General features: G+C 63.5%; 55 protein-coding genes, 2 pseudogenes and 1 riboswitch (2 of these 58 only partly in view). Of the genes and pseudogenes, 25 read left to right on the top strand and 32 right to left on the bottom strand.

The window, feature by feature from the left end:
- The 5 genes from dapF to EL388_RS13250 all read right to left on the bottom strand — a co-directional run.
- On the bottom strand, positions 1-260 hold the 5' end (the start) of the coding sequence (dapF, locus tag EL388_RS13270; protein WP_126463863.1) for a diaminopimelate epimerase. 577 nt of this gene lie to the left of the window's left edge; only the first 260 of its 837 coding nucleotides appear in the window; the start codon lies at positions 258-260; its stop codon lies beyond the left edge, outside the window.
- Positions 257-673 (bottom strand): CoA-binding protein, encoded by a 417-nt coding sequence (locus EL388_RS13265; protein ID WP_126463862.1) that lies wholly within the window; start codon positions 671-673, stop codon positions 257-259. Before EL388_RS13265 ends, dapF begins: the two co-directional genes overlap by 4 nt.
- Positions 674-808: 135 nt before the next feature.
- Positions 809-1,318: a GNAT family N-acetyltransferase gene (locus EL388_RS13260; RefSeq protein WP_126463861.1), complete on the bottom strand. Its 510-nt coding sequence runs from the start codon at positions 1,316-1,318 to the stop codon at positions 809-811.
- On the bottom strand, positions 1,311-2,183 hold the full coding sequence (locus tag EL388_RS13255) for an LpxL/LpxP family acyltransferase (RefSeq protein WP_126463860.1): 873 nt from the start codon (positions 2,181-2,183) through the stop codon (positions 1,311-1,313). Before EL388_RS13255 ends, EL388_RS13260 begins: the two co-directional genes overlap by 8 nt.
- Entirely contained in the window at positions 2,180-3,028 is an 849-nt protein-coding gene (locus tag EL388_RS13250; protein ID WP_232019136.1) for an LpxL/LpxP family acyltransferase, read from the bottom strand. The genes EL388_RS13255 and EL388_RS13250 overlap by 4 nt, the downstream gene beginning before the upstream one ends.
- Positions 3,029-3,248: 220 nt before the next feature.
- On the opposite strand from EL388_RS13250, the gene metK reads away from it, so the two are divergent.
- The 7 genes from metK (at position 3,249) to EL388_RS13215 (ending at position 11,480) form a co-directional block, all read left to right on the top strand.
- A complete protein-coding gene (metK, locus tag EL388_RS13245; protein ID WP_126463858.1) occupies positions 3,249-4,442 on the top strand; it encodes a methionine adenosyltransferase in 1,194 nt (397 codons plus the stop codon).
- A 450-nt stretch (positions 4,443-4,892) separates the two neighbouring features.
- Positions 4,893-5,585, top strand: coding sequence for a hypothetical protein (locus EL388_RS13240; RefSeq protein WP_126463857.1), 693 nt, complete (start codon positions 4,893-4,895; stop codon positions 5,583-5,585).
- Between the two features lie 2 nt (positions 5,586-5,587).
- Entirely contained in the window at positions 5,588-6,769 is a 1,182-nt protein-coding gene (locus tag EL388_RS13235) for a M48 family metallopeptidase (protein WP_126463856.1), read from the top strand.
- Between the two features lie 2 nt (positions 6,770-6,771).
- Entirely contained in the window at positions 6,772-7,344 is a 573-nt protein-coding gene (locus tag EL388_RS13230) for a hypothetical protein (RefSeq protein ID WP_126463855.1), read from the top strand.
- 39 nt (positions 7,345-7,383) lie between these two features.
- Positions 7,384-7,456: riboswitch (S-adenosyl-L-homocysteine riboswitch) on the top strand.
- 17 nt (positions 7,457-7,473) lie between these two features.
- A complete protein-coding gene (gene ahcY / locus EL388_RS13225) occupies positions 7,474-8,883 on the top strand; it encodes an adenosylhomocysteinase (protein WP_126463854.1) in 1,410 nt (469 codons plus the stop codon).
- 7 nt (positions 8,884-8,890) lie between these two features.
- Positions 8,891-9,655 carry a TlyA family RNA methyltransferase gene (locus tag EL388_RS13220; protein WP_126463853.1) on the top strand — a complete coding sequence of 255 codons (765 nt, stop codon included), beginning with the start codon at positions 8,891-8,893 and terminating at the stop codon, positions 9,653-9,655.
- 271 nt (positions 9,656-9,926) lie between these two features.
- Positions 9,927-11,480 carry a DEAD/DEAH box helicase gene (locus tag EL388_RS13215; protein WP_126463852.1) on the top strand — a complete coding sequence of 518 codons (1,554 nt, stop codon included), beginning with the start codon at positions 9,927-9,929 and terminating at the stop codon, positions 11,478-11,480.
- A 62-nt stretch (positions 11,481-11,542) separates the two neighbouring features.
- On the opposite strand, the gene hemE is transcribed toward EL388_RS13215, so the two are convergent.
- Together hemE and EL388_RS13205 are read right to left on the bottom strand one after the other, a co-directional pair.
- A complete protein-coding gene (gene hemE / locus EL388_RS13210) occupies positions 11,543-12,610 on the bottom strand; it encodes a uroporphyrinogen decarboxylase (RefSeq protein ID WP_126463851.1) in 1,068 nt (355 codons plus the stop codon).
- Positions 12,611-12,674: 64 nt separating this feature from the next.
- Complete coding sequence (locus EL388_RS13205) at positions 12,675-12,974, bottom strand: hypothetical protein (RefSeq protein ID WP_126463850.1); 300 nt, start codon at positions 12,972-12,974, stop codon at positions 12,675-12,677.
- Between the two features lie 93 nt (positions 12,975-13,067).
- On the opposite strand from EL388_RS13205, the gene EL388_RS13200 reads away from it, so the two are divergent.
- The gene (locus tag EL388_RS13200) at positions 13,068-13,649 is read left to right on the top strand and encodes a tetratricopeptide repeat protein (protein WP_126463849.1); all 582 of its coding nucleotides are present in this window, start codon (positions 13,068-13,070) and stop codon (positions 13,647-13,649) included.
- Between the two features lie 87 nt (positions 13,650-13,736).
- Here EL388_RS13200 and EL388_RS13195 read toward each other — a convergent pair whose 3' ends face one another.
- From EL388_RS13195 to EL388_RS13155, 9 genes and pseudogenes are all read right to left on the bottom strand, one after another.
- Complete coding sequence (locus EL388_RS13195; RefSeq protein ID WP_126463848.1) at positions 13,737-15,860, bottom strand: VC_2705 family sodium/solute symporter; 2,124 nt, start codon at positions 15,858-15,860, stop codon at positions 13,737-13,739.
- Position 15,861: 1 nt separating this feature from the next.
- Positions 15,862-16,125, bottom strand: coding sequence for a DUF4212 domain-containing protein (locus EL388_RS13190; protein WP_126463847.1), 264 nt, complete (start codon positions 16,123-16,125; stop codon positions 15,862-15,864).
- A 173-nt stretch (positions 16,126-16,298) separates the two neighbouring features.
- Positions 16,299-17,015 (bottom strand): 3'-5' exonuclease, encoded by a 717-nt coding sequence (locus EL388_RS13185; protein ID WP_126463846.1) that lies wholly within the window; start codon positions 17,013-17,015, stop codon positions 16,299-16,301.
- The gene (locus EL388_RS13180; RefSeq protein ID WP_126463845.1) at positions 17,012-18,898 is read right to left on the bottom strand and encodes a DUF294 nucleotidyltransferase-like domain-containing protein; all 1,887 of its coding nucleotides are present in this window, start codon (positions 18,896-18,898) and stop codon (positions 17,012-17,014) included. The genes EL388_RS13185 and EL388_RS13180 overlap by 4 nt, the downstream gene beginning before the upstream one ends.
- Before the next feature lie 259 nt (positions 18,899-19,157).
- Positions 19,158-20,018: a methylenetetrahydrofolate reductase [NAD(P)H] gene (gene metF / locus EL388_RS13175; protein WP_269470963.1), complete on the bottom strand. Its 861-nt coding sequence runs from the start codon at positions 20,016-20,018 to the stop codon at positions 19,158-19,160.
- 1 nt (position 20,019) lies between these two features.
- Complete coding sequence (locus EL388_RS13170; protein WP_126463843.1) at positions 20,020-21,054, bottom strand: VIT1/CCC1 transporter family protein; 1,035 nt, start codon at positions 21,052-21,054, stop codon at positions 20,020-20,022.
- A gap of 45 nt (positions 21,055-21,099) precedes the next feature.
- Positions 21,100-21,921 (bottom strand): peptidoglycan-binding protein, encoded by an 822-nt coding sequence (locus tag EL388_RS13165; protein WP_126463842.1) that lies wholly within the window; start codon positions 21,919-21,921, stop codon positions 21,100-21,102.
- Between the two features lie 103 nt (positions 21,922-22,024).
- Positions 22,025-22,783: a hypothetical protein gene (locus EL388_RS13160; protein ID WP_126463841.1), complete on the bottom strand. Its 759-nt coding sequence runs from the start codon at positions 22,781-22,783 to the stop codon at positions 22,025-22,027.
- Between the two features lie 90 nt (positions 22,784-22,873).
- Positions 22,874-23,530 (bottom strand): annotated as a pseudogene (locus EL388_RS13155) (ATP-binding protein); the annotation flags it as partial.
- A 55-nt stretch (positions 23,531-23,585) separates the two neighbouring features.
- Here EL388_RS13155 and EL388_RS13150 point away from each other — a divergent pair.
- The 8 genes from EL388_RS13150 (at position 23,586) to EL388_RS13115 (ending at position 33,136) form a co-directional block, all read left to right on the top strand.
- On the top strand, positions 23,586-24,269 hold the full coding sequence (locus EL388_RS13150) for a TnsA endonuclease N-terminal domain-containing protein (RefSeq protein WP_126463839.1): 684 nt from the start codon (positions 23,586-23,588) through the stop codon (positions 24,267-24,269).
- Complete coding sequence (locus tag EL388_RS13145) at positions 24,256-26,127, top strand: Mu transposase C-terminal domain-containing protein (RefSeq protein WP_232019247.1); 1,872 nt, start codon at positions 24,256-24,258, stop codon at positions 26,125-26,127. The genes EL388_RS13150 and EL388_RS13145 overlap by 14 nt, the downstream gene beginning before the upstream one ends.
- Positions 26,124-27,014, top strand: coding sequence for a TniB family NTP-binding protein (locus tag EL388_RS13140; protein ID WP_126463837.1), 891 nt, complete (start codon positions 26,124-26,126; stop codon positions 27,012-27,014). Before EL388_RS13145 ends, EL388_RS13140 begins: the two co-directional genes overlap by 4 nt.
- On the top strand, positions 27,011-28,111 hold the full coding sequence (locus EL388_RS13135) for a TniQ family protein (RefSeq protein WP_269470949.1): 1,101 nt from the start codon (positions 27,011-27,013) through the stop codon (positions 28,109-28,111). The genes EL388_RS13140 and EL388_RS13135 overlap by 4 nt, the downstream gene beginning before the upstream one ends.
- The gene (locus EL388_RS13130) at positions 28,105-29,298 is read left to right on the top strand and encodes a Druantia anti-phage system protein DruA (RefSeq protein ID WP_126463835.1); all 1,194 of its coding nucleotides are present in this window, start codon (positions 28,105-28,107) and stop codon (positions 29,296-29,298) included. Before EL388_RS13135 ends, EL388_RS13130 begins: the two co-directional genes overlap by 7 nt.
- Positions 29,299-29,301: 3 nt before the next feature.
- Complete coding sequence (locus tag EL388_RS13125; RefSeq protein ID WP_126463834.1) at positions 29,302-30,513, top strand: hypothetical protein; 1,212 nt, start codon at positions 29,302-29,304, stop codon at positions 30,511-30,513.
- A 12-nt stretch (positions 30,514-30,525) separates the two neighbouring features.
- Positions 30,526-32,370 carry an ATP-binding protein gene (locus tag EL388_RS13120; RefSeq protein ID WP_126463833.1) on the top strand — a complete coding sequence of 615 codons (1,845 nt, stop codon included), beginning with the start codon at positions 30,526-30,528 and terminating at the stop codon, positions 32,368-32,370.
- A gap of 313 nt (positions 32,371-32,683) precedes the next feature.
- Positions 32,684-33,136, top strand: a complete 453-nt coding sequence (locus EL388_RS13115) for a thermonuclease family protein (RefSeq protein ID WP_232019135.1) — start codon at positions 32,684-32,686, stop codon at positions 33,134-33,136.
- A gap of 49 nt (positions 33,137-33,185) precedes the next feature.
- On the opposite strand, the gene EL388_RS13110 is transcribed toward EL388_RS13115, so the two are convergent.
- The 6 genes and pseudogenes from EL388_RS13110 to EL388_RS13085 all read right to left on the bottom strand — a co-directional run bounded on the left by EL388_RS13110 (position 33,186) and on the right by EL388_RS13085 (position 39,297).
- Positions 33,186-33,920: a hypothetical protein gene (locus tag EL388_RS13110; RefSeq protein ID WP_126463832.1), complete on the bottom strand. Its 735-nt coding sequence runs from the start codon at positions 33,918-33,920 to the stop codon at positions 33,186-33,188.
- A gap of 4 nt (positions 33,921-33,924) precedes the next feature.
- A complete protein-coding gene (locus EL388_RS13105) occupies positions 33,925-34,527 on the bottom strand; it encodes a hypothetical protein (RefSeq protein ID WP_126463831.1) in 603 nt (200 codons plus the stop codon).
- A 530-nt stretch (positions 34,528-35,057) separates the two neighbouring features.
- On the bottom strand, positions 35,058-36,827 hold the full coding sequence (locus tag EL388_RS13100; RefSeq protein WP_126463830.1) for a Tn7-like element transposition protein TnsE: 1,770 nt from the start codon (positions 36,825-36,827) through the stop codon (positions 35,058-35,060).
- Positions 36,828-36,903: 76 nt separating this feature from the next.
- Positions 36,904-37,749: pseudogene (locus tag EL388_RS14375) on the bottom strand (YifB family Mg chelatase-like AAA ATPase); the annotation flags it as partial.
- A gap of 112 nt (positions 37,750-37,861) precedes the next feature.
- Positions 37,862-39,058, bottom strand: coding sequence for a M48 family metallopeptidase (locus EL388_RS13090; RefSeq protein WP_126463828.1), 1,197 nt, complete (start codon positions 39,056-39,058; stop codon positions 37,862-37,864).
- On the bottom strand, positions 39,058-39,297 hold the full coding sequence (locus EL388_RS13085) for an accessory factor UbiK family protein (protein ID WP_126463827.1): 240 nt from the start codon (positions 39,295-39,297) through the stop codon (positions 39,058-39,060). Before EL388_RS13085 ends, EL388_RS13090 begins: the two co-directional genes overlap by 1 nt.
- Before the next feature lie 233 nt (positions 39,298-39,530).
- Between EL388_RS13085 and EL388_RS13080 the strand changes: the two genes are divergently transcribed.
- The 6 genes from EL388_RS13080 (at position 39,531) to rng (ending at position 45,239) form a co-directional block, all read left to right on the top strand.
- Positions 39,531-40,319 (top strand): TorF family putative porin, encoded by a 789-nt coding sequence (locus tag EL388_RS13080; protein WP_126463826.1) that lies wholly within the window; start codon positions 39,531-39,533, stop codon positions 40,317-40,319.
- 69 nt (positions 40,320-40,388) lie between these two features.
- Positions 40,389-40,727, top strand: coding sequence for a P-II family nitrogen regulator (gene glnK / locus EL388_RS13075; protein ID WP_126463825.1), 339 nt, complete (start codon positions 40,389-40,391; stop codon positions 40,725-40,727).
- A 10-nt stretch (positions 40,728-40,737) separates the two neighbouring features.
- Positions 40,738-42,204 carry an ammonium transporter gene (locus EL388_RS13070; RefSeq protein ID WP_126463824.1) on the top strand — a complete coding sequence of 489 codons (1,467 nt, stop codon included), beginning with the start codon at positions 40,738-40,740 and terminating at the stop codon, positions 42,202-42,204.
- 369 nt (positions 42,205-42,573) lie between these two features.
- Positions 42,574-43,041, top strand: coding sequence for a 23S rRNA (pseudouridine(1915)-N(3))-methyltransferase RlmH (gene rlmH / locus EL388_RS13065; protein WP_126463823.1), 468 nt, complete (start codon positions 42,574-42,576; stop codon positions 43,039-43,041).
- Between the two features lie 76 nt (positions 43,042-43,117).
- Positions 43,118-43,726, top strand: coding sequence for a Maf family protein (locus tag EL388_RS13060; RefSeq protein ID WP_126463822.1), 609 nt, complete (start codon positions 43,118-43,120; stop codon positions 43,724-43,726).
- A 58-nt stretch (positions 43,727-43,784) separates the two neighbouring features.
- Positions 43,785-45,239, top strand: coding sequence for a ribonuclease G (gene rng / locus EL388_RS13055; RefSeq protein ID WP_126463821.1), 1,455 nt, complete (start codon positions 43,785-43,787; stop codon positions 45,237-45,239).
- Positions 45,240-45,246: 7 nt separating this feature from the next.
- Here the strand turns inward: rng and EL388_RS13050 are convergent, their stop codons facing one another.
- The 4 genes from EL388_RS13050 to EL388_RS13035 form a co-directional block, all read right to left on the bottom strand.
- On the bottom strand, positions 45,247-45,549 hold the full coding sequence (locus EL388_RS13050) for a DUF167 domain-containing protein (RefSeq protein ID WP_126463820.1): 303 nt from the start codon (positions 45,547-45,549) through the stop codon (positions 45,247-45,249).
- Between the two features lie 85 nt (positions 45,550-45,634).
- A complete protein-coding gene (locus EL388_RS13045) occupies positions 45,635-46,210 on the bottom strand; it encodes a YggT family protein (protein WP_126463819.1) in 576 nt (191 codons plus the stop codon).
- Positions 46,210-47,022: a pyrroline-5-carboxylate reductase gene (gene proC, locus EL388_RS13040; protein ID WP_126463818.1), complete on the bottom strand. Its 813-nt coding sequence runs from the start codon at positions 47,020-47,022 to the stop codon at positions 46,210-46,212. The genes EL388_RS13045 and proC overlap by 1 nt, the downstream gene beginning before the upstream one ends.
- Complete coding sequence (locus EL388_RS13035; protein WP_126463817.1) at positions 47,019-47,741, bottom strand: YggS family pyridoxal phosphate-dependent enzyme; 723 nt, start codon at positions 47,739-47,741, stop codon at positions 47,019-47,021. Before EL388_RS13035 ends, proC begins: the two co-directional genes overlap by 4 nt.
- A 45-nt stretch (positions 47,742-47,786) precedes the next feature.
- On the opposite strand from EL388_RS13035, the gene EL388_RS13030 reads away from it, so the two are divergent.
- Positions 47,787-48,833, top strand: a complete 1,047-nt coding sequence (locus EL388_RS13030) for a type IV pilus twitching motility protein PilT (protein WP_126463816.1) — start codon at positions 47,787-47,789, stop codon at positions 48,831-48,833.
- A 36-nt stretch (positions 48,834-48,869) separates the two neighbouring features.
- On the opposite strand, the gene EL388_RS13025 is transcribed toward EL388_RS13030, so the two are convergent.
- The 3 genes from EL388_RS13025 to EL388_RS13015 are packed head-to-tail and all read right to left on the bottom strand — an operon-like array spanning position 48,870 to position 50,902.
- The gene (locus tag EL388_RS13025; protein ID WP_126463815.1) at positions 48,870-49,604 is read right to left on the bottom strand and encodes a DUF3530 family protein; all 735 of its coding nucleotides are present in this window, start codon (positions 49,602-49,604) and stop codon (positions 48,870-48,872) included.
- A gap of 45 nt (positions 49,605-49,649) precedes the next feature.
- Positions 49,650-50,444, bottom strand: a complete 795-nt coding sequence (locus tag EL388_RS13020; protein WP_126463814.1) for a sulfite exporter TauE/SafE family protein — start codon at positions 50,442-50,444, stop codon at positions 49,650-49,652.
- The gene (locus EL388_RS13015) at positions 50,441-50,902 is read right to left on the bottom strand and encodes an EVE domain-containing protein (protein ID WP_126463813.1); all 462 of its coding nucleotides are present in this window, start codon (positions 50,900-50,902) and stop codon (positions 50,441-50,443) included. The genes EL388_RS13020 and EL388_RS13015 overlap by 4 nt, the downstream gene beginning before the upstream one ends.
- 75 nt (positions 50,903-50,977) lie before the next feature.
- Here EL388_RS13015 and EL388_RS13010 point away from each other — a divergent pair, with 75 nt between their 5' ends.
- Positions 50,978-52,039 carry an Sfum_1244 family protein gene (locus EL388_RS13010; protein ID WP_126463812.1) on the top strand — a complete coding sequence of 354 codons (1,062 nt, stop codon included), beginning with the start codon at positions 50,978-50,980 and terminating at the stop codon, positions 52,037-52,039.
- A 55-nt stretch (positions 52,040-52,094) separates the two neighbouring features.
- Here the strand turns inward: EL388_RS13010 and EL388_RS13005 are convergent, their stop codons facing one another.
- From EL388_RS13005 to EL388_RS12995, 3 genes are all read right to left on the bottom strand, one after another.
- On the bottom strand, positions 52,095-53,009 hold the full coding sequence (locus EL388_RS13005) for a CZB domain-containing protein (protein ID WP_126463811.1): 915 nt from the start codon (positions 53,007-53,009) through the stop codon (positions 52,095-52,097).
- Between the two features lie 58 nt (positions 53,010-53,067).
- Entirely contained in the window at positions 53,068-53,955 is an 888-nt protein-coding gene (gene argB, locus EL388_RS13000; protein WP_126463810.1) for an acetylglutamate kinase, read from the bottom strand.
- Between the two features lie 80 nt (positions 53,956-54,035).
- Positions 54,036-54,470 (bottom strand): Hsp20/alpha crystallin family protein, encoded by a 435-nt coding sequence (locus EL388_RS12995; protein WP_126463809.1) that lies wholly within the window; start codon positions 54,468-54,470, stop codon positions 54,036-54,038.
- A gap of 206 nt (positions 54,471-54,676) precedes the next feature.
- On the opposite strand from EL388_RS12995, the gene EL388_RS12990 reads away from it, so the two are divergent.
- Positions 54,677-55,136, top strand: the 5' portion of a protein-coding gene (locus tag EL388_RS12990; protein WP_126463808.1) for an HvfX family Cu-binding RiPP maturation protein. The gene runs 14 nt beyond the window's last position; 460 of the gene's 474 nt are visible here — the first part of the coding sequence; it begins with the start codon at positions 54,677-54,679; its stop codon lies off the right edge, out of view.

Genomic DNA, 55,136 nt, shown 5'->3' with positions numbered 1-55,136 from the left:
AAGCGGACGAAGCAGCGGGCGCCGTTGCCGCACTGGCTGACCTCGCCGCCGTCGGCGTTGAAGATGCGGTAGCGGAAGTCGACCCCGGCCTGCGTGGGCGCCTCCACCAGCAGGATCTGGTCGCAGCCGATGCCGAAGTGGCGGTCGGCGATGAAGCGCAGCTGTTCCGGCGTCAGGGCGACACGCTGATGGATGCCGTCGAGCACGACGAAGTCGTTGCCGGCGCCGTGCATCTTGGTGAATTTCAGTGTCTGGCTCATGTGAACAGCGCGACGTAGTCCTTGAGGATGCAGCGATCCATCACCACCGTCATGCCGGCGGCGCGGGCCTTTTCCGCCGCCGCCTCATGGACGATGCCTTCCTGTATCCATATCGCAGGCAAGTTTAGCGCGAGGCATTCCGCCACGACAGCGGGGATGTGCTCGGCGGCGCGGAAGACATCGACCAGGTCGATCGTATCCGGCACCTCGGCCAGCGAGGCATAGGCCTTCTCGCCCAGCACGCTGTCCACCGCCGGCCGCACCGGGATGATGCGGTAGCCGAAGCCCTGCAGGGCGCGGGCTACCGTATGGCTCGGCCGGCCCGGCTTGGGCGACAGGCCGACCACGGCGATGGTCTTCACCCCTTTGAGCAGGGCGCGCAGTTCGTCGTCGGTGGGGTTTGGAAAGGTCATTGGTAAATCTCGATATGCGTTTGGTTATTGGGTAAGCCGATTTCCCTCACCCTGCCCTCCCCCGGAGGGGGAGGGTTATTCTCCCTTCTCCCTCCGGGAGAAGGGAGGGGGATGAGGGGCAGCCTGTAGAGGCACTCATGCGGTCTCCAGGTTCTTGGTCATCACGTAGTCGTCCATGACATATCCGCTACCGATATCTTCGACGATGGGCACCAGCACCTCGAAGCCGTATTTGCGATAGGCCGCGATGGCCTTGGCGTTGTGCCGGTTCACCCGCAGCACCAGGCGGCGCGAGCCGTGGCGGTGGGCGTGCTCGGCCATCAGGTCCATCAGCAGGTGGCCGATGCCGTGGCGTTGATAGTCCGGATGCACATACAACTTGTCCAGCTTGTAGTCGCCGTCCATCAGGGCGTAGCCGTGGGCGAAGCCGAGCAACACATCGCCGGCGCGGGCCACCAGCCAGCGGTCGCCGCGCGCCAAAGTCTGCCGGATCAGGCCGGGTTTGTAGCGCTCACGCAGCATGTAGTCGATCTGCTCGACGCTGATGATGCCGGGATAGTGGGCATGCCAGATCAGGCGGGCGAGCTCGGCCACGGCCTCGGCCTCGTCCAGGGCCAGGGGGGCGACGGCGATCTCTTCAATCATATAAGCGCGCCTCGCCCTCGGGCCGGGTCTTGAACCGCTGGTGCAGCCAGAAATACTGCTCGGGCCGCTCGCGCACGCGGTCTTCGATGAAGGCGTTCATCCGGCGCACGTCGGCCTCGACATCGCCGGTGGGAAAGTTGTCCCAGGCCGGGTAGAAGCGGGCGACATAGCCCTCGGCGGTCTGCTCGGCGATGCAGGGCACCACCACGGCGCCGGTCAAGGCGGCGATGCGCGACAGGCCGGTCAGGGTGGCGGCGGGCACGCCGAAGAAGGGGGCGAACACGGCGTCGCGCCGGCCGTGGTCGAGATCGGGCAGGTAGTAGAACGGCAGGCCGCGTCGGATCGCGCGCAGTACCGGCTTCACCCCCTCGCGCTTGTCGTACAGCTCGATCGGCCCGAAGCGGCTGCGGGCGCGCTGCATCAGTTGGGCGATCTGCGGATTGCGAATCTTGGCGTAGATCGAGACCGTGGGCGAGTGGACGATGGACAGCCGCACGGCGGCGAGGTTGAGGCCGATGAAGTGCGGCGCCAGGATGATCAGCGGCCGGCCGATGTGCGGCGCGATGTGCTCGAAGCCCTCGATCCGGGTGAGCGCCTCGACCTGTTCCTTCGAGCCCCACCAGGACACCGCCTCCTGCAGGGTGGCGCGGAAGAATGCGCGGTAGTGCGCCTTGAGCAGGGCGGCGCGCTCGGCCTCGGTCTGCTCGGGGAAGCACAGGCGCAGGTTGGTTTCGCCCACCCGCCGGCGGCGGTTGGGCAGACGGTAGATGAGGCCGCCCAGGGCGCCACCCAGCCGACCCAGGGCGCGGGCGCCGAGCAGCTGGTACAGCAGCCAGAGCAGGGCCAGGCCCAGGCGGGTGATCATGCCGGCTCGGCCTCGGGCGGTGGCGGCATGAAGTCGGCCCGGTAGCGATAGATGCGGTAGTTCCACAGATATTGCGCGGGGTGGCGGCGCACCGCCGCCTCGATCCGGCGGTTGACCTCGGCCCCAGCCTGCGCCGGCTCGGCCGGCAGATCCAACGGTTCGATGTGCAGGCGAAAGCCGCGGCCGAAGGACAAACGCTCGGCATAGACCAGGAGCGGCGTGGCGCCGGAGGCCTCGATCAGGCGGTAGGGCAAGAGCGGCATGTAGGCAGGGCGGCCGAAGAAGGGCAGCCAGGCGCCGTCGCCCTTGCTCGCGGTCTGGTCGGGCAGGATGAAGACGAACTCGTTGCGCTTGAGTGCCTTGAGCATGGCGCGCACGCCCCGGGTGCCCGGTTCCACCGTGGTGAGCCGGCCGCGCTGGCGCCCGGCCAGCATCAGCTCGTGGAACCAGTCCTGGCGCGGCCGGCGGTAGAGGGCGGTGACCGGGAAATGGGGCGCGAAATACAGCCCGGCCAATTCCTGGCTGCCCAGGTGGGGGCAGAGCAGGACCACGCCGCGGCCCCGGGCCACGGCGGCCTCGACGTGCTGCCAGCCCTGGCATTCGCGCACCAGCCTGAGGGCGCGGCCCAAGGGCCGCAGCCAGATCGGCAGCAGCTCGAGCACGCCCTTGCCCAGCTCGGCCGCGGCCCGGCCGCGCAGGCCGGCCGTGTTGAGCCCGGCCTGGCCCAGGTTGAGCGCCATGTCGTGACCCAGCCGAGGCCGCAGCAGCAGAACCAGGCGACCCAGCCCGGCGCCCAGGGCATGGGTCAGCGGCAGGGGCAGCCAGGCGAAAAGCCTTAATAACACTCGCATGAGGGGATTATTACTTAAGTGCGGGCCGGATTGACCAATAAAGCGCGCAAGGCTAGCATGCGCCCTACGTCTGGTGACAGACGAGCCGCCGAGTTAATTGCAGCGATGCAGAGAGACAAATTGCGGGCGGGATAGAAAACCAGCTAAAGCGTCCCGCTCCTGATCCCCGGAGGCGGCCACGCCGAAGAGAATGGGGAAGCAACAGGAGCATTCAATGAGCAAAGAGTATTTCTTCACCTCGGAATCCGTCTCCGAAGGCCATCCGGACAAGGTCGCCGACCAGATCTCCGACGCCGTGGTCGATGCCATCCTGGCGCAGGACCCGCATTCGCGCATCGCCGCCGAGACCCTGGTGACCACCGGCCTGGTCATGATGGCCGGCGAGATCACGACCAATGCCAAAGTCGACTACGCCCGCGTCGCGCGCGAGACCATTCGCCAGATCGGCTATGCCGACCCCAGCCTGCGCTTCGACGCCGACGGCTGCTCGGTCCATGTCTGCTATGGCCAGCAGAGCGCCGACATCGCCCAGGGCGTGAACGCCGCCTATGACGACAACCTGGACCAGGGCGCCGGCGACCAGGGCCTGATGTTCGGCTTCGCCTGCGACGAGACCCCGCAGCTGATGCCCATGCCGATCTGGCTGGCCCACCGCCTGGTCGAGCGCCAGGCCATGCTGCGCAAGGACGGCCGCCTGCCCTGGCTGCGCCCGGACGCCAAGTCCCAGGTCACGCTGAAATATGTCGACGGCAAGCCGCACAGCATCGACACTGTGGTGCTGTCCACCCAGCACACGCCGGAGATGGCCGAAGGCGAGATCGGCAAGCGCCGGATGAAGCAGGCCGCCATCGACGCCATCATCGAGGACATCATCCAGCCCGTGCTGCCCAAGGAGCTGATCAAGGGCAAGATCAACTACCTGGTCAACCCGACCGGCTGCTTCGAGATCGGCGGCCCGCACGGCGACGCCGGCCTGACCGGGCGCAAGATCATCGTCGACACCTACGGCGGTGCCGCCCCCCACGGCGGCGGCGCCTTTTCCGGCAAGGACCCGTCCAAGGTCGACCGCTCGGCCGCCTACGCCGGCCGTTATGTCGCCAAGAACATCGTCGCCGCCGGTTTGGCCAGCAAGTGCCTGGTCCAGGTGTCGTATGCCATCGGTGTGGCCAAGCCGACCAGCGTCATGGTCGAGACCTATGGCACCGGCAAGGTGAGCGATGAGCGCCTGACCGAGCTGGTCCTGCGCCACTTCGACCTGCGGCCCAAGGGCATCGTCAAGATGCTCGACCTGCTGCGCCCGATCTACCAGAAGACCGCCGCCTACGGCCACTTCGGCCGCGACGAGCCGGAGTTCACCTGGGAAAATACGGACAAAGCAGCCGCGCTGCGCGCGGATGCGGGCCTGTAAGGCCCGGCCATGGGCCTTTGTCCGTATTTCGGCGTAGGCTAACTTGCGCAGCAAGTTAAGCACCGAAGGTGCGGCCGAAGCCAAAACGCTAGTTAAAGCGGCGGCCCTGCGGGCCGACGCCGGGCTGTAAGCCCGCGCCACAGGCGTTTATCGGTGTTTCGTCGAAGGCTCTTGTCCCCTTTAGGGTGAACATCGGCATAGCCGATGTTAAGGCGCGTAGCGCCGGCCGGAGACAAAATGCCGATAAAGCAGCGGCCCTGAAGGCCGACGCCGGGCTGTAAGCCCGCCGGAGCGGGCGGCTGTAGCAAATACCGATAAGGCCGACATCGGCTTGTAATCCGGCTGCCATCCCGTTTCAGGGCGGGGTGGCGGTCTGGACAAGCACCTGGGGGTGCAATAAATTCAAGCCCGTTGTCTGTGGGCTGAACATAGAAAAAGGGAGTAGAGATCATGCGACTGCAATCCATCCTGCGGGCCCTGTTTGCAGCCTGGCTGTTTTTCTCCTTCGCCGTTACGGCTGGCGCCAACGAAAGACTTGCTCAAGGTTTCACGGCCTTGCCGGCTGGAGCCAAGGTGGTGGTCATGCCGATGGACGTCGAGCTGTTTTCCATGAGCGCCGGTGGCGTCCTCGAGCCGCAGGCGGAGTGGACCATTCAAGCCCTGGACAACCTCAAGGCCGCGATTCGCAATCGGTCGACCCAGAACGGCGCCGCCTTCAATGACTTTATGGGCGAACCGGATCTGACCATCGACGAATTCAACCGCCTGCACGGCGCGGTCGGTGCCGCCATCAATATCCACCATCTGGGGCCGTTCAAACTGCCGACCAAGGAAGGCCGGCTGGAGTGGACCCTGGGCCCCGAAGTGTCGCTGATCAAGCAGAAGACCGGCGCCGACTATGCCCTGTTCACCTTCATCCGAGACAGCTACGCCAGCAACGAGCGCAAGGCCGCCATTGTGGTCGCCGCCCTGTTCGGCGTCGGCCTCACGGCAGGGGTTCAGGTCGGGTATGCCTCGCTGGTCGACTTGAACACGGGCGATGTCGTCTGGTTCAACCGCCTGATCCGTGGCTATGGCGATCTGCGCGAACCGGGCAACGCCAAAGAGTCGCTCGACGCCCTCCTGCAAAGCTTCCCCGGCTGATCATGGACCGCAGGCAATTCCTTGCGGGCTGCGGTTGCTGCGGCCTGTTGGGCGCCTTGCCGCAGCTGGCCGAGGCCGATTCCTGGCTGATGCCGCCACGCCTGCAGCGGCCGGAGACCGGCACCGACGAGGGCGGTCTCTGGGCGATGCTGGACCGCGAGGAAGCCAAGCTGCGCCGCAGCCTGTTCCTGGTGCGCGACCAGGCGCTCAACGACTATGTCAGCCGTATCGCCTGCCGCCTGGCCGGCGATCATTGCCCGGACATGCGGGTCTATATCGTGCGCACGCCTTTTTTCAATGCCAGCATGGCGCCGAACGGCATGATGCAGGTCTGGACCGGTTTGTTGTTGCGCATGGCGAACGAAGCCCAGCTGGCGGCCGTATTGGGCCATGAGATCGGTCATTACCTGGCGCGCCACTCGCTCGATCGTCTGCGCGATGTCAAAAGCCGCTCTGCCTTCGGTCAATTCCTCGGCATTGCCCTGAGCGCGGCCGGGGCGGGGGGTGCGGCACCTTTGGCCCAGCTGGCGCTGACTGCGGGGATGTTTGCCTATGAGCGGGAACACGAGCGCGAGGCCGATCGCATCGGCCTGGAATTGATGGCGCGCGCCGGCTACCAGCCGATCGAGGCGTCCAAGGTCTGGGCCCAGTTGCTGGAGGAGATCAAGGCCGAGCAGGATTGGACCGGCGATGCCGGTTCGCGCAGTGTCCTTTTCGCCTCGCATCCGCCGGCCGAGGAGCGCCAGCAGGCCTTGGTGGAGCGGGCTGCGCAGATCAGCTCGGCCAAGACCGAGACCGGCGAGGCGGCCTATCGGGCTGCCCTGGGGCCGCATCGTTGGGGGCTGCTGGAGGATGAACTCAAGCGCCGGAAGTCGGGCGAGACCCTGGCCTTGTTCCAGCGCATGGTCGAAGAGGCGCCGAAGGACGGCGAACTGCATTATTTCCTGGGCGAGGCCTACCGCCTGCGTGCCGCCGAGGGCGACCGCCAGCTCGCGCTCGATGCCTATCAGACGGCCGCCAAACAGGCCAATGCGCCGGCCGAGGTTTACCGTTCCATGGGCATGCTCTACCAGCAAACGGGCGAGCGCGATGCCGCACAGAAGGCGTTTCAGCGCTATCTTGCCGTCAAGCCGACTGCGGCCGATGCCGAAATGGTCCAGATGTATCTCAAGGGAGGAGTTTGATCGTGAAGAAGCTGTTGTTGTTGGGTATGACCCTGTTGCTGGCGTCTTGCGCCAACGTGTCGAAGGTGGGCCCCGGCGAGGTGGCGGTGAAGGACCAGCTGACGGCAAAACTCGACAGTGCCTGGAACCGCGTCGAATTTCCCAGCAGCGGCAAATCCGAGCTCTGGACGACGGATGGCCTGACCTTGGACAGCCTGGTGTTCTATGTCGGCGTCGCCGATGGCGAGCCGCTGGCCGAACTGGCCGGCCGCCAGGACAAGCAGCAGGCCCGCTTCCGCTCGGCCATGCCGCCGCATGAGATCGTCGAGCTTTACGGCACGGTGGCGAGCGAAGGCGGCAACAGCTTCAAGCTCGACAAGCTGGCGCCGGCGGCCTTCCTGGGCAACGATGGCTTCCGCTTCGATTTCACCCTGCTGCGCAAGGGCGACGAGGTCGAGCTCAAGGGTGTCGCCTATGGCGCCGTGCGCAACGGCAAGCTGTATCTGATGACCTTCCGGGCGCCCAAGCTGTATTACTTCAACAAGCACCTGGGCCGGGTCGAGGCCGTGGCGCGCTCGCTCAAGCTGCGCGGTTGAGGATGGGGCCGGTCCGCGCTTTGGGATAAAATGCCCCTCCCGCCTGAGGAGCGCTGCAACCCGATCGGGCCAGGCTCAGGCGGGATCACTTAGGTAACGGCGCTCGTTCATTTGTTTAAGGAGTGTGCAATGAACGCGCGCAAAGACTTCACCGACTTCAAAGTCGCCGACCTCAAGCTGGCTGACTGGGGCCGCAAAGAAATCCGCATCGCCGAGACCGAGATGCCGGGCCTGATGGCGATCCGCGAGGAATATGCCAAGACCAAGCCGCTCAAGGGCGCCCGCATCACCGGCTCGCTGCACATGACCATCCAGACCGCGGTGCTGATCGAGACCCTGACCGCGCTGGGCGCCCAGGTGCGCTGGGCCTCGTGCAACATCTTCTCCACCCAGGACCATGCCGCCGCCGCCATCGCGGCCGACGGCATCCCCGTCTATGCGGTCAAGGGCGAATCGCTCGCCGACTACTGGGAGTACACCCACAAGATTTTCGAGTGGCCGGACGGCGGCTATTCCAACATGATCCTGGACGACGGCGGCGACGCCACGCTGCTCTTGCACCTGGGCACCAAGGCGGAGAAGGACCCGTCCGTTATCTCCAAGCCGACCAGCGAGGAGGAGACCATCCTGTTCGCCGCGATCAAGGCCAAGCTCAAGCAGGACCCGACCTGGTATTCCACCCGCATCCGGCACATCAAGGGTGTGACCGAGGAGACCACCACCGGCGTGCATCGCCTGTATCAGATGCACGAGAAGGGCGAGCTCAAGTTCCCGGCCATCAACGTCAACGACTCGGTGACCAAGTCCAAGTTCGACAACCTCTATGGCTGCCGCGAATCGCTGGTGGACGGCATCAAGCGCGCCACCGACGTCATGATCGCCGGCAAGATCGCCGTGGTCTGCGGCTATGGCGACGTCGGCAAGGGCTCGGCCCAGGCCCTGCGCGCCCTGTCCGCCCAGGTGTGGGTGACCGAGGTGGACCCGATCTGCGCCCTGCAGGCGGCGATGGAAGGCTACCGGGTGGTGACCATGGACTACGCCTGCGACAAGGCCGACATCTTCGTCACCGCCACCGGCAACTACCACGTGATCACCCATGACCACATGGTGAAGATGAAGGACCAGGCCATCGTCTGCAACATCGGCCACTTCGACAACGAGATCGACGTCGCCAGCGTCGAGAAATACCAGTGGGAAGAGATCAAGCCCCAGGTCGACCACGTGATCTTCCCCGATGGCAAGCGCATCATCCTGCTGGCCAAGGGCCGCCTGGTGAACCTGGGCTGCGCCACCGGCCACCCCAGCTATGTGATGTCCTCCTCCTTCGCCAACCAGACCATCGCCCAGATCGAGCTGTTCAACCACACCGAGCGCTATCCGGTCGGGGTCTACACCTTGCCCAAGCATCTGGACGAGAAGGTGGCCCGGCTGCAGCTGAAAAAGCTCAATGCCGAGCTGACCGTGCTCACCCCCGAGCAGGCCGCCTACATCGGCGTGCCGGTGGAAGGCCCGTACAAGGCCGAGCACTACCGCTACTGATCGGCCGATGCCGCGCGCCGACCGGCTGCTCGTCGCGCGCGGCCTCGCTGCATCCCGCACCGCCGCCCGGCGCGCCATCGAGGCCGGGCGGCTGTTCTTTTTCCGGGGCGGCGAAAGGCTGCCGGTGAGGCAGCCGGCGCAGGAGCTGCCGGAGACGGCCGAGCTTGAACTTCTGCCCGACGCGGCCGAGCGTTATGTCTCGCGTGGCGGGCTCAAGCTGGCCGGCGCCTTGGCCCACACGGGGCTGGCTGTCGGCGGCTGCATTTGCCTGGATGTCGGCCAGAGCACCGGCGGCTTCACCGATTGTCTGTTGCAGGCGGGCGCGGCCCGGGTGCTGGGGGTGGAGGTCGGCCACGGCCAGTTGCATCCCAGGCTGCGCGCAGACGGCCGCGTCGTCTGCTTGGAGGGCATCAATGCCAGGGCGCTGACGCCCACGGCTTTGGGCGAACATTTCCCGCGCCCCGGTTTCGATCTCATCGTGGCCGACGCCTCCTTCATCTCGCTCACCCTGCTGCTGCCGAATTTCCCGGCGCTGCTCAAGCCAGGCGGCCAGGTGCTGGCCCTGGTCAAGCCGCAGTTCGAGGTGGGACCGCAGAATCTGGGCAAGGGCGGCATCGTGCGCGACCCGAGGCTTTATGCCGGGGTCGAGGTCAGGATTCGGGCCGCGGCCCAGGCGGCGGGCCTTGCGGTGCGCGATTTCTTCGACAGCCCGCTTCTGGGCGGCGACGGCAACCGGGAGTTCTTCATCTGGGCGGCAAAGGCCGGCGGCTGAAAAAAAGCCTATACAAACTCCCCGGTTAGCGTATGATGCGCGCCAGTTGTGCAGTTGTCTCGCGTCGCCGACAAGCGGCGCTGCCATATCGGGACTGTCTTCACAGCCCCATCAGCCCCAACCCCCAACGTTGCCTTTTCATCCGCGGCTGCGTGACATCCGGTTGGCGCCGATGTTACGTAGCCGATGCGCCCGGCCCCCGGGTGGCGCGGCCTTTTGCCTGCCGCACGGCAGGCTGACGCTTTGCGGTTCGCCGCATGGAAAGGTATTTATGCAATTCTCCGAACTCGGTCTTCACCCCTTCATCCTGAAGGCCATCGAGGCCACCGGTTACACCGAAGCCACCCAGGTCCAGGCCCAGGCCGTGCCCGCCGCCTTGGCCGGCGCCGATCTGCTGGTCTCCAGCCAGACCGGCAGCGGCAAGACCGCCGCCTTCCTGCTGCCCAGCCTGCATCGCCTGGCCGAGCCTTCGGCCGTGCCGGGCAACGGCCCGCGCATCCTGGTGCTGGCGCCCACCCGCGAGCTGGCCCAGCAGGTGGAAAAGGCCGCCCGCACCTATGGCAAGGAATTGCGCCGCCTGCGCACCGCCAGTCTGGTCGGCGGCGCGCCCTATGGTCCCCAGCTGAAACAGTTGGCGCAGCCGGTCGACATCGTGGTGGCCACCCCCGGCCGCCTGATGGACCACATGGAGCGCGGCCGCATCGATTTCTCCCGGCTGGAGGTGCTGGTGCTGGACGAGGCCGACCGCATGCTGGACATGGGCTTCATCGACGACATCGAGGCCATCGTGGCCAAGACCCCCGAATCGCGCCAGACCCTGCTGTTCTCGGCCACCCTCGACGGCGTGGTCGGCAAGCTGGCGCGCAAGCTCACCCGCGATGCGCAGCGCATCGAAGTGGCGGCGGCCGCCTCGGCCAAGCCGCAGATCGAACAGCGCCTGCACTTCACCGACGACCATGAACACAAAGCGCGCCTGCTCGACCATTGGCTGCGCGATGCCGAACTCAAGCAGGCCGTGGTCTTCACCGCGACCAAGCGCAGCGCGGAGGAACTGACCGACAGCCTGCGCGACCAGGGCCACTCGGCCGACGCCCTGCACGGCGACATGCCGCAGAACAAGCGCAACCGCACCATCCAGCGCCTGCGCGAAGGGCGTACCCGGGTGCTGGTGGCGACCGACGTCGCCGCCCGCGGCATTGACGTGGCCGGCGTCACCCATGTGATCAACTTCGACGCCCCGCGCCAGGCCGAGGACTATGTCCACCGCATCGGCCGCACCGGTCGGGCGGGGCGCAGCGGCATCGCCGTCACCCTGGTGCACCACCGCGAGAAGCACCTGGTGCGCGAGATCGAGCGTTATACCGGCCAGTCGCTGCAGGCCGAAACCATCCCCGGCCTGGAACCCAAGGCCCGGCCGCCGCGCACCGAACAGCGTCCGCGCCAGGGCTATGGCCAGGGCAAGAGCTGGGGCGCGCGCAAGGAAGGCGGCTACAAGAAGGACGGCTACGCCAAGCCTTACGGCGAACGGAGCGAAGGCGGCTTCAAGCGCGAGGCCAAACCCGCCGGCGAGTGGCAGCCGCGTTCCGACTGGAACAACAAACCACGTTCGGATTGGCGCGACAAGCCCTATGGCCTGTCGGGCGATGCCCAGCCGCGCAGCTTCGACCGCGGCAACGGCCAGCCCAAACGTGCGGAACGCGGCGGCGACCCCGCCCGGCGCGAGGACAGCTGGAAGTCGCCCAACAACGATTGGAGCAGCCGCGGTCCGCGCAAGGCCTATGCCGGTGCCAAGCCCGCCGCCAAGCGCAGCAACCGCTGGGACTAAACCGCGTCGCAGAAAAGAAACGGCCGCTGATGCGGCCGTTTTTGTTTGCGGTGCCGGGCGGGTCAGTCCGCGTGGTACTGCCGGCTCTCGGCATGCACGGTGTCGACCAGCACCCGCACGTTGTCGGGCGGGGTGAACTGGGAGATGCCGTGGCCCAGGTTGAACACATGGCCGTGGCCGTGGCCGAACGAGGCGAGCACGCGCTTGCTTTCGGCCGCCACCGCCTCGGGGGTGGTGAGCAGGATGGTCGGGTCGAGGTTGCCCTGGAGCGCGACTTGGTCGCCCACGCGCCTGCGGGCGGCGCCGATGTCGATGGTCCAGTCCAGGCCGACGGCGTCCGCCCCGCACCGGGCGATGTCTTCCAGCCAGAGGCCGCCGCCCTTGGTGAACACGATGCGCGGCACCGTGCGGCCTTCGTTCTCCCGTTTCAGCGCTGCCATGATCCGCGCCATGTAGGGTAGGGAGAACTCCAGATAGGCCGCCTGGGACAGCATGCCGCCCCAGGAGTCGAACACCATCACCGCCTGGGCGCCGCACTCGATCTGGGCGTTGAGGTAATCGGTCACCGCCGTGGTGGTCACGTCGAGGATGTGGTGCAAGAGATCGGGCCGGGAGTACATCAAGGTTTTCAGCTTGGTGTAGCTGTCGCTGCCCTCGCCCTCCACCATGTAGCAGGCCAGGGTGAAGGGGCTGCCGGAAAAGCCGATCAAGGGCACCGAGCCGTCCAGGGCCCGGCGGATCTCGCTTACGGCGTCGAGCACGTAGCGCAGGTGGTCGTGCGGGTCGGGTGCCTTAAGGTCGCGGATCGCCCATTCCTCGGCGAGCGGCCGCTCGAACTTGGGCCCCTCGCCCTCGGCGAAGTAGAGGCCCAGGCCCATGGCGTCGGGGATGGTCAGGATGTCGGAGAACAGGATGGCGGCGTCCAGATCGTAGCGGGCCAGGGGCTGCAGGGTAACCTCGGTCGCCAGCGCCGGCGTCTTGCACAGATCGAGGAAGCTGCCGGCGCGGGCGCGGGTGGCGCAGTATTCCGGCAGGTAGCGGCCGGCCTGGCGCATGAGCCAGACCGGGGTGTATTCGGTGGGCTGGCGCAACAGGGCGCGCAGGAAGGTGTCATTTTTCAGGTGGCTCATGGGCGGGTCCGGACGAATCAGGCCGCCATTCTACTCCACCCGGCCGGGTGGGTCGGTTCTCGCCTCAGCAGGCCAAGCCGTGCAGGGCACAGAAGTAGCGCTTGGCCAGAGCCAGGGCGATCCAGAGCCAGAACAGCAGGAAGAAGGCGAGAAACGGGATATGCGCGTCGATGATCACGCGCGGAGTGAAAAAGCGCACCGCCCGGATCACCGGCCGGGTGACGGTCTGCAGGATCTTGTAGAACAGGTTGTCCTGCCGGTATTTGCCGGCCAGCAGCGCGAGCAGGCCCTGCCCCAAGAGGGCGAAGCCGGCGACTTCGACCAGGGCGCGCAGGATCGAGATGAGCAGAAGTTCGACTGGCATGGTGGGCTCAGTGAAGGTGAGGCCCGCCATTTTAACTTGTGGCCCCGGTTCAGGCCCGCGAGAATAGCGGACTCTTCAGTCCCGGGCCCGGCCATGAATTTCGATCAACTCCGCTACACCCTGCGTGCCAACCTGTTCACCTGGCTCGGTCGCGACGAGGCGGCCCTGGCGGCCTTCGTCGAGTGCTTCCGGGCCAATCCGCACAATGCCGAGGCCGCGCGCAGCATCGCCTGGCTGCATGCCAAAAAGAAGCAATGGCCGGCGGCGGCGCAGTGGTTCGAACGGGCCTTGGCGATCGAGCCAGGGCATGCCGATACCTGGTTCAACTTGGGCTACGTCCAGGAACAGGCCGGCCATGCGGAGGCGGCGATCGAGGCCTTCCGCAAGGCGGTGGCGGGCAATCCCAAGCTCGACCGGGCCTGGTATGGCCTGGGCCTGGTGCATGCGCAGCGGGGCGAGCACGCCGCGGCGGCCGAGGCCCTGCGCCATGCGGCGGAACTGCAGCCGATGAACGGCGCGGCCTGGTATGCCCTGGGCATGGCCGAGCACCATTGCAACCGGCCGGACGCGGTGCGGGCGGTGATCGAGCATTGCCTGCGCCACGACCCGCAGACGGCCAAGCGCCTGGTGCAGGACGCGCAACGGGCCGATCTCGCCCACCTGCTGCCAATCTGATCCGGTTCCGAGCCGCAAACGAAACGGCCCGCGATTGCGGGCCGTTTCGTTTGAACCGCCCCGTTGCCGGGGCGGCACGCCAGGGGCTCAGGCCGCCTTGGTGTCGATGTCGCCTTCCAGGCTGGGGTAACGCACGTGGTCGACCAGTTCCTGGATCTCCTTGGCCGGGGCCTTGGACAGCAGGGAGCCGATGATCACGCCGATAAAGCCGGCCGGCATGCCGAACACGCCGCCCGAGATCGGCTTGATGCCGAACCACTCGTTGGCGGCGCTGCCGCCGAAGAAGTCGTAGGTGGTGTACATGTAGTACATGCACACGCCCAAACCGACGGCCATGCCGATCACCGCGCCGGCGTGGTTGGCCCGCTTCCAGAACACGCCCAGGACCAGGGCGGGGAAGAAGGCCGAGGCGGCCAGGGAGAACGCGGCGCCGACCAGGAACAGGATGTCGCCCGGCTTGAGCGAGGCCGTGTAGGCCGCGACCACGGCCACCACCAAAAGCAGGCCCTTGGAGATGGCCAGGCGGCGGACGGTGGAGGCCTTGGGGTCGATCATCTTGTAGTAGACGTCGTGCGACAGGGCGTTGGCGATGGTCAAGAGCAGGCCGTCGGCGGTGGACAGCGCGGCGGCCAGACCGCCGGCGGCGACCATGCCCGAGACCACGTAGGGCAGGCCGGCGATCTCCGGCGTGGCCAGCACGATCAGGTCGCCGCCGAGGGTGATCTCGGCCAGCTGGATCAGGCCGTCCTTGTTCATGTCAACCACCTTCATCAGGCTCGCATCCACCGCCGACCAGTTGGCCACCCAGGCGGGCAGCGCGGCGAAGGAGGAACCGACCAGGTGATGGTAGACCTCGTACTTGACCAGCACCGCCAGGGCCGGCGCGGTGAAGTAGAGCAGGAAGATGAAGAACAGCGACCAGAACACCGAGCGGCGCGCCTCACGCACCGAGGGGGTGGTGTAGTAGCGCATCAGGATGTGCGGCAGCGAGGCGGTGCCGACCATCAGGCAGAGCACCAGGGCGAGGAAGTTCAGGCGCTTGGTGTCGCTGTCCTTCTGTTTCTCCTCCTCGGTCTTGCCCTTGCCGGCGAAGGGGGTGGCGTGGGCGGGAACCGGGCCGGCCTTGGCCTTGGCGCCGGACTCGGCCGCCTTCCATTTGGCCTTGAGCTTGTCGATGTTGGGCGGGAAGTCCTTGAGTTCCTTTTCCGCGGCAGCCACGGCCTTCTCATCCAGGGGCATGGCGGCGCGGGCATCGGCCAGTTTCTGCTCGGCCTTGGCCTTCTGCTCGGCCCAGAAGGCCTCGCCCTGGCCGGCCGCCACGGCGGCCTCCAGGGCCTTGAGCTTCTCGCCCCACTCGGCGGCCTTCTCCTTGTGGATGGCGCGCACCGAGGCCTCGGCCGCGCCGAGCGGGGTGTTCGGGTCGTTCAGCTCCTTCTCCTTGGTCGTCACCTGCTGCAGCACCTGGCCATAGGCGAGCTGGGGCACCGGATTGCCGGCGATGTTCACCGAGAGCCAGACCACCGGCACCATGTAGGCGATGATCAGGATGATGTACTGGGCCACCTGGGTCCAGGTCACCGCGCGCATGCCGCCGAGGAAGGAGCAGACCAGGATGCCGGCCAGACCGACGTAGACGCCGATGGCGAACTCGATGCCGGTGAGGCGGGCGGTGATCAGGCCGACACCGTAGATCTGCGCCACGACGTAGACGAAGGAGCAGATGATGGCGGCGATGACACCGATGGTGCGCGGCAGGTTGCCGCCGTAGCGGGCGCCGAGGAAGTCCGGGATGGTGAACTGGCCGAACTTGCGCAGGTAGGGCGCGAGGAACAGCGCCACCAGCACATAGCCGCCGGTCCAGCCCATGACGAAGGCGAGGCCGTCATAGCCGGTAAGGTACAGGGTGCCGGCCATACCGATGAAGGACGCGGCGCTCATCCAGTCGGCGCCGGTGGCCATGCCGTTGAACAGCGCGGGCACCCGGCGACCGGCGACGTAGTATTCCGACACGTCGGCGGTCTTGGACATGATGCCGATGCCGGCATACAGGGCGATGGTGGCGGCCAGGAAGATGTAGCCGATCCACTGGTTGGACAGGCCCATCTGCTCCAGGATGGCGAGCAGGATGATGAAGGCGATGAAGCCGCCGGTGTAGAAACTGTAGTAACGCTTGAGTTGGCTGTAGAACTGGCTCTGGGTCAAGGCGGTCATGTTAGTCCTCCCCTTCGTGGACGCCGTATTCCTGGTCCAGCCGGTTCATGCGTCGGGCGTAGTACCAGATGATCAGGACGTAGATGATCAGAGCCCCTTGGGCACCCATGTAGAAGGCGAAGGGAAAGCCAAAGATGACGATTTCGTTGAGTTCCTTGGCAAACCAGATCACTACGAATGTGGCTACAAACCAAATGGCGAGCAGAATCCCAGTTATGTTCAGGTTCCTGCGCCAGTACTCACGGTGTTTCTCCGTCAGTTGCATAACGCTCTCCTCGAGTGGCGGTTTTGACTGCTGTCTGGGCAACGCATCTAGAGTGCGCCTTGGCTATGCCTCCCCGGCCTGCGCCGACAGCCGCGCAGGGCCGAAACAGTATATGCCTACCAATAGGAGGGGCAAGTTCCTTTTGCTTCACGATGCGCAATGCGCCGGCCTGGCTAGGTGTTCCGTTCGAGCCAGTGCTGGGCCTTCTCCAAATCCTGCAGTGCCTGAAAATGGTCGAAGCCCTGTGTCCGGGCCAATGGCAGAGCGGCGAGCAACAGCTGGGCCGTGGCCAGGGCATCGGCCAGGGCGTTGTGGCGGGCATAGTTGCCGATGCTGAAACGACCGGTCCAATGGTCGAGCGCCCGGTGCTTGCGGTTCGTATTCGGCAGCAGGCCGGGCATGACATAGGCCAGGTCCAGCCAGGGGCGGCGGAAGCGGATGCCCAGGTACTGCCTACAGGCGCGGCGGATCATGGTCTCGTCGAAGGCGACGTGGAAGGCGACCAGCGGCGAGGCGCCAAGATATTCCAGAAAACGCAACAGGGCCTCGGCCGGCTCCACCCCTTCCCGCTGGCGTTCGCCGCCGATGCCGTGGATCAGGATATTGTTCTTGGCGCTGACCTGGACCTGGCGCAGCACGATTTCGAAGCTGTCGGCCAGCCGGATGCGGCCATCGACCACGGCCACGGCGCCGATGGCGATCAGCCGGTCGCGCCGCATGTCGAGGCCGGTGCTCTCGACATCGACCACGACATAGCGGCCCTGGGCCAGGGGCAGGCTGAGATCGGCCGGGGGCAGGGCCTGCCAGGCGGCGAGGCGCCCGGCGAGGTCGGGCGGCAGCGCCACCCGGTCAAGGCGGCGGGCCAGCCAATGCCAAAGCGGCAGGCTCATGCCTGATAGTCCAGGGCCAGCCGCGCCTGGATCTTGCGCGCCTGGCGGAAGGCCTCCTTCAGGATGCGCCGGTCGAGGTCGTTCAGGCGGTGGGGGTTGATGCGGTTGTCCAGGGTCTGGCCCGACTCGCTCTCCTCGTGCTGGCGTCTGAGGCGCAGGAGCTGGATGAAATAGAAGGCCGAAACCCAGGCCTCGATTTCGGCCGCCGGGATGTTCAGCTTGGGTCCCGCTTGGCGCAGGCGCTGGGCGGTGCCGGTGGCGTGGGCCCCGCTGGCCAGGGCAAAGACCCGGGCGGCGTCGACGAAGGGCGTGGCGCCGTTGAGCTTGAGGTCCAGGGTGTCGGCATGCTCGCCGCCGGAATCGGTGACGAAATCGCGCACCAGACCCAGGGGCGGACGGTTGCGCAGGGCATTGACCACCATCTGGTGCAGGAAGCGCGGGTTGGCCGCGGCCTTGGTCGCCAGCCACCGGCGCAGGTCGTCGGCCAATTCGATCTGGCCGTGCAGGGGCCGGAAGTCGAAGAAGATGCTGGCGTTGAGCAGGGCCTCGGGGTCGCCGGCGTCGATCCAGCGGGCGAACAAGGCCTTCCATTCCTCGAGCGACAGGCACCACTTGGGATTCATCGCCATGATCTGACCCTTGCACAAGGGGAAGCCGCAGGCATCGAGCGCCCGGTTGATGCGTTCGGCCAGGCCGAGGAATTCGGCACGGATGGCCTCGGGATCCTCGCCCGCCTCGGACAGGAAGATGATGCCGTTGTCCTGGTCGGTGGCCAGGGTCTGTTCCAGCCGGCCTTCCGAACCGAAGGCGAGCCAGCAGTAATGGTGCCGGCAGGGCTGGGCGCTGGCGCATTCCAGCTCGATCACCCGCCGGGTGAGCAGGTCGTTCAGGGTGGACAGGAGCAGGGTGAGCTGCTCGGAGCCCACGCCCTGGGCCATCATGTTGTGGCCGAGCTGGCGGATGTCCTCCGCCGCCTGCTGCAATTGGCCAAGCTCGCTGGCGGCGCGGATGGCCGAGGAGATCTGGGTGACGCCGATACGCTGGAGGGAGAAAAGGTCCTTCTCCGATACCACGCCGACCAGGCGCCCGTTGTCGGCGACCAGGACGTGGCGAAAGCCGTGCCGGGCCATGGCCAGGGCTGCCTCGAAGGCGTGGGCGGTCGAGGCCAAGGCAACGGGTTGAGGGCTCATCAGCTCGCGCATCGGCGTGTCGAGCGGGGTGGCAGGCAGGATCACCCGGCCGATCAGGTCGCGCACGGTGAAGATGCCCTCGGGCGTGCCGTCCGGGGCGACCACCACGATGGAGCCGATGCCCTGCTCGCGCATGGTCTCCAGGGTCTGGCGCAGCGGCGTGTCCGGCCGGCAGGTCACCGGCGGGCGCCGGACCAGGCTGCCCAGTGTGCTCTCCAGCGACTGCTGCTCGGTGGCGGCCGAGAGGTAGCGCGCCTGGGTCTGGCGCTGGGATTGCGCCAGCAAATCGGCCAGGCGCAGGGTGCAAAAGGCGTGGAAGGGCGGCGACAGCGCGAGCAGGGCGTGGAAGTCGGCGGCGGCCAGTTCGTAGCTGAAGACGTCGGTCTGGGCGCGGAAATGGCTGATGGCCGGGCGGCGGGAGAGCAGGGCGCCGATGGGGAAACACTCGCCCTCGTGCAGTTCCAGCCAGGCCCCTTTCCCTTCGCGCTCGCCCTGAATCACGCCCTGCTTGATGATGTAGAAGGTCTGCACCTCCCCCCGTTCCGGCGCCAGCACCGTTTCGCCCTTGGCGTAATAGGCCAGGCTCAGGCGTTCGGCCAGCCAGGCCAGATGCTCGTTCTGCATCCGGTCGAAGGGGGCGAAACGGGCCAGATGCTCGACCGTGGCGGCGATGAGGGCGGTGTCAGCAGGCATGATGGGCTCCCGGCGATGAACCCCATTCTATAGCGCTGGCCGGTTTTCGGGCGGGGCCGGCCGGCGACGACCCTAGTAGTTTTACTTAGCCAAAAGTTATAGACGCCTATAACCTTTGGCCGATTTTATTTCTGGATCAGATGGTTAGTATCGCGTTCAGTACCCCCATTCCTGAAACGGACATGAGGCGGTCAGGGAGAGATACCAAAAATCAATCCTCCAGAGTCTTTGAGCCGGGTAAAGCCCGGCTTTTTCTTTTCTAGAGGCCGAGCCGCTGCCAGAGCGCGCTGGTCAGCGCCGCCTGGTTCAGGGTGTAGAAGTGCAGGCCCGGCGCGCCGCCGGTCAGCAGGTCGTCGCACATGCCGGTGACGAAATCCAGGCCGAAGGCCTTGATCGAGGCGGTGTCGTCGTAATAGCTCTCCAGCTTCTTGGCCAGCCAGCGCGGAATCTCCGCCCCGCACATGGCCGAGAAGCGGGCCAGTTGGGAGTAATTGGAGATGGGCATGATGCCCGGCACGATGGGGATATCTATCCCTAAGGCCTCGCAATCGTCGACGAAATTGAAGTAGGCGTCGGCGTTGAAGAAGTACTGGGTGATGGCGGCATTGGCCCCCGCCTCGACCTTGCGCTTGAAGTTGTTGAGGTCGTCGGTGTAGTTGCGCGCCTGCGGATGGGTCTCGGGATAGGCCGCCACCTCGATCTCAAACCAGTCGCCGGTCTCCTGCCGGATGAACTGCACCAGCTCGTTGGCATAGCGGAACTCGCCCGGGTCGGCCACGCCCGAGGGCAGATCGCCGCGCAGGGCGACGATGTGGCGGATGCCGTGCGATTTATAGACTTCCAGGATCTCGCGGATGTTGGCCCGGGTCGAGCCGATGCAGGACAGGTGCGGCGCCGCGGCCAGGCCCTCGCCCTGGATCTCCAGCACCGTCTCCAGCGTGCGGTCGCGGGTGGAGCCACCGGCGCCGAAGGTGACCGAGAAGAACTTGGGCTTGAGCTGGGCCAGCTGGCGGCGCGTCTCGCGCAGCTTGACCACGCCCTCGTCGGTCTTGGGCGGGAAGAATTCGATGCTGAAGGTACGTTCGCTCATGTCGCAGGCTTTTTCAAATTGAGCCGCGATTCTAACCCAAGGCCACACCGAGGCCCTTGCCGATCAGCCAGGTGGCGGCGCCAGCCGCGGCGCCGATGGTGAGCATGCGCAGGCCGCCATAGGCCGCGCGTTTGCCGGTGAACAGGCTGATGGTGGCGCCCACCCCGAACAGGCTGACGCCGGTGGCGATCAGGGTGCCAGCAAAAGCGGTGTCCACCGAGAGCAGCAGATAAGGCAAAAGCGGGATCAGGGCGCCGCCCGAGAATGCGAGGAAGGAGGCGGTCGCCGCCACCCAGGGCGAGCCCAGCTCGGCCGGGTTCAGCCCCAGTTCTTCGCGGGCCAGGGTGTCCAGCGCCTGGTCGGGGTCGCGGATCAGGGCCGCGGCCACCCGCTTCGCCTCGTCCGGGGCGACCCCTTTGGCCTCATAGATCAGGGCCAGCTCCGCCGCTTCTTCCTGGGGATACTGGTCGAGTTCCTCCCGCTCCAGGGCGATCTGGTATTCGTAGAACTCGCGCTGGGCGCGCACCGAGACGTATTCGCCGGCGGCCATGGAAAAGGCCCCGGCCAGAAGGCCGGCGACGCCGGAGAGCACGATGACCGAAGGTTCCGCGCCGGCGCCGGCGACGCCGAGGATCAGGCTGGCATTGGAGACCAGGCCGTCGTTGACGCCGAACACCGCGGCGCGCAGGCCGCCGCTGCCCGGCGCCTTGTGCCGTCCGGTGTCGATCTGGTCGGTCCGGGTGGGGATGGCATGCGGCAGCGGGGCGTTGTACAGGCTCATGCCGCGCACCTTCATGGCGGCGAGCACCCCTCGCATGGGCGCCACGCCGACGCGGCCGACCAGCCAGGCCACGGCGCGGCTGCGCAGGCCGGGGACGAAGGTTTCGGGCACGGCCTGGCCGGCCTTGCGCAGTGCCACCGCCCACAGATCGGCCTGCTCGTCGGCCGCCCGGGCCAGTTCCAGGAACAGCACCTGGCGCGGCGTGCCGGCCTCGGCATCGGACACGATGCGGTAAAGCCAGGCCGAGCGTTTTTCTTCTTTCCAGCTATTCAGTGCGTCGAGCATGCGGGGGGCTTGAAAAAATCAGGACGAATAATTATGGCGTGTCCCCTACCAGCCATGCATGGCGAAGAAGCCGGCGCGGTCCAGGGTGTCGCGGCCGTAATTGCGGCCGGCTGTGTAGTAGTCGATGTCGAGCCGGTTCTGTACCGCTTTGGCCACGTTGCTGGCGCCGCAGTTGTAGGCGGCGAGGGCGGCCTGCAGCAGCGTCTGGCCGGCAAGTTGCAGCTTGCGCGCGAGATACGAGCGGTTTTGCGCCAGCACTTGGCAGCCGTAGGCGATGTTGGCCGTCGGATCCTGCCAGTTGCCGGTGCGGGCGAAGGCGTGGGCGTCGAAGTCGATCTGCATCAGGCCGCGGCCGAAGCCGCCGCCGTCGGGCGGCAGCGGGCCGCTGCGGTAGGCGGTGGGCGCACGGCGCTTGATGAAGTCGCCGGTGCCGGCCGGCCCGGCCGGCTTCAGGGCCAGGCCCCAGCCGGATTCGCGCGAACCGAGGCCGCCGACCAGGGCGATGGGCAGCTCGTATTGCCGGGCACTGGTTTCGATGCTGCTGCGGTATTTCGTCGCCTCGTTCAGGTGGGCGAGCAGGCTGGGGTTGTTCGCGGCATAGGTGGTGCCGGGCAGATCGCTCGCGGCCGGCGCCGCCTCGCCCAGCAGCCTGGCCCAGGTCAGCGGCCCGGCGATGCCGTCGTCGAGCAGGCCGTGCTCGCTCTGGAACTGCATCACCGCCGCCTCGGTGCCGCGGCCGAACAGGCCATCCGGCTTCATGGCGTAACCGTTTTGCTTGAGCAGGGTTTGCAGTTCGCGCACTTCGCTTTTCAGATCGGGCCGGGTATGCGGGTAGCCGTCGAACAGGCGCAGTGTCGGGTGAGGCATCTTGGTATCTCCCTGGTGAGATCAGTATCGAGGCGAACGCTCGGCCGATCCGTGGTGGCCCTGCAGGGGCCATACGCCTTGGCGCTCCATGGCCAGAGCCGCGCTACTGCCCGAGCAAGCTTTTGAGCGCGGCTTCCTCGGTGTTTTTCGAGCCTTCGGCCAGCTTGGCCAAGCGACTCAGGCCGCCGCGGAAGGAGCAGGCATCGTCGTAGCTACGGATGTCGCTGAGGATGGCATAAAGGCTGTAGGGCTCGTTTGCGGCTTTAAGGCGCTTGAGGATGGCGGTTTTCTGCTCCGTCCGTTCGGCCAGAATGGCGGCCTCCAAGGCCTGGAAGGATTTGTTGAGGTAATAGGCCGAGGCGAGGTTGTCCACGGTGTGGCCGAGGATGATGTTGGCGCCGCTGAAGGTGGCCGAAGTGGCCGGGTTGGCATGGACGGTGCCGGCGCTGATGGCGTTGGCAAGATCGCTCATCACCCCCTTGCTGAAATCCATGCCGCCCTTGTTGGCGAAGACCCGATGCATGAAGGTCGAGCAGTTCATGTCGGAGACCGAGACCAGGAAATCGACCAACTCGCGCTTTTTACCTTTGTCGGCGACCTTGTCGGCGACCTTGGAGAGCGAGCTGGCTTCGACCGAGATATAGAGGCATTCCTGCTGCTTGGCCTCGTCGACCATGCGGTTGTCGTTGCGCTTCATGCAGGTCAAGGTGAGGTTTTCGCCGACCCAACCGGGTGCGTTGAGCTTGGCGCTGGCCGGGTCGGTCTTGTAGTGAGTGACCGGTTCGCTGCTCAGCCACTCCGAGGTGTTGGCGCAGCCGGTCAAGGACAGGGCGGCGATCAAGGCGATGAAGGCGTGACGCATGGTGTTTCTCCCACAGCAGGTGTTATCGGGCTTTGCCCGGTTTGTCGTTACATCTTAGCAAGCCTGGGGTCAGGCGAAAGCTCGGCCTTCCTAGCTGCGGTCCCAGCGGCGAAACTGCACGGCCTCGGCGACGTGATAACTGCCGATCTGTTCCAGGCCGTCGAGGTCGGCCAGGGTGCGGGCGACCTTGAGGATGCGGTGGAAGGCGCGGGCCGAGAGATTCAGGCGGGCGATGGCCTGCTTGAGCAGGTCTTCGGCCTTGCCCTCGGCGCGGCAATGGCGGTCGATCTCGGCGCCTTCGAGCAGGGCGTTGGCCTTGCCCTGGCGCTCGAGTTGCCGGCGCCGCGCCGCATCGACCCGTTGGCGGACGCTGGGCGATGCCTCGCCGGCCGGGGCATTGATCAGATCGGCTTCCTTCAAGGCTGGCACCTCGATATGCAGATCGATGCGGTCGAGCAGCGGCCCGGACAGGCGCGCGCGATAGCGGGCCACCTGCTCGGGGGTGCAGCGGCATTTGCCGGCCGGGTGGCCGAGCCAGCCACAGGGGCAAGGGTTCATCGCGGCGACCAGTTGGAAACGGGCGGGAAACTCGGATTGGCGGGCGGCGCGTGAGATGGTGATGCGGCCGCTCTCCAGCGGTTCGCGCAAGACCTCCAGCGCCTTGCGATCGAATTCCGGCAGCTCGTCGAGAAACAACACGCCGTGATGGGCCAGACTGATTTCGCCGGGTCGCGGCACGCCGCCGCCTGTAAGATACAAAAATAAATGCGAATATGCGTAAAAATTACAGGGATAGATGCGAATGACTGATCCGAAGTACGTTTCCGGCCCTGTCCGCAAGATCGGCATGAACACCCGCAGCGTCGTGGGTGTGATGCCTGACGGCGCTCGCTTCGAGTCGACCTTGGAACGCGACTTCATGGAACTGGTGCGGTTCGACAAGAACATCAAGTTGTATACCCCCCAGCCCTTGGTCATAGAGTACCGGGACGCCGCCGGCAAGCTCCGTCGCTACACGCCGGATGGCTTCATTGAATACCGCCGCGACATCCGGCCGGCCAAGGAGATGCCCCACGTCCTGTGCGAGATCAAGTACCGGAAGGACTTCAGGGCGCAGTGGCGCAATCTCCTGCCCAAGTTCCGGGCCGCCAAGCGCTACTGCGCCGAGCGGGGATGGGAGTTCAAAGTGTTCACCGAGCGCGAGATACGGACGCCCTATCTGCAGAATGTCCGTTTCCTTTGGCCCTACTGTAGTGAGATACGGGACGATGCGGTCGTCGACCTCCTGCTCCTGCACCTGGCCGAGCTTAGGGAGACCGACCCCGAGGCTTTGCTGTGCAGTCTTTTTCGCGACCGATGGAAGCGGGCCGATGCACTGCCCGATCTCTGGCATCTGGTCGCGACAAGCCAGGTTGGCTGTGACCTCACCCAGCCCCTGACCATGAAAACCCATATCTGGAGCTTGAGTGACTATGGCCAACCATGATCGACTGATCCCAGGGCAAACCGTCGCCTGGCAGGGCCGGAGCTGGATTGTCCTGGACCTGCCGGCCATCGACCGAGCCGTGTTGAGGGATACGGCAGACGGACGCACCGAGTCGGCGCCGACGGTCGAGATCCGACCGGTTGCCGCCGCGGCGGAGCAGACCGCCCGCCAGGACCTGATGCTGATCCCGGACGAGGATTGGAACGAAGCCTGGCGCCGGTACCAGGTCATCCAGCCCCTGGTCGAGAAAGGCCCTTACCGCCGAACCGCCAGGGACGCCGAGGCGGTGGCGAAGCAGGCCGGCAAGAACGTGGCGACCGTCTACCGGTGGCTGTCGCGCTACGAGGAGACGGGATTGGTCTCCTCCCTGCTGCGGCCGCGGCGCCGGGATGTCGGCCTATCCCGCCTGGAGCCGGAGGTGGCCAAGGTCCTCGACGAGACCATCCAGACGTTCTATCTGACCGCGCAGCGCCATAGCCCGGCCGAGACCTGCGCCGAGGTCCAGCGGCGCTGCATTGCGGCCGGCCTGATGCCGCCTCATCCCAACACGGTCAGGATCCGCATCGGTCATCTTTCCCAAAAAATGCAGGTCGCCAAGCGGATGGGCAGCAAGGCGGCCCGGGAGCGCTTCGAGCCGATCAAGGGCAAGTTCCCAGGGGCGGACTACCCCCTGGCCGTCGTCCAGATCGACCACACGCCGGTCGACCTCATCCTGGTCGACGACGAGCATCGCCGGCCCATCGGCCGGCCGTACCTGACCCTGGCCATCGATGTCTGCACCCGCATGATCGCAGGCTTCTACATCTCGCTCGACCCGCCGGGGGCGTTGTCGGCAGGCCTGTGCATCGTGAACGCCGTGCTGCCCAAGGACATGACCCTGGCCAGGATGGAGATTGCGACACCCTGGCCGATCTGGGGGAAGATGCAGAAGATCCACGTGGACAACGCCAAGGAGTTCCGGGGCGCCATGCTGGAGCGCGCCTGCAGGGAGCACGGCATCATCCTGGAATACCGGCCCAAGGGCACGCCGAACTACGGCGGCCATGTGGAGCGGGCCTTCCGGACCTTCATGAGCAAGACGCACGGCGTTTCCGGCACCACTTTCTCGAACGTCCAGGAGAAGGCCGACTACGATTCCGAGGGCAAGGCGGCGATGACGCTTGCCGAATTCGAGCGCTGGTTCACGATTTTCGTGGTGGAGGTCTATCACCAGAAGGCGCACAAGGGGATATCCAAGATTCCGCCCATCCGGGCCTATGAGCAGGCGGTGTGCGGCACGGACGGGAGGCCGGGGATCGGGCTGCCGATGCGGGTGGCCGACGAGCAGAAGTTCCGCCTGGACTTCACCCCCTACGTAGAGCGCACCATCCAGGAATATGGGGTGGTCATCGACAACATCCACTACTACTCCGACGTTATGCGGCACTGGATCCATGCCCGCGATCCGGACAACCCGAAACTCAAGCGCAAGTTCGTGTTTGCGCGGGATCCGAGGGACATCAGCGTTGTTTATTTTCTCGACCCGGAATCCAGGATCTACAGTCCTGTGCCCTATCGCGACACGACCCGGCCGGGCATCAGCCTCTGGGAGCTGAATGCCGCGCTCAAACGCCTGGCGGAGGATGAATCCGTCCAGCCCAACGAGGAGCTGATCTTCGAGGGCATCCGGAAGATGCGAGAGATCGAGCGTCAGGCAGTGGACAAGACCAAGGCGGCCCGCAGGAGCATGCAGCGGCGCAAGGCCTGGACGGGGGCCCGGAAGGCCGCGGCGCCGGAGCCTGTGGCCACAGACATCCCGGCCAGCGATTACCCGGGAGGCGAGGTCCTTCCCTTCGACGACATTGTGGAGCCGGAATGAGCGCAAGCCATTTGACCGCCAAGACCGCAGAGAAACTCGCGCTGTCGGACGCGGAACGGATCGAGTACATCAGGAAGCCGCGGTGGATCGGTTATCCCAGGGTGCAGTCGATCCTGGACAAGCTGGAAGACCTGCTGGAGCACCCGAAACAGCCGCGCATGCCCAACATGCTCATCGTTGGCGACACCAACAATGGCAAGACGATGCTGATCGAGCATTTCCACCAGCGGCACCTGGCTTATGAGCGTGAAGACAAGTCAGGCGTGGTGGTCCCGGTCCTGTCCATCCAGGCTCCGCCCGGGCCGGATGAGCGGGGGCTCTACAACACGATCCTCAGCAGGTTGTTCGAGCGGAGCCGGTCGAGCGAGTCCACCGACCAGAAGCGGGACCGGGTCGTGGCGATCCTCAAGCGGGTGGATCTGGGCATGATCGTGATCGACGAAATCCACCACCTCCTGGCCGGGCCCACGCTCAAACAGCGCAATTTCCTGAACGTCCTGAAATACCTCGGGAATGAGCTCCGTGTGCCCATCGTCGGGGTCGGCACCGCGGATGCCGCCCGGGCGGTGCAGACCGATCCGCAGCTGGCGAACCGGTTCCAGCCCGAGGTGCTGCCGCATTGGGAACTGAATGCGGACTTCGCGCGGCTTCTGGCCAGCTTTGAGAGCCTGCTTCCACTCAAGCAACCCTCGGGGCTCGCCGACCAGGGCATGGCTTCCAGAATACTGGCCATGACCGGCGGCACCATCGGCGAGATGTCCATGCTCCTGAACGAGGCGGCGATCTATGCGATCCGCAAGAAAACCGAAATGATCGATGCCGACGCCCTTGCCAAGTGCGACTACAGCTCGCCTTCTGAGCGTAAGAGCAAGGCCGCCAGGCTGTGATCCAGGTTCGAGGGCGATCCTCTCCAGTCTGGCCGGTCCATCCGAGGCCCTTGCCGGATGAGCTGTTGTCCTCCTGGATGACTCGGATCGCCCGCGCCAACCACACGAAGGTCTACTCCTTTTATGCCTCGTACTTCGGCCGTGAGCACCAGATATGGAACCGGGACATCGACAAGCTGGCCCCGGATTGGCTGATGGATGGGCTTGAGGCGTGGACCGGTCTGGATCGGTCCGAGATCGAGCGGACGACCCTGCGCAGCTATGAGGGGGTGCTCTACGAACACCACAATCCCTACGGCAATACTAAGTGGATACTGCCGGCCGGGGTCTATCACCGCACCCGACGCCGACACGGGCTGGTCTACTGCCCCTTGTGCCTGTTCGAGGATGCTGAACCGTACTTTCGTAAGAGTTGGCGGCTGTCGTTCAACACGGTCTGCGAGCATCATGGCTCCCGGATGCTGGATGCCTGTCCGAAGTGCGATGCACCTGTGGTGTATTTCCGGCGGGATCTGGGCCATCGGCGCGCGCATATGGTCGACTCCATGGTGCTGTGCCACCAATGCAGCTACGATCTGCGGCGCGGGCCTGCCTATGATCCGCCGGCGCCAGATGGTGAGACGCTGATGCATCTGCGGGCGTTGATCACCTTCCGGGACATGGGGTGGTGGTTCAGCGGGGAGACGACGCATAGCTACAGCATCGCCTTCTTCGATGTGCTCCATCACCTAGCAACCTATCTGACGAGTCGGCTTGGGAGGCGGCTTTTGGAGGAGGCAGAGAAAGTGATGCCGCGGCCGATGTCCAATGGTGCGGTCTATAGGCGTATGGGCTTGGATATGCGATCAGTGGAAGAACGACACCAGTTGTTGCTTACGGCTTTGTGGTTGCTTATGGATTGGCCACGTAGGTTTGTAGGGTGTTATAGCGCGACTGGCTTGTGTATGGCGCAGGTGACGCGAAGTGAGTCATTCCCATATTGGTTTGTCAGGGCATTGCAAGGTCAAATCTGGCCATTCAATAAAAAAGCGCTGGCCAAACGCCTTGATGGTTTTTACAATATCTCCGATATCCCTGAAAAGGCGGAAATATGCTAGCAATCAAGAGGTTGCCGAATAACCACACTAGCTCTGACCAGAAAACAGGCCAACTGTCTGAGCCGCCTATCTCCCAAGCCGAAAAAAATGTTCTCAAGGATCGCATTGTCGATGCCTATGATGATTTTAGGGCGGCGGTGGCCACGGGTGACAAGGAGTACATCCGCCGCCTTCATCTTCTTTCAAGGGATTTCGTGTCGGAGGATTATTACTCACGAACTTGGCATCTCTTCAACAAGCACTATGAAAAATTCATTGATGGTTGCGAAATAGATCCACAAAAGATTAGGCCATCTCTTCATTTAGTAGAGGCCAAGAGCGTCTGGGAAGAAATATTCAAGGTGGTTCGTCATACGTGGTCCATCCCCTATTCGAAAGGTTATGGCCGCCGGATGCGGTTTGTTGTTTTTGATGAATACCATGAGGCAGTGATTGGCATCATTGGCTTTCAGTCGCCGCCTGCGGATTTGGCTTGCCGCGATAATCTTTTTAACTACCCAGATGGTCAAAAACTTGATCTTGTTAATCGCACCATGGATGTGTACACCATTGGCGCAATTCCACCCTACTCGCACCTTCTTGGTGGAAAACTTGTCGCTGGGTTGGTCGCTAGCGATGAAGTGCGCCAAGCATATTGGAGACTCTATGCGGGTAAGCGCACCGTTATGCAGGACGAAATGATCGAACAACCTTTAGTTGCCGCGACCACAACTAGCGCATTTGGTCGAAGTTCAATCTACAATCGCTTGAAATGTGGGGATCGTCTCCTGGCGGAACCTATAGGATACACAAAGGGATATGGCACCATACACCTTGAGCATGTTTATCCGGATGTTGTTAGGATGCTAAAAGGTGAGCTAGAAGATTTTGTCACCGGAGGTTATGGAAACGGCCCCAAGATTCGATGGCAGAATTTCACACGAGCCCTGCAGGTATTGGGTCTGCCCTCCCGTTATTTCGAACATGGATTGCAACGTGAGGCGTTTTTATTTCGATTTGTAGAAAATTTAGAAGATGGGATGGCAGGGGGTGATTTTGGTAAGCCGATCCAGCTTTCCACTGGTGATTATGCGGATTTCTGGAAAGAGCGATGGGCTTTGCCACGTGCGGAAAGAATTACCTCCTGGAAAGAGTTCAATAGTGAAGCTTATTTTGCTCAAGCGCTAAAACGGAATTATGGAGAGTAGTTGATGCCGTCTGAAACATCCGTTGTCTTGCCCGATTCGTTAGTTTCCGACCTGGTAAATAGAATTGGCAGTTTGACGGACGCGTTGCAGAAGGAAACTACGCTCCTCTACGAACGTCGTGATGAAATTCGCGACCATATGAAAAATGCGCCCGGAGCCTTGAAACTAGGCACTCTTCCCGGGCACTCGTTTCCGGTAACCGTTGAACCCGATTTGCCTATCCATGCCATTGACGGTGCGCATGTAGCAAAGGCAGACCGTGGGGCCGCTTATTCCCTGTCCTGTGTTGTTGGTCTATCTCCATCTGGGATCATCTCCCGCCAGAGGGCCTGCACCGCAGTAATGCCTCATTTCATGGGGCTATCATCGATCTCGGGCGGATTGATGACGATGCAGGAAATCATGATGGCAGTCGAATTGGCCGAAGGATCCCCATCCGCATTGGTGCTGATCGACGGTAGTCGCTTGTCAGCATTCATATCCATTAACCAATTCTACGAGGCAATCCTAAAAGATGGGTTGGATGCACTCCGAGAGTGGAGAAGACAAGCCGCCATGGGCGCTAATGAGGGCCCATCGGCAACCCTTGCTGAATTTGAGGCGCGCGACTGGCTGACTCCGTTCTTAACGCTGCCGAATATTATTGGCAACCTCAAGCTTGTCACTACAAAGGGTCTAATCAAGCGTTACGCACCAGATTTATTGCATCGGTTTGACGATCAAGCAGTGGCTAACACCGTGTTAGAGCTTGGTGAAGGAACTATGATTAGGTTCGATCATGCTGATCAAAATGGGCAGAAACTTCCGCCTCTACATATCACGAATGGAGAGCAGGCAGCTAAGGGTGAGGGCTACCCTTTCTCCGCGCAAGCAGCTAAGGCAGGGGAGTTGTTACATACCAAGGGACTTGCCCAGTTGGCACAGCTTTATGCGCGAATCAACCCAATGCATGGTGTCTACAAGATTGAATTCAACCATGGTTTCTTGGCGCAAACACTGTTTGGTGTAAGTGGGAAAGCGTTGCTTGCCAAGTTGATTGAATGGTGGGGCTGGAACACGGCCGCCGTTGATATCATGGAACCCTATCCAGCATTTGTCGCAGATCGTTTTGTTTCTGAGGCCGTTAAGGTTTCAGAGCTTGCTCTTCGCGATATTCTTGTGCGCAAGTCTGAGACCGACTTGTTGTGGAATCTTGGGCGCCCCTACCGTAGTTAAAGGAGAGAACTAATGGCCACTATCGTTGGAGCAACTGGATCACCTAACACCGTTAATGATGTCTCTTTCGACGTGCGAGCGGGGCATCTGAATACGGCACTGCTAGGAGCGCTGGTGGCTTTTGATGTGCGTGTGCGCATAGATGATGTGACAGAGGATCGCTATCTTGTCCTTGGCCAGGTGTCCTCCATCGAAACAATTAATCGCTGGCATGAGGAGGCGGCGCTTAAGAACTTCATCAAACTGCGAGGTCGTCTTCCTCACCTAACTGAGGTGGGTGATATCACCGAAGGAAAAATTCAAGTCATTGGCGCCTACCGAGTGACAGCAAATGGATATATGAAGGCACGTATTGCCGTTCCACCAGGAAGTGGCATTGACGTGGCCATGGTCGAGGCCCGGCAAGTTCTTGACCTCGTACAACATGAGCGTGGATATGCTTTTATTGGCAAGTTTTACGGATCTCGTGATGTACCGGCCCCCGCATATCTGAAACATTTTGGGGATGCAAAACAGGGGGGATCTGGCGAGGCGTACATGGGCGGGGTTTTTGGCCCATCTGGCTCTGGAAAAACGGTGATGGCTATGGCCATTACCTCTCTTTGGACAGCAGCTAGCCAAGATATGGGGTTCCTCCTGCTCGATCCACAGAGCGAGTTTGCAGAGAACAAGATTGGAGGGGGGACCGGCTTTAGTTTTGATCTGCATGGACTACTAAGGCATTTCAGTGGTGGACGTTTTGACCCTGCTAGAGATGTTGTGCGGCTAGATCAGATCCAGCTTGAGGGTGAAAATCTTTTTGCAAAAATGTTGGACTCCGCAGATAGTCAGAGCTTCTTCTACCGCCTGGGAGTCAAGAACAAGCGGGCCGATGCCATTGACGCAATGGAGAATCTGCTTGACGAGATGAGTGTGGTAACTGGTTGGTCGCTCACATTGAATTTCAGCCAAGCTATGGCTGTCACACACCCCAATGGTGATACTTTTGAGCAGGTATTGCTTCAGGTCATGGCCAATCTTTATGCTGGTCGAACGCGCCAAGACAAGCTCACTGAATTTACAACCAACTTCACCACGCGAAAGAGGCAGTTGGAATCGTGCTGGAATAAGGTTACATCGCTTTTTGCGGCCACCATGCCAAATGGTGGTGCAAAGGTGAAACTGTTGGATATCGTGCGTGGCCCGTTATCACGAGGGCAAATCAAGATTCTCGACTTGAACCCAAATCGGCTTGATCTGGATGAGGACTATAAGATTGTTTTGATGAATCTTGTGTTTAAGCGTATCAGTCAATACGCCCACATGCATTTTAAGTCCGGGAAGAATCTAGCCAACTGCATGATTGTGATCGATGAGGCTGGGCGTTTCATTCCACAAAGCCCAGAGGAGGATGAGGAAAAACGCCAGCTTGTAAAGGACTTGGTAGCCAAGGTCAAAATGCTACGCAAATACCAGGTAGGCTTTATGTTTATCACGCAGACTATCGCCGAAATTCAAAAGGAGATTTTCCGTAATCTGCATTATCGGGTTTATGGTGTTGGCCTTGGGGTCGGTGCTGACCGTGAACATATCGTGGCCAAGGAAGGCCAAGCAGCCTTTGACCTTTACCAGGCTTTGCCAGACCCTCGTCAGTCTGCTACGTATTCATACATGGTTGCCGGTATTCTCCCTGTCCTTGGTTCTTCTGGCCGCCCAATGTTCATAGAGGGGTATGGGTCGGACACAGATATTATCAGTGCCAATTCTGGCTTGAATGGCGGATCAGGTTCATCAGGGCAAGCAGGTTCGCCTCGAACCATTGCTTCAGACGCTAATACCCCACCGGAAGATGATTTTGACGTGCTTGACCTGGTGTGAGCTTGGATTTTCCTTCTGTCAGAGCTGTGCGATGAGCGCGGCTCATGATATCTGTGACGATCTACTAACCGAGGAGTAGTTAGGGCGATATGGTTACTGCGTACCCTTGGGAAATCAATCCTGAAGTGGAGGACGCGGCAGGGGACCATGTGCTCAATTCGTCGGAGCTGAGTGAGATGATTGACCCCGATGCCATCATCGGCCTGACATCCAAGCCGTACAATAACCCCCCTAGGGCAGAAATCGAAGTGGAAAACTGACCACTATGGCTACAATGGGGCGATACGTAGTCCTTACGGCGTGGCTGTTAGTATTGCCCTTATCTCCCCACGCTGCGCATGCAGCGCTGAGTGGATACGTCGTCGCCATCACTGACGGCGACACAATTCAATTGTTAGATGATCAGCATCGGCAACACAAAATCCGCATAGCCGGCATTGATGCCCCTGAGAAAGCACAGGCCTTTGGCTCGAAATCACAGACCAACTTGGGGCGGCTGGCCTTCCAGAAGCAGGCAGTCGCCGATTGTCCCAAGCGTGACCGCTATGACAGGTTGATTTGTAAGGTCGTCGTGGATGGCCGGGATATCGGCTTGCAACAGATTGCCGATGGGATGGCTTGGTGGTACCGGCGCTACTCTAGTGAGCAATCGTCGGAAGATCGACAGTTGTATGAGCAGGCAGAAGTGATGGCCAGGATGCGGAGAATTGGTCTTTGGATGGACTCGATTCCGCAGCCACCTTGGGAATGGCGTAAATCAAACTGATTGCTTTAGCTAAGAACTCAGAGCCCTCAGAGTATTTTCCGTCATCGAATCATTTGCATTCTTCTGGCAAGTCCATGAGCAGCAGCTCGCGCATGCTGACATAGTCCTCCTCGGGTGTATCGCCAGACAGGATGCGAATCTGATTCCAGCAAATGCCAAGAATTTCTGGAGTTAGGAATAGGCTCTGCGGCTCGCTTGCGCCCAACAGATGGCTCCAGAACATACGATCCAAGCGGATTACGCTGGGATTTCTAATGATCAGCCCAGATTGGGGAACGTACACAAACTCCATGTACATCATACATTTCACGCGGGCGGTCATGACTGGACCAAAGGCACGTGCTTTCGATCCCGTGGAGACGCTGTATATCGGAGCAAGCCAGTAGATCTCATCAAAGGCATTAAGGGCTTTCCCTTGCTGACCTACAGGCAAGGTCATGTGCTTCACACCGTCTGATTTGGCAAGAACAACGCAGGGTCGCTTCTTCGCCCTCGTAATGACTAATTCCTCGGTTTGGCCGAGGCACATGGCATAGATAGGAAGACGCTCGGGCTTGCCCCGAAAATCCGAACTGTCGTCAATGGCCCGTATGATGAGATCCGCGCGAGTGTGACTGTTTGGATCGGACCTTTGAGCATCGGCGATCATATGCTTGCGGTCAGTGTTGAGGACCGGAGTAAACACAATCTGTCCAACCTCCGGCTTTGGGCCAGGATTCCTGGATGTGTCGTAGTAGTCGAGTAGAGTCGAGATGTCGCTGACCGTTTTTTCATCTTGAGCCAACGCCTCACCCCTCTCCGAAAGTCAGTTCCGCGCTGTAATGGCCCTCGATCCGATCATCCTCGTTCCCTATAAAGGTCTCGGCAAAATATTGATCGCGGATGGGTGCGACAAACGTCGCGGGAAGCCCATGTTTGGTCTTGAGGTAGTTCTCTCCGATCTTTTTAGCCAATGCCTGAATCCGTGCTGCACGGCTAGTGTTTGAAATCGGAATTTTGATGGGCTTAATGTCGGTCTTGAAGTCGACCTTGCGTGCGGATTCGAAAGAAAGCTCTTGTCCAGGCCTCACGCCTTGCATTGGTTCTGTCTGGAAGTAAACCATATCAAGTAACGACGAGAGGTCGTTGGCAAAATCCCGGATGACTTTGGATAGCTTTAGTCGGACATCTCTAGGGAGTCCAAGACCCTCAAAGGTCTTTGCGGTAGACCATTCGCCAACCGTGTAGAGAGTGTAGTCCTTGCCTGTGCCACCCCCACCTGTGAATTCCTGGATTTTGGAGTGTTTGGCAAGTAGGTCAATCTCGTCAGCAAGGGCGCTAGCGAATGGGCCGAAATGAAGAAAACGCCAAGAGGTATTAGTCCAGGTTGTACCTTCGGTCTCTTCGGCCATAAACAAGTCCAAGAGATAGAGGTACTTGATTAGAGCCGTGCGCGTAATCTTGCCAACACCCGCCTCTTTGGCTTCCAGCAGGATTGAAAGAATTGCGTCGGAGCTGGGCGTGGTTATTGGCGCGGACATTCAGTCGGTACGGAGTGAGAGATATTCTTGAATGAAGAGCCTTCCTAAGGCTACAGGAAAACCAGTTGTAAGTTTACATTAAACGTATTTTGATAAGTGCCCCGCTTTATGTAGAGGCTGCGGTGCTTCAGCAAGTTGCGTCGCATATTCGAAAGGCAGTGGGGTCTTGCAGATGTGACGTGCATGGAAGTGCGCCGAGCATTAAGGCCAAAGGCCGGAATCTGGATAGCCTGTCATTTGAGGTCAGCGGTTGTTGTGATGAGCTGATTGATAAAGTAAGGTCACGCCTGAGTTGACTGGCAAACAACACTCCCTGCTCGCAATGGATGCGGGTCTTTAGAAGGCACCAGTTAGGTGCCTTCTTTTTTCGTGTGAGGATGTCCTGGCGCCCTGCACTCTGGCTAAGAGAGGCTGATTGCGACAGTCATTAACCGCTCTCCAAATCTCTCAGCCGTATCCTCCTTGTAGTGATTCACCCCTCGGTACTTGAGGTGGTGAAAGTTTTCATGGTCCTGCCTTGGCCATCCATTGGAGCGTGCCACAGTTCTCAAAAAAGCCCTGAGGTGTGAGTCTGGCAGGTCGACCGCGCGGCTTTTCATCACCAGCGTTGAGTAGCTTTCGGCCTTGTCCCTACGCTCGATCTCCAATAGGTAGAAGACTTGGCCAGGGGTTGTGACTTTGGCCACCATGATGCCTCGGGTGCGAGGTATATCCGAGTAGACCCGGTGCCAGGAACGCATTCGTTTCATCTCAGGCAGCAAGTAGAGTGTTTCGTCTGCGACGGACAGATGCTCGCTGCCCAGGGCCAGGGTCTCAACCGACGTGCCCGGCTGTGTCCGAATCCACCGCAGTGCTTCGATGAAAGGCATGAGTGTGACCAAGTATCGCTCTGACATATGCGTCGGGCTGGTCGAAGCGCTGGCGGGCCCAGTGCTGGATTCCCCGTATGTCCCTTCGCCCGTGCCATATTGGTCCACGAACGAGTCGCCGCCGCGGGTTACTTTTGCGGATTGATATTTCTGGACCTCGACTTCTTCTTTTACCAAGCGGTGATTCTGTAAATCGAACTGTTGCGCATAGATGTCGATGGTCTTGGTGCGAAGCTCCTTCTTGGGTTCTTCGTCCGATGCTAGTGTGGCAACGGGGTCCCCGTCAGCGCTCTGTGATGAGTCTTCGTTCGGCTTGTCGGCCCAAGCCGGCAGCAAGCCCGGGTCGTCACAGTTCGCCCCTTTCTTATTACGGTTGTCGCGATCAACCACGATGTTTCGGTAGGGCATCGGGTGGCTGCAATACTGGAGATGTAGCGCCAGAAATGCCCAGATTTTGCGCCCGGTCGATTCGGACTCGTGGAGCATGATCCTCTTGCCGAGTGCGCGGAGCCTGGTCTTGCCGTTGAAAGGAAAGCCGATATCGGGATGGATGGCGACCAGCTTGTGCTTGGGATGGTTGGCGGCGGCCATGGCTCGCTTGTTGCGGAACGAGCTGACTTCCTGGCGCATCTTGTCGCTGACAAACCATCTGGCGAGGAGATATGCCTCCTTGTCCATCATGTCCCGCCTGAGATGGATTCTCACGTCATTGCCGGCCAATTGAGCAGACTTCGACTGGTTGATGGCATGGCCGATGGCATCTTCCCAAACATAGAAGGCCAGTTTGCTGGAACAGGCATAGTAGAAGCGAAAGAGCTCGAAGCGCGGGATGATGAAATAGCTGAGATCCTGCCCATTGCCAGGGAATAGAGCGATAGGTGCGTCCTTGACCTTGGCGTAGTGTTTGCCGACTTTGTAATGCGACCGGGGGATGAGATCGAAGGTCTCTCCGTCGACTGCCAAGCCGTCACTGAAGACGTGGCGAAGCTCTTGGCTGGTATCGATTTCCAATGCGGCCAGTTTATGGCGGTCAGCCGGCACATGCGTATGGAATTGCCCGTCTTTCCAGATCGATCCTGCCATGAGTAGGGGGAGCTGCCCTATGCCAACAGCTGCCGATGCATGCTCCTGGGTCAGGCTGCCGTTCGATAGCGGGTCTGTGTAGCCAGTCTGCAGTTTGGTCAGCAGGACATCAATTGTCGGTTCGCTTTCGACATCGATGTTGGGCTGGATCTTGCCTAGCCAGTCGATGCGCCAATAAGCCCCATCCTGGGGGAATTCCTTGATCTTGTAGCCCGACATACCTTCCTTTTATTCGCATTTTTTGCAGGAAGGTAGCAGTTATTTATGTACGTTCGCAATTACCGATGGAATTTACACCGCCGCCGACCAGGGCCACGGCCGAGGCCGAGTGGTGCGGTGCCCGATAGGGCCGGCGGCGCCAGTGCTCGACCCGGAAGCCGCCGGTCAAGGATTGCACGGCCGCGGCCTCCAAGGCCTCCTGCTCGGTCATCGCCGGCAGGATGCCGGCCAGGCGCTGGGCCAGCATGGATTTGCCGGTGCCGGGTGGCCCGCTCATCAGGAGGGAATGGCCGCCGGCGGCGGCGACCTCCAGGGCCCGGCGCGGGCCGGCCTGGCCTTTGACGTCGGCGAGGTCGGGGTAATCCGCCGCGTTATGGCTGGGCGCCTCTGCCCCGGCCTGGGCCAGGGCCGTGCGCTCGGCCAAGTGGGCGCAGACCTCGAGCAGCGAGCGGGCGCTGAGAATCTCGGCGGCCTCGGCCAAGGCGGCTTCCCGGGCGCTGGACTCGGGCAGGATGAAGGCGCGGCCGGAGCCACTGGCAGCCAGCACCATGGCCAGCGCACCGCGCACCGGGCGCAATTCGCCGGTCAGCGCCAGTTCGCCGGCGAATTCGTAGTGGTCGAGCTTGTCGCTGGGAATCTGGCCCGAGGCCGCCAGCAGGCCGAGCGCGATCGGCAGATCGAAACGGCCGGATTCCTTGGGCAGGTCGGCCGGCGCCAGGTTGACCGTGATGCGCCGGGCGGGAAACTCGAAGCCGGATTGCAGGATGGCGGCGCGCACCCGGTCGCGCGCCTCCTTCACCTCGGTTTCGGGCAGGCCGACCAGGGTGAAGCTGGGCAGGCCGTTGGCCAGGTGCGCCTCGACCACGACCTGAGGCGCTGCCATGCCGCTGGCGGCCCGACTGTAGAGCACAGCCAAGCTCATATGATGTTGCTCCCTGTCAGTTTATTGTTCGGCCGCTTGTGGGCCGTCAGGCCGAGTGGGCTCGGCTTCTGTCGCTATCGTAAACCTTGGGCTTGGTCTGGCCAAGCCGACGTCAGCGCAGGCGGCGCAAGGCTTGCTGCGCCTGCTCCGGCAGACGCACGTCGCCGCAGCGCTCGCTTGCCGTCGCGCACAGACCCTGGTGCTGTGCGAGCTGGACAGCCAGTTGGTAGTAGCGCCGCGCGGCCAGCGGCTGGCCCAGGCCTTCGGCCGCAGCGCCGAGGTAATACCAGGCCAGATCCTCGGCCTGGCCGATGGCCAGCACGGCACGGGCCAGCTCTTCCCACTTGCGGCCCTGGTGTAGCCGGCTGAGTTCGGCCAGGCGGGCCTCGAACTGCTGGCGGCAGTCCTTGCAGTCCAGATAGGCCTCGCCCTGCTTGAAGCGCTCCCAAACCCCGGTTGTCGAAACCGGCTGGACAGCCTCATGGCGCTTGGCCAGGCGGGACTGCACCACTGGCGGCTTGGCCTGCGCGGCTTGGTAAAGCGGCTCCATCTGCGGCACCAGGGCCGCTAGTTCGTCCAGGCGCTTGGCCGGTGCGGGGTGGGTGGACAGCCAGTCGAAGCGGCCGCGGCTGCCATCGTTCTCGATCATCTTGCGCCAGAGCGTGGGCGCGGCCTTGGGGTCGAAGCCGGCGCGGGCGGCCAGTTCGATGCCGATACGGTCGGCCTCGGTCTCGGCCTCGCGGCTGTTGGGCAGCTGCCAGGCGAGCAGGGCGGCGAGCTGGCCGACCTGCTGGTTGCGCTGGCCGTTGTTGCCCGAGGCGGCACCGATCACGCCGACCAGGACGTCGCTGGCCAGGCCGACCGACATCTTCTCGGCGCCGTGGTTGGCCAGGGCGTGGGCGATCTCGTGGCCCATGACTTGAGCGAGTTCGTCGTCGCTGGCGTGCAGCTTGTCGATCAGGCCGGTGTAGATGGCCATGCGGCCGCCGGGCAGGCAGAAGGCGTTCACCGTCTTGGGCTCGTCGATCACCGCGACCTGCCAGTCCCAGCGCTCGGTCTCCGGCCGGTAGCGGATGGCCTGGGTAATCAGACGGTCGGTGATGCCGTTGATGCGCGCCTGGATCGCGGGGTCGTTGTTGAGTTTGCCTTTTTTCGCCCAGGGGGCGAGCTCGGCCCGGTAGGCCTGGCTCGATTGCGCGATGGCCTGCGATTCCGAGATCAGGATGAGCTGCGAGCGCCCGGTGATCGGGTTGCTCGTGCATCCGATCAGGGTGGCGGCGAGCAGGGCCGCGCTGAAGCTGCGCCTCATTACGCCGGGCGGTCTTGTTCCAGCTTGGCCAGGCGCTCTTCCAGGGCGGTCAGCTTCTCCCGGGTGCGGGCGAGCACCTGGGCCTGGACGTCGAATTCCTCGCGGGTGACCAGGTCGAGTTTGCCCAGCAGGCCGGTCAGCGTGGCCTTGAGATTCTTTTCGATGTCCTTGGCCGGACTGGCGGCGATGACTTCGGAGACCTTGGCGTTGATCTCGTCGAGCAGTTTGTTGGCGAGCATGGGGTGACCTCATGAATGAATGGCTCGCAGTTTAGCAAAGCGCTTCTAAGATGGCCGGCACCGCCGTGGTGCATGACGGGCCGTGGCTGCACCAGGCTTGGGCAAGATGGCGGCGCAATTTTGCCAATGCGCGTTATCTATATGTTTTATAAGCATTAAAACTTCTGGCACGGCAAATGCTAACGAGAGGTCGTGCGCTATTGCACTTCCATTTGCAACCGAGGAGTTTAGCGATGAAAAAACTGTATGCCTCTCTGGTCCTGGCGGGTCTGGTGACGGTACCGAGCCTGGCGGCCGCGGCCGACAGCCCCCACACCCTTACCGGTAACGTTTCCCTGACCAGCAACTATCTGTTCCGCGGCATCTCCCAAACCGGTGGCGACCCGGCCATCCAGGGTGGTCTGGACTACAGCCATAGCAGCGGTTTCTACCTGGGTACCTGGGCTTCCAACGTGGGCTGGATCGAAGACTATCAGGGCTACGATTCCGGCAACCTGGAGATCGACCTCTACGGTGGCTACCGTGGCAGCTTCGAGAAGGCCGGCATCAGCTATGACCTGGGCGTGATTGGTTACATCTATCCGGGCGACCGGAACAGCGCGATAGTTCCCGATGCCGACACCACCGAGGTCTATGCCGCCTTGGGTTGGAAGTGGTTCACCGTCAAGTACTCCTATGTCGTCAGCGACGGTGCCTTCGGTTTCGGCAAGCCGGCCGGCACCAAAGACGCGACCGGTTCCGATTATTGGGACCTCTCGGCCAGCCTGCCGATCGGCGAGACCGGCCTGACCGTTGGCGCGCACTGGGGCACGTTCAGCTTCGACAATTACAAGAACCAGGACTACGACGACTGGAAGGTCAGCTTGACCTATGACATGGGCAAGATGTCCAACGTGATGTCCGGCGTCACGGTCGGCGTGGCCTATTCGGACACCAATGCCAAAAAGGCAAACTGGACCGATGCCAACGGTGAATACCTGGGTGATGGTACCGCCTTCTTCTGGATTTCCAAGGCGCTTTGATCCACTGGTAGACCGGAGCTGCGCCATCACTCACCCCGGTCTTCCCCCCGTGCAAAGTTGGGAGACGACATGAAATTCGTTACCGCAATCATCAAACCCTTCAAGCTCGACGAGGTGCGCGAGGCCCTGTCCGCCATCGGCGTGACCGGGATCACCGTCACCGAGGTCAAGGGCTTCGGCCGGCAGAAGGGACATACCGAACTCTACCGCGGCGCCGAGTACGTGGTGGACTTTCTGCCCAAGGTGAAGATCGAGGTGGCCGTGAAGGCAGAGATGCTCGAGCAGGTCATCGAGGCGATCATGAAATCGGCCCAGACCGGCAAGATCGGCGACGGCAAGATCTTCGTCTACGACCTGGAACAGGTTGTCCGCATCCGCACCGGCGAGTCCGGCGACGCAGCCATTTAAGGAGACGACCATGCGACGTTTGCTAGCTGTACTGAGTCTGGTGGGCCTGCTCGGCCTGTCCGGCATGAGCTTCGCCGAAGAACCGATGCCGGCCCCGGCGCCGGTTGCCGCCGCCGAGGCTGCGCCTGCGCCCGACGCGGCTGCCCCTGCTCCGGCCCCGGCTGAGGCGGCTCCCGCCGCCGCGCCGACCCCGGACAAGGGCGACACCACCTGGATGCTGGTGTCCACCCTGCTGGTGATCCTGATGACCATCCCCGGCGTCGCCCTGTTCTATGGCGGTCTGGTGCGGTCGAAGAACATGCTGTCGGTGCTGACCCAGGTGTTCGCCATCTTCTGCCTGGTCGCCATCCTCTGGGTGGTGTACGGCTACAGTTTGGCGTTCACCGCCGGCGGCGATCTCACCAGCTTCATCGGCGGACTGTCCAAGGCCTTCCTGGCCGGGGTCGATCCCTCGGTGAACGTCGAGACCTTCAGCAAGGGCGTGGTCATTCCCGAGATGGTGTTCATGGTGTTCCAGCTCACCTTCGCCGCGATCACCGCCACCCTCATCGTCGGCGGCTTCGCCGAGCGCATCAAGTTCTCCGCGCTCCTGGTGTTCATCGTGCTCTGGTTCACCTTCGCCTATCTGCCGATGGCGCACATGGTCTGGTTCTGGGGCGGCCCGTCCGCCTACGGCGACCCGGCCGGCTTCCTGTTCGCCAAGGGCGCGCTCGACTTCGCCGGCGGCACCGTGGTCCACATCAACGCCGCCATGGCCGCGCTCATGGGCGCCATCGTGATCGGCAAGCGGGTCGGTTACGGCCGCGACCCCATGCCGCCGCACAACCTGATGGCGACCATGGTCGGCGCTTCGCTGCTGTGGGTGGGCTGGTTCGGCTTCAACGCCGGCTCCAACCTGGAAGCCACCGGCACCGCCGTGCTGGCCATGGTCAACACCGTGGTCGCCACCGCCGCTGCAGCCCTGTCCTGGATGGCGGCTGAATGGGCGATGAAGGGCAAGCCCTCCATGCTGGGTATCGCCTCCGGCGCGGTCGCCGGCTTGGTTGCGGTCACCCCGGCCGCCGGTTTCGCCGGTCCCTTCGGTGCCCTGGTCCTCGGCGCCATCGCCGGTGTCGCCTGCCTCTGGGGCGTGACCGGTCTGAAGCATGCCCTGGGCTATGACGACTCGCTCGACGTCTTCGGCGTCCATGGCATCGGCGGCATCATCGGCGCCATCGGCACCGGCATCGTGGTCAACCCGGCCCTGGGCGGCACCGGCGTGTTCGACTACGCCACCAACGCCGTGGCCGAGTACAACTTCGGCGCCCAGGTGACCAGTCAGCTCTGGGGCGTGGGTGTCTCCGTGATCTGGGTCGGCGTCGTCAGCTTCGTGCTGTTCAAGCTGATCGACATGACCATGGGCCTGCGCGTGAGCGAGGAAGAGGAACGCGAGGGCCTCGACACCGCCACCCACGGCGAGCGGGCCTACACCCTGTAACACGCTTCTACGACTCTCCTCCGCAAGGATTTGGGCGCCCTCGGGCGCCCTTTTTTCTGGGCGGCCCTAGAGCCTGTCTCATAAAATCCTGTGGAGCGCGTTGCCGTCAGAAACGGATGGATGCAAGGCGTGGTGCGCGGGCAATGGTTGTTCCATTGCCAAGCGCCGCAACGCAGCAGACGCCGTTTCTGACGGCAACCCTTCGGGATGGGGCGATTTTGCCACAGGCCTTTGTCGCGCACCGCTTGTTTGGAACGACCAAACCGCGCGTTGCGCTTCGCGGCCTGCGTCAAAATCGCCACCATCGCGCCCATAGGATTTTATGAGACAGGCTCTTATAGTGGCGGCAATTCATTTCCGAGCGGTCACGTGAAACTGCTGATCATCGCTGTCGGCGACAAGATGCCGGGCTGGGTCGAGACCGCCTGCGCCGAATACCTCAAACGCCTGCCGCGCGAGGCGCGCGTGGAGCTGATCGAGGTCAAGCCGGAGAAGCGCGGCGGCCAGTCGGTCGACCGGATCAAGGCGCTGGAGGCGGGGCGCATCCTGGAGAAGCTACCGAAGGGGGCGCGCCTGGTCGCTTTGGACGAACACGGCCAGATGCCCGACACCAAGGGCCTGGCCGGGCTCCTGCAGGGTTGGCTGGCCGAGGGGCGCGACATCGCCCTGGTCATCGGCGGCGCCGATGGCCTGGCGCCGGAGCTGCTGCAAAGGGCGGAGCTCAAGCTGGCGCTGTCGCGCCTGACCCTGCCGCACGGCATGGTCAGGGTGTTATTGAGCGAGCAGTTGTATCGGGCGCTGAGCCTGCTCCAGGGTCATCCCTATCATCGGGAGTGAGACAGTTGGCACGACGGCATAGACCCGACATGGGCACGCCCCTTGCCGGGCGCGAGGCATAAGCGATAATCGGGCCATGCAGAAGCGCATCTACCTCGCCTCGCAAAGCCCGCGCCGGCTGGAGCTGCTGCGCCAGATCGGCATCGATGCCATGGTGTTGCCCTTGCGCCACCAGGCCGGCCGCGCCGACGTCGACGAGACGCCGCTGCCGGGCGAGCGCCCGGTCGACTACGTGGTGCGGGTGGCCCGGCTCAAGGCCGAGGCCGGCATCCTCGCCGTCACCGGTCGCCGGCTGCCGGTCATGCCCATCCTCACTGCCGACACCACGGTCGCGGTGGACGGCATGGTCCTGGGCAAGCCGGCCACGCCGGAGCAGGCGGCCGAGTGGTTGCGCGACTATGCCGGCAAGACCCATCAGGTGCATTCCGGCGTCGCCATCGCCTGGGAGGGCCAGGTGCATGTCGCGCTGTCGAGCAGCAAGGTGCGCTTCCGCGCTCTGGACGAGGCCGAGATCGCGGCCTATGTCGAGAGCCGCGAACCGATGGACAAGGCCGGCGGCTATGGCATCCAGGGCCGGGCCGCGGTGTTCATCGAGCACATCGAAGGCAGTTATTCGGGCATCATGGGCCTGCCGTTGTTCGAGACGGCGGCGCTGCTCAAGGAGGTGGGCATCTCCGTCCTGTAGTGTCGATCCGCCAGCCGATGACGCGTCGGCTGGCGAATCCATATTGCGGTTCGGAACCATGAGCGAAGAAATTCTGATCAACATCACCCCGCAGGAGACGCGGGTGGCGGTGATTTACCTGGGTGCCGTCCAGGAATTGCACATCGAGCGCGAGGGCCAGCGCGGCCTGGTCGGCAACATCTACCTGGGCAAGGTCAGTCGGGTGCTGCCCGGCATGCAGTCGGCCTTCGTCGACATCGGCATGGACCGTGCCGCCTTTCTCCATGTCGCCGACATCTGGGATGCCCGCAACGGCGACGGCAATCCGCGGCCGATCGAGCGCATCCTGCACGAAGGCCAAAGCCTGATGGTGCAGGTGATCAAGGACCCGATCGGGGCCAAGGGCGCCCGGCTGTCGACCCAGATCAGCATGGCCGGCCGCTTCCTGGTCTACCTGCCGCAGGAGACCCGCATCGGCATCTCGCAGAAGATCGAGGACGAGGCCGAGCGCGAAGTGCTGCGCGACCGCCTGCAGCGGGTGCTGCCCCAGGACGAGCACGGCGGCTTCATCATCCGCACCATGGCCAACATGGCCGAGGACCAGGAACTGGCGGCCGACGTCGAATACCTGCACACCTTGTGGGACGCCATCCAGGCCCGGGCCGAGAACGTCCAGGCGCCGCTGCGGCTCTATCACGAGCTCGACCTCGCCCACCGCGTGCTGCGCGACATCGCCACCACCGAGACCACGCGCATCCTGGTCGATTCGCGCGAGACCTATCAGAAGCTGCAGGGCTTCGCCAGCGAGTTCGTCCGCAACGTCGCCGACAAGGTCTATCACTATGCAGCGGAGCGGCCGTTGTTCGACCTCTACGGCGTCGAGGAGGAGATCGAGCGGGCCCTGGCGAGAAGGGTCGACCTCAAGTCCGGCGGTTATCTCATCATCGACCAGACCGAGGCGCTGACCACCATCGACGTCAACACCGGCGGCTTCACCAGCGGCCGCACCTTCGACGAGACCATTTTCAAGACCAATCTGGAGGCGGCCCAGGCCGCCGCTCGGCAACTGCGCCTGCGCAACCTCGGCGGCATCATCATCCTCGACTTCATCGACATGGATAACGCCGAGCACAAGGAAGCGGTGCTCAACGAGCTGAACAAGGCCCTGGCCCGCGACCGCACTCGGATGACCATCAACGGCTTCACCTCGCTCGGGCTGGTCGAGATGACCCGCAAGCGCACGCGCGAGAGTCTGGCCAGGGTGCTGTGCGAGCCCTGCCCCACCTGCCAGGGCCGCGGCCAGATCAAGACCGCGCAGACCGTGTGCCATGAGATCCTGCGCGGCATCCTGCGTGAGGCCCGCCAGTTCGAGGCGCGCGAGTTCCGCATCATGGCGGCGCAGCCGGTGATCGACCTGTTCCTGGAAGAGGAGTCGCAGAGCCTGGCCCAGCTGTCCGACTTCATCGGCAAGCCGATCTCCATGCAGGTGGAGAGCCTGTTCAGTCAGGAGCAGTACGACATCATCCTGTTGTGAGGCGGGACTAGGTCGGGGGCAGTTCAAGCCGCGCCAGCACCGCCTCCGGCGTCAGCGCCACCCACAGCGTCTTCTGCCGGGATTTCTCGCCGCGCAGCAGCTTGACCTCGCGCGGGGCCAGGCCCAAGGCCTTGGCGATGAAGGCGAGCAGCGCGGCGTTGGCCGCGCCCTCCACCGGCGGCGCCTGGATTCTCACCTTGAGGGCCTCGCCGTGCAGGCCGGCGATGCCGCTCTTCGAGGCGCCGGGCTGGATGTGCAGGGCCAGCTCGCAGCCACCGTTGGCTGGCCGCAGCCAGGCAGGAATCAACATGTCGCGAAGCGACTCCGCGTCCCTCTCCCCCGCTGGCGGGGGAGAGCTAGGAGAGAGGGGGTCATGTCGCAAAGCGGCATGACCGTCACCAGATCAGGCCGAGGGCGTAACGCTCCAGGCCGGTTACCACGATCAGCAGCAACTGGATGACGATGAAGGCGGCGATCGGGCTGACGTCGATGTTGGCGATGGTCGGGATCACCCGTTGCAAGGGGGCGAGGATCGGCCGGGCCAGGGCGTAGAACACCGGGGCGATCGGCGAGTAGGGATTGACCCAGCTCAGGATAGCCGACAGGAAGACCAGGCCGAGCAGGATATAGAGCGCCAGGCTGAGCAGCATGGCCAGGCCATGCAGCAGGAAGCCCGGCGCCACCTGCCAGCCGGCCGCGGCGAAGGGATAGCTGTCCAGCCAATGCAGGCCGACGCTGAGCAGCAGCTCGGTGAGATAGCACAAGAGCAGGCTGGCCCAGTCGAGGCCGAACAGGCCGGGGATCACCCGGCGCAGCGGGCGCACGGCGAAATCGGTGACCTTGACGATGAACTGGGCGAAGGGGTTGTGGAAGGGCACCCGTGCCCACTGCATGTAGAAGCGCAGCCAGAAGGCCGAGGCGGCGAGGCCCAGCAGCACGCGCAGCAGGAATTGCAGGATGTCGACAATCATCATTGATCCTGCCCGAACAACTCGCCCATCTCATGGGCGCGCGCCGCGGCGGCCTGGGCCGCGCGCACGATGGCCTGGCGCACCGCGCCCTGATCCAGGGCCAAGAGGCCCTGTTCGGTGGTGCCGCCCTTGGAGGTGACCCGGGCGCGCAGTTCGGCCGGGCTCACCGTCTCGCTCATGGCCAGACGGGCGGCGCCGTTGAAGGTGTGCAGCACCAGGCGCCGGGCCGCCAGCGGGTTGAGGCCGAGCTCGACCGCCGCCTCTTCCAGGGCCTCGATGAAATAGAAGACATAGGCCGGGCCGCTGCCGGAGATGGCGGTGACCGCGTCGATCTGGGCCTCGGTGTCGACCCAGACCGCGGTGCCCACCGCCTCCATCACCTGCTGGGCGGCCGCGCGCTGGGCGCGGGTCACGTCGGGCAGGGCGTAGAGGCCGGCGATGCCGGCGCCGACCAGGGAGGGCGTGTTGGGCATGGCGCGGACCACGGCCGGGTGGCCGCCGAGCCAGCGGGAGATGTCCTTGGCCCGGATGCCGGCGGCGATCGACAGCATCAGCTGGGTCAGCCGGGGCGCCGGCAGGCCGCGCAGCACCTCGCGCATCTGCTGCGGCTTCACCGCGAGCACGATGACATCGGCGGCCTTGAGGTCGGCGATGCGCTCGCCGGCCGTGACGCCGAACTGCTGTTTGAGCCAGGCGCAGCGCTCGGGGCTGATCTCGGCCACCTCGATATCGCGGGCGGCGATGCCCTGTTTGACCATGCCGCCGATCAAGGCCGCGGCCATGTTGCCGCCGCCGATGAATGCGAGTTTCATGTCTTTCCTTCTGTTGTCTTCTTGGCGCGGGCACCGAAGATGGCGCTGCCCACGCGCACCAGGGTTGAGCCTTCCATGATAGCCGCCTCGAGGTCGTCGGACATGCCCATGGACAGGGTATCGAGCGCCAGGCCCTCGGCCCGGGCCCGGTCGAACAATTCGCGCAATTGCCGGAACTGCGCGCGCTGCTCGGCGACATCGGTCGTCGGCCGCGGAATCGCCATCAGGCCGCGCAGCCAGAGCCCGGGCAGGGCGGCGATCCGGTGGGCGAGGGCGATGGCCTCATCCGGCGCGACGCCGCCCTTGCTCGCCTCGTCGCCGATATTGACCTGCAGGCAGACGTTGAGCGGCGGTCGGCCGGCGGGTCGGGCGGCGGCCAGGCGCTCGGCGATCTTCAGGCGGTCGACGCTGTGCACCCAGTCGAATTGCTCGGCGATGGGCCGGGTCTTGTTGCTTTGGATCGGGCCGATGAAGTGCCATTCCAAGGCGGTGTGGGCACCCAGCGCGGCGCTGACTTCCGCGATCTTTGCCACCGCTTCCTGCACATAGGATTCGCCGAAGGCGGTCTGCCCTGCTTGATGGGCCTCGATCACCGCAGCGGCCGGGAAGGTCTTGCTCACGGCGAGCAGGCGCACGCTGTCGGGTGCGCGCTGCGCTGTCGCAACGGCCGCGGCAATGCGCTGGCGCACGTCTTGCATGGCCTTTGCAATTGCGCCCATAATGCTTCGCACCCTCTGGAAACCGCGATAAACAGGGAGATTGTAATGGATATCAGCGACCTGCTGACCTTCGTGGTCAAGAACAAGGCCTCCGACTTGCACCTGTCTTCTGGCCTGCCGCCGATGATCCGGGTGCACGGCGATATCCGCCGCATCAACCTGCCGGCCATGGACAACAACGAAGTCCGCGCCATGATCTATGACATCATGAACGACGGGCAGCGCAAGGCCTACGAAGAGCACCTGGAGACCGACTTCTCCTTCGAGCTGCCCAACGTCGCTCGCTTCCGGGTCAACGCCTTCAACCAGAACCGCGGCGCCGGCGCGGTGTTCCGGACCATTCCGTCCAAGGTGCTGACCCTGGAAGAACTCGGCGCGCCGGAGATCTTCAAGGACATCTCCAATCAGCCGCGCGGCATCGTGCTGGTGACCGGGCCGACCGGCTCGGGCAAGTCGACCACCCTGGCGGCGATGGTCGACTACATCAACGACAACATGTTCGGCCACATCCTCACCATCGAGGACCCGATCGAATTCGTCCACCAGAGCAAGAAGTGCCTGATCAACCAGCGCGAGGTCGGCCCGCACACCAAGGGCTTCGATGAGGCGCTGCGCTCGGCCCTGCGGGAAGACCCGGACGTGATCCTGGTCGGCGAGATGCGCGACCTGGAGACCATCCGTCTGGCGCTGACCGCGGCCGAGACCGGTCACCTGGTGTTCGGCACCCTGCACACCAGCTCGGCGGCCAAGACGGTGGACCGGATCGTCGACGTCTTCCCGGCGGCGGAGAAGGACATGGTCCGCGCCATGCTGTCGGAATCGCTCAAGGCGGTGATTTCGCAGAGCCTGCTCAAGAAGAAGGACGGCAGCGGCCGGGTGGCGGCGCACGAGATCATGATCGGCACCCCGGCCATCCGCAACCTGATCCGCGAGAACAAGATCGCCCAGATGTATTCCTCGATCCAGACCGGCCAGGCGGTCGGCATGCAGACCCTCGACCAGTGCCTGGTCGACCTGGTCAAGCGCAATCTGGTGGATTCGGAAGAGGCGCGGCCCTACGCGGTGAACAAGGACCTGATCCCCGCCCGCTGAACCGGGCCGGCCCGGCCGGCCCGCCGGGTTTCCCCTTTACAGCGCCTGGTCGAGATAGCCGCGCACGGCCTCGACCAGGTTCGCATCCAAGCCCTCGAAGAAGTGATTGGCGCCCGGCACCTGCCGCTGCACGGCACCGGCGCGGCCCTTGAGCATGGCCGCACGCCTGGGTGCATTCTCGACCACGGCCGGCAGGTCGTTCTGGCCGTACAGATCGAACACCGGCAGCTTCAGCTTGCCGTAGTCGTCCAGCGAGGAGTTGCCGATCGCCACCCAGGCGGCGATCGGGGCATCCGGCCGGGTGCTGAGATAGCGGTAGCTCATGCGGCAGCCCAGGCTGTGCGAGACCAGGGCGATCTTCCGGTAACCCTTTTGCTTTAAAAAGGCGGCGGCCTGGTCCAGGCGCTGGGCCGCCTCGTCGAACAGCGGCGGATAGGCATCATTCTTGGCGTCGGCCTGAAGGATGGGCATCTGCAGCGACAGGGTGGTGTAGCCCTGTTCGGCCAGCTGCTGGCGCAGGGGGCTGATCAGGCCGTGGTCGGGGTGGACACCGATGCCGTGGACGATGATCACTGCGGCCTTGGGGTTGCCCGCTTCGGCATAGAGGCCGAGGAATTTGTGCCGGTTGGGCCCTTCCAGCCAGACCGGGTCGCCGACCAGCACGGCGGGCAGGATCTCGTCGGCCCACTTCTTCTCGCGCGCGTAGTCGCTCTGGCCGGCGGCGGCAGGCAGGCCTAGGAACAGGGTGAACAGCAGGGTGATCAGACGCATGGCGGTTCTCCTCGTTGTCGGTTTTGCAAAATTCTGCGGGCCAGGTCAGAACAGGCTATAGGCCATCCGTACGGCCAGAAGGTAGAGCATGCCGGCGAAGATGCGCTTGAGCTTCGCCACCGGCAGGCGGTGGGTCAGGCGGGCGCCCCAGGGGGCGCTGAGCATGCTCATGGCGGCGATGGCGGCTAGTGCCGGCAGGTAGATGAAGCCCAGGCTCCATTCGGGCAGGCCATGGGCGGCCTGCCCCGACAGAGCGTAGCCGACGGCACCCGACACGGCGATGGGAAAGCCGATCGCGCTCGAGGTGCCGATGGCCTCCTGGAAGCGCACATTGCACCAGGTCATGAACGGCACCGACAGGGTGCCGCCGCCGATGCCGACCCAGCTCGAGACCATGCCGATCACCGCGCCGGCCAGGGTCATGCCGGGCCAGCCCGGCAGTTGCCGGTGGGCCTTGGGCTTGAAGCCGAACAGCATCTGCGTGGCGGCGTAGAACAGAAAGAGCGTGAAGAACACGCGCAGGCCGAAATCGGGCAGCCAGGCGGCGGCGAGGGCCCCGGCCAGGGTGCCCACGACGATGCCGGGCGTGATCCGGCGCACGATCTCCCAGCGCACCGCACCGTGGCCGTGGTGGGCCTTGAGGCTTGCGATCGAGGTGAGCACGATGGTGGCGAGCGAGGTGCCCAGCGCCAGGTGGATGTTGTAGGCGGCCGGGAAGCCCTGATGGGCGTAGACCCAGGACAGCACCGGCACCAGGACCAGGCCGCCGCCGACCCCGAGCAGGCCGGCGATGAAGCCGGCGATCAGGCCGATGCCGAGATAAAGGGCGAGGAAGCTCAAGCCTTCTCTCCCAAGGTTTTCAGTATGAAGCGCCACTCAGCCGGATCGACCGGTGTGATCGACAGCCGGTTGCCGCGGGCCAATATGCGCATATTGGCCAGCTCCGGATAGCCGCGAATCTCCGACAGCGGCAGCAGCCGGGTCTTCTTTTTGATCTTGACGTCGACGTTGAACCAGCGCGGCGAGTCGACCGTGGCCTTGGCATCGTAATACTTGGCCTTGGGGTCGAACTGGGTTGCGTCCGGGTAGGCCGGGGTGGCCACCTCGGCCAGGCCGGCGATGCCCGGCTCGGCGCAGGAGGAGTGGTAGAACAGCACGCCGTCGCCCACCCGCATCTGATCGCGCATGAAGTTGCGCGCCTGGTAGTTGCGCACGCCGAACCAGGGCACGCTGCCATCGCGGGCCAGGTCGTCGATGCTGTATTCGGAGGGTTCGGACTTCATCAGCCAATAACGCATAGCGGTTCCTATATTGAAATCGTGGGGGCTATAATTCCGAGTAATTTAGTCGGATATGAGGACCGGAGTCTAGCTATGGCCGAATCCAAGGTGGCGGAGTGGAATTTTGGCGCGCTTGTCAGCGCCGTGCAAAAAAATTGCCACATCTCCGATGCCCAGTTCGCCGGCGACCTCACCCTGTGCACCTTCCTGCTCAAGATGCGCGAGCTCTACCGCTGGGAGCACGACATCCCGCTGACGCAGGACATGCCCAAGGGCGAGGTGGGCGACTGGATGAACGCGCGCGGTCTGCTCTGGGACGACATCGAGACCGCATCTTTCGAGCCGCTGCCCCTGGCCGGCGGCATCGACCCGTTCGAGGTGCGGGCGGTCAACCGCGAGCTCACCCCGCGCGGCCTGGTCTATTCCGGCGGCTACGGCCGCCAGTGCAAGCCGCATTTCTTCCTCGGCCGGCTCGAGCGCCAGGAGCGGCGCGAGGGCTTCGACGTCTATGTCGCCGCCTGCGAATACGCGCGCGACCTCGACGCCCCGCCCGGCATGATGCTGGACGAGACCATCTTCGTCCGCACCGAGGCCCTGAAACGCTGGCTCTGGGAACGCTACGAGGAATGGCGCTGGAACAAGCGCAACGAGGCCATGGGCCGGGCCATCGGCTGCTATCCCTTCGAGCAGGACAGCGAGGCGGCGCTCGATGCCATGACCCGAACCGAGGTCGAGTCGGTGATCCTGCACGAGCTGGGCGAGGCCCGGGCCGACCACGCCCTGGGCCCGGAATGGCCGCTGTTGCTGGCCACGGTCATGCGCAGTCGCTCCGAGATCGTCGCCCGCGCCGTGCGCGACCTCTACGCCGATTGCCTGTCCACCCTGCCCGGCCTGATCGAGCGGGCCGAGCCGGCCGCCATCCATTTCTACTTCGCCAACCTGGTCGGCATGCGGCGCAAGCTGTTTCCCGAGTTGCCGGCGGCCTACCGGCAGTGGCTGGCGAACGGCGACCTGGCCCCGCTCAGGCAGGCCGCCCGGCTGGGGCTGGCGCGCTGGGGCGACATGGCACAGCAGATCTTGCAGTGGTATCGGGAACGGGGCGATGAGGTGGGGCCGGAGATCGAGGCGCGGCTGGCCCCGCGCGAGGCGCAATAGACCCTAGGAGCCTGTCGGACTTAACACCCCATGGGGGATTAAGTCCGACAGGCTCCTAGGAGAGCTCGATGTCGTGGGCGGTGAATTCGGCCTGCTTGAGCAGGGCCTCGATGTCCGCCCCGGCCTTGAGTTCCTGAATGGCGTAGTTGAGCCGCAGGGTCTGCGCGGTTGCGCCGCCTCCCTCGGTTGCGCCGCCTCCCTCGGCGGCCGGTTTGTCCGCCACCGCGTTGCGGATGAGCAGGGCATGTTCCACCGCCTCCTTGATGGTGTGGAACAAGATGTCCTTGATCTGCTCGACATGGCCCGTTGATTTGCCCGGCAGGCAGACGATGAAATCGGCCCCGGTGTGGCGGTAGATCCGGTCCTGGTCGGCCAGCGCGGCCTTGATCCGGCCCAGGCAGGTGCTGAGTACATGGTCGCCGGTTTCCCAGCCATGGCGCTGGTTGATCTCGTGCAGGTCGAACTGCAGGCGCAGGATGCTGCAGGGCTTGCCGCGCTCCTCCTGCTGCCGCGCGATTGCCTCCAGGTCCGGCCCCAGCTCGGTGCCGCAGAACACCCCGGTCAGGGCATCGATCTTGCGCAGGGTCTCGAACACCCGGCCGCGCATCGAGTGCAGTTCCTCGCGGAACTGTTGTGTCGCCCGCAGGAAGGGGTCGTACTCCTTGGGCGTGATCACCCAGTTGTTCTTGATGATGGTGCACAGGGCGCGCGCCTCGTCGTGCATGCCCTGGTGCAGGTTCTCGATGTTCTTGAAGATGGGCAGTTCCCGCAGCGCGGCGTTCTGGCTGCTGTAGAACCATTTGCCGAATTCACAATGGCGGTGGGCATCTTCGGCCAGGTCGGCAGGCGAGGGGGTCAACCGGCAGACCAGGGTGCGTTGAATCTGGTCACGCCAGTTTTCGTGGGCCTGCAGTTCCTTGTTCAAGGTCTCCGCAATCGCCTCGAGCTCCTGCACACGGACATTGATCATGTCTGTTCTCCTCGTTTATCAACCAGTTGTTTGCGGGCGTGGCGATCCGCCCGGCCGCTCAGGCCGACTTGATCAGCGTGCCCACCCCCTGGTCGGTCATGATCTCCAGCAGCAGGGCGTGCTCGACCCGGCCGTCGATGATGTGCACCGCCTTGACCCCGCTCCTGGCCGCGTCCAGCGCCGAGCCGATCTTGGGCAGCATGCCGCCCGAAAGGGTGCCGTCGGCCACCAGTTCGTCGATCTTTTTCGGGGTCAGGCCGGTCAGCAGCTTGCCATTCTTGTCCAGCACGCCCGGGGTGTTGGTCAGCAGCACCAGTTTTTCGGCCTTGAGCACCTCGGCCAGCTTGCCCGCCACCACGTCGGCATTGATGTTGTAGGTCTCACCCGCCTCGCCGACGCCGATGGGGGCGATGACCGGGATGAAGTCGCCGGAGTCGAGGAAGGCGATGAGCGAGGGATCGATGCCGATGATGTCGCCGACCTGGCCGATGTCGATCAGGTCGCCGGCCTTCTCCTTCGATGCCATCATCAACTTCCTGGCCCGGATGAAGCCGCCGTCCTTGCCGGTCAGGCCCACCGCCTTGCCGCCCGCCTGGTTGATCAGGTTGACGATCTCCTTGTTGACCTGGCCGCCGAGCACCATCTCCACCACTGCCATGGTCTCGGCGTCGGTCACCCGCATGCCCTGGACGAACTCGCCCTTCTTGCCCACCCGCTTGAGCATGTCCTCGATCTGCGGGCCGCCGCCGTGCACCACCACCGGGTTGAGTCCGACCAGCTTCAAGAGCACCACGTCCCGGGCGAAGGCAGCCTTGAGCACCGGGTCGGTCATGGCGTTGCCACCGTACTTGATGACAACGGTCTTGTCCCAGAAGCGCTGGATGTAGGGCAGGGCCTCGGCGATGATCTTGGCCTTGTCGGCGGGAGAGAGTTGGGAAACGGACATGTCGAGCTCCAATGAACATGGCCCTGATTTTACAAACAAAAAGGGCGGCCTGGGCCGCCCTTGGGCTTGCTTGTGCCGACTCAATCGATGGTCAGTCGCTTGGCCGCACCGGTCGTCTTCTTGGGCAGGGTGAGGTCGAGCACGCCATTCTCGAATTTCGCCTTGGCCGCGGCCTCGTCGATGTCGTGGCCCAGGGTGAAGCTGCGATATACCTTGCCGTAGTAGCGCTCGCTGTGGAGGACTTTTTCACCCTCCTTCTGCTCGGACTCGCGTTTGACCTCGGCGTTGATGGCCACGGTGTTGCCCTCGATGTTGACGTGGATGTCCTCCTTCTTCACGCCGGGCAGGTCGGCATGCACGGTGTATGACTTGTCGTCCTCCTTGACGTCGATCTTGACATGGCCCAGGGCCTGCACCTCGGACGGGTAATGCATGGGGCGGACGAAGAAACCGCGCATCAGGTCATCGAACAGGTCGTCGATGGCGAAGGGATCGCGTCGGACGATGTTGGCCATTTTGTTTACCTCCGTGAATCAAGGGTTGAAACCGGTCGGAAAGCCGACCTCCATGCCTTCAATATGGGTCAGGCCGGACCGGATTCAAGGGAGCCGGCCATCGATTTAATTGATTAATTTTCAAAGGAAAGCCCTCATCTGTCGCGCCCCTGTCAGGATCGGCTGCCAGTGCCGACTGATGGGAAATTTCGATCGAGGGGCGTGTAATGGCCGGACTGATTCATACAGTATTTCTTCTCGTCGCTGCGCTGGAGCGTTATGGCCAGCCTTTGGCCCTGCTCGGGCTGCGCCTGCTGCTGGCCTGGGAGTTCTGGCAGGCGGGCAGGGGCAAGCTGAGGGGCGAGAACTGGTTTGCCGACATCCAGGACGCCTTCCCCTTCCCGTTCAATCTCCTGCCGGCCGAATGGAGTTGGCAGCTCGCCACTTGGACCGAACTCATCGCCGCCGCACTGCTGGTGCTGGGCCTGGCTACACGCCTGGGCAGCCTGGCCCTTATCGTGCTGACCGGCGTGGCCTGGGCCAGCGTCCATGCCGGTCTGGGCTACAACGTCTGCGACAACGGCTGGAAGTTGCCGCTGATCTACCTCATCATGCTCCTGCCCCTGCTGTTCGGCGGCGCGGGCCGGCTCAGCCTCGACCACTGGCTCAGGACGCATCTGTCGTCAT

It is taken from the genome of Sulfuritortus calidifontis (assembly GCF_003967275.1).
GTDB classification, from domain to species: Bacteria; Pseudomonadota; Gammaproteobacteria; order Burkholderiales; family Thiobacillaceae; genus Sulfuritortus; species Sulfuritortus calidifontis.
This window is presented reverse-complemented; position numbering and strand designations above follow the sequence as displayed.

What these genes read in the sequence shown, in the direction of transcription:
- EL388_RS13265 (WP_126463862.1), bottom strand. Translation starts at nt 673, where the DNA reads ATGACCTTTCCAAACCCCACCGACGACGAACTGCGCGCCCTGCTCAAA.
- EL388_RS13260 (WP_126463861.1), bottom strand. Translation starts at nt 1,318, where the DNA reads ATGATTGAAGAGATCGCCGTCGCCCCCCTGGCCCTGGACGAGGCCGAG.
- EL388_RS13255 (WP_126463860.1), bottom strand. Translation starts at nt 2,183, where the DNA reads ATGATCACCCGCCTGGGCCTGGCCCTGCTCTGGCTGCTGTACCAGCTG.
- metK (WP_126463858.1), top strand. Translation starts at nt 3,249, where the DNA reads ATGAGCAAAGAGTATTTCTTCACCTCGGAATCCGTCTCCGAAGGCCAT.
- EL388_RS13240 (WP_126463857.1), top strand. Translation starts at nt 4,893, where the DNA reads ATGCGACTGCAATCCATCCTGCGGGCCCTGTTTGCAGCCTGGCTGTTT.
- EL388_RS13235 (WP_126463856.1), top strand. Translation starts at nt 5,588, where the DNA reads ATGGACCGCAGGCAATTCCTTGCGGGCTGCGGTTGCTGCGGCCTGTTG.
- ahcY (WP_126463854.1), top strand. Translation starts at nt 7,474, where the DNA reads ATGAACGCGCGCAAAGACTTCACCGACTTCAAAGTCGCCGACCTCAAG.
- EL388_RS13220 (WP_126463853.1), top strand. Translation starts at nt 8,891, where the DNA reads ATGCCGCGCGCCGACCGGCTGCTCGTCGCGCGCGGCCTCGCTGCATCC.
- EL388_RS13215 (WP_126463852.1), top strand. Translation starts at nt 9,927, where the DNA reads ATGCAATTCTCCGAACTCGGTCTTCACCCCTTCATCCTGAAGGCCATC.
- hemE (WP_126463851.1), bottom strand. Translation starts at nt 12,610, where the DNA reads ATGAGCCACCTGAAAAATGACACCTTCCTGCGCGCCCTGTTGCGCCAG.
- EL388_RS13205 (WP_126463850.1), bottom strand. Translation starts at nt 12,974, where the DNA reads ATGCCAGTCGAACTTCTGCTCATCTCGATCCTGCGCGCCCTGGTCGAA.
- EL388_RS13200 (WP_126463849.1), top strand. Translation starts at nt 13,068, where the DNA reads ATGAATTTCGATCAACTCCGCTACACCCTGCGTGCCAACCTGTTCACC.
- EL388_RS13195 (WP_126463848.1), bottom strand. Translation starts at nt 15,860, where the DNA reads ATGACCGCCTTGACCCAGAGCCAGTTCTACAGCCAACTCAAGCGTTAC.
- EL388_RS13190 (WP_126463847.1), bottom strand. Translation starts at nt 16,125, where the DNA reads ATGCAACTGACGGAGAAACACCGTGAGTACTGGCGCAGGAACCTGAAC.
- EL388_RS13185 (WP_126463846.1), bottom strand. Translation starts at nt 17,015, where the DNA reads ATGAGCCTGCCGCTTTGGCATTGGCTGGCCCGCCGCCTTGACCGGGTG.
- EL388_RS13180 (WP_126463845.1), bottom strand. Translation starts at nt 18,898, where the DNA reads ATGCCTGCTGACACCGCCCTCATCGCCGCCACGGTCGAGCATCTGGCC.
- EL388_RS13170 (WP_126463843.1), bottom strand. Translation starts at nt 21,054, where the DNA reads ATGCTCGACGCACTGAATAGCTGGAAAGAAGAAAAACGCTCGGCCTGG.
- EL388_RS13165 (WP_126463842.1), bottom strand. Translation starts at nt 21,921, where the DNA reads ATGCCTCACCCGACACTGCGCCTGTTCGACGGCTACCCGCATACCCGG.
- EL388_RS13160 (WP_126463841.1), bottom strand. Translation starts at nt 22,783, where the DNA reads ATGCGTCACGCCTTCATCGCCTTGATCGCCGCCCTGTCCTTGACCGGC.
- EL388_RS13150 (WP_126463839.1), top strand. Translation starts at nt 23,586, where the DNA reads ATGACTGATCCGAAGTACGTTTCCGGCCCTGTCCGCAAGATCGGCATG.
- EL388_RS13145 (WP_232019247.1), top strand. Translation starts at nt 24,256, where the DNA reads ATGGCCAACCATGATCGACTGATCCCAGGGCAAACCGTCGCCTGGCAG.
- EL388_RS13140 (WP_126463837.1), top strand. Translation starts at nt 26,124, where the DNA reads ATGAGCGCAAGCCATTTGACCGCCAAGACCGCAGAGAAACTCGCGCTG.
- EL388_RS13130 (WP_126463835.1), top strand. Translation starts at nt 28,105, where the DNA reads ATGCTAGCAATCAAGAGGTTGCCGAATAACCACACTAGCTCTGACCAG.
- EL388_RS13125 (WP_126463834.1), top strand. Translation starts at nt 29,302, where the DNA reads ATGCCGTCTGAAACATCCGTTGTCTTGCCCGATTCGTTAGTTTCCGAC.
- EL388_RS13120 (WP_126463833.1), top strand. Translation starts at nt 30,526, where the DNA reads ATGGCCACTATCGTTGGAGCAACTGGATCACCTAACACCGTTAATGAT.
- EL388_RS13105 (WP_126463831.1), bottom strand. Translation starts at nt 34,527, where the DNA reads ATGGCCGAAGAGACCGAAGGTACAACCTGGACTAATACCTCTTGGCGT.
- EL388_RS13100 (WP_126463830.1), bottom strand. Translation starts at nt 36,827, where the DNA reads ATGTCGGGCTACAAGATCAAGGAATTCCCCCAGGATGGGGCTTATTGG.
- EL388_RS13090 (WP_126463828.1), bottom strand. Translation starts at nt 39,058, where the DNA reads ATGAGGCGCAGCTTCAGCGCGGCCCTGCTCGCCGCCACCCTGATCGGA.
- EL388_RS13085 (WP_126463827.1), bottom strand. Translation starts at nt 39,297, where the DNA reads ATGCTCGCCAACAAACTGCTCGACGAGATCAACGCCAAGGTCTCCGAA.
- EL388_RS13080 (WP_126463826.1), top strand. Translation starts at nt 39,531, where the DNA reads ATGAAAAAACTGTATGCCTCTCTGGTCCTGGCGGGTCTGGTGACGGTA.
- glnK (WP_126463825.1), top strand. Translation starts at nt 40,389, where the DNA reads ATGAAATTCGTTACCGCAATCATCAAACCCTTCAAGCTCGACGAGGTG.
- EL388_RS13070 (WP_126463824.1), top strand. Translation starts at nt 40,738, where the DNA reads ATGCGACGTTTGCTAGCTGTACTGAGTCTGGTGGGCCTGCTCGGCCTG.
- EL388_RS13060 (WP_126463822.1), top strand. Translation starts at nt 43,118, where the DNA reads ATGCAGAAGCGCATCTACCTCGCCTCGCAAAGCCCGCGCCGGCTGGAG.
- rng (WP_126463821.1), top strand. Translation starts at nt 43,785, where the DNA reads ATGAGCGAAGAAATTCTGATCAACATCACCCCGCAGGAGACGCGGGTG.
- EL388_RS13050 (WP_126463820.1), bottom strand. Translation starts at nt 45,549, where the DNA reads ATGTTGATTCCTGCCTGGCTGCGGCCAGCCAACGGTGGCTGCGAGCTG.
- EL388_RS13045 (WP_126463819.1), bottom strand. Translation starts at nt 46,210, where the DNA reads ATGATTGTCGACATCCTGCAATTCCTGCTGCGCGTGCTGCTGGGCCTC.
- proC (WP_126463818.1), bottom strand. Translation starts at nt 47,022, where the DNA reads ATGAAACTCGCATTCATCGGCGGCGGCAACATGGCCGCGGCCTTGATC.
- EL388_RS13035 (WP_126463817.1), bottom strand. Translation starts at nt 47,741, where the DNA reads ATGGGCGCAATTGCAAAGGCCATGCAAGACGTGCGCCAGCGCATTGCC.
- EL388_RS13030 (WP_126463816.1), top strand. Translation starts at nt 47,787, where the DNA reads ATGGATATCAGCGACCTGCTGACCTTCGTGGTCAAGAACAAGGCCTCC.
- EL388_RS13025 (WP_126463815.1), bottom strand. Translation starts at nt 49,604, where the DNA reads ATGCGTCTGATCACCCTGCTGTTCACCCTGTTCCTAGGCCTGCCTGCC.
- EL388_RS13015 (WP_126463813.1), bottom strand. Translation starts at nt 50,902, where the DNA reads ATGCGTTATTGGCTGATGAAGTCCGAACCCTCCGAATACAGCATCGAC.
- EL388_RS13010 (WP_126463812.1), top strand. Translation starts at nt 50,978, where the DNA reads ATGGCCGAATCCAAGGTGGCGGAGTGGAATTTTGGCGCGCTTGTCAGC.
- EL388_RS13005 (WP_126463811.1), bottom strand. Translation starts at nt 53,009, where the DNA reads ATGATCAATGTCCGTGTGCAGGAGCTCGAGGCGATTGCGGAGACCTTG.
- argB (WP_126463810.1), bottom strand. Translation starts at nt 53,955, where the DNA reads ATGTCCGTTTCCCAACTCTCTCCCGCCGACAAGGCCAAGATCATCGCC.
- EL388_RS12995 (WP_126463809.1), bottom strand. Translation starts at nt 54,470, where the DNA reads ATGGCCAACATCGTCCGACGCGATCCCTTCGCCATCGACGACCTGTTC.